Genomic DNA, 57,671 nt, shown 5'->3' with positions numbered 1-57,671 from the left:
GTCGCCGCCGTTCGCGGCGAATGACCGCTATGCCAGCGCGAGCATCCCGTCGATCAACCTGTGCAACACCTGGCGGGTTTCCCGGCGGGTGCGCTTGGGATCCTCGGCGGTGGCGATCAGCATGGCCGCCTCGTCGAGGGCGCCGATCAGCACGTGCGCCAGCGGGCGCACCGGCTGCTTCGGGAACTGGCCCGCCCTGATGGCCTCGGTGAGCAACTGCTCGGTCATCCCCAGGCTGTACCGCTGGGCGACATCGCGAAACCCCGCCCAGCCCAGCACACTTGGGGCGTCGAGCAGCATCAGCTGACGCACCTCCGGATCACCGGACACCTCCAGCCACGCGTCGACCGCGGCGCGAATCGCATCCGCCGGCGTCGTCGCCCCCGACTCGGCCACCAACGTGCCCATCCGCGCCATCACGTCCTGCTCCACAGTTTCGACCACCTCCAGGAAAAGCGCTGCCTTGTCGGCGAATTGGTGGTACATGGCGCCGCGCGTCACCCCGGCGGCGGTCGCGATCTCCGGCGTACCCACGTCCGCGTAGCCACGCAGGCCCCACAGCTTTCGGGCAGCCGCGATCAGCGCGTCGCGGGTCGCCGCGGAGCGCTCTTCCTGAGTCCGTCGCTTGCTTTCCATACAGCCTGTTGGTAACTTACGAACAGACAGCCTGTTTGTAAGTATATCCCGAGGTAGGAGTTTCCATGTCGACGATCGACATTAGTGCCGGAACCATCCATTACGAAGCAACCGGACCCGAAAACGGCAGGCCGGTGGTCTTCGTGCACGGGTACATGATGGGCGCCCAGCTGTGGCGCCGGGTCAGCGAGCGACTGGCCGGACGTGGCCTGCGGTGCATCGCACCGACGTGGCCACTGGGCGCGCATCCGGAACCGTTGCGCCGCGGCGCCGACCGAACGATCACGGGCGTTGCCGGCATGGTCGCCGAGGTGCTGACCGCGCTCGACCTCGAAGACGTGGTGCTGGTCGGCAACGACACCGGCGGAGTCGTCACCCAACTCGTGGCCGTGCATCACCCCGAGCGCCTCGGCGCGCTGGTGTTGACGAGTTGCGATGCGTTCGAACACTTTCCGCCGCCGATCCTCAAGCCGGTGATCCTGGCGGCCAAGTCGAAGACGACATTCAAGGCTGTTTCCCAGGCCATGCGGGTACCGGCGGCGCGCAAGCGCGCGTTCGACGGACTGGCGCATCGCAACATCGACGACCTCACCGAGGCGTGGGTGCGCCCGGGGCTGTCCGATCCCCGGATAGCCGAAGACTTGCGCCAGTTCACGCTGTCGATGCGCACCGAGGTCACCACGGGCGTGGCGGCCAGGCTGCCCGAGTTCGACAAGCCCACGCTCATCGCCTGGTCGGCCGACGACGTGTTCTTCGAGCAGGAGGACGGCGTCCGGCTGGCCGCCACCATTCCCAACGCCCGCTTGGAGGTCATCGAGGGGGCCAGGACCTTCTCGATGATCGACCAGCCGGACCGGCTCGCCGACCTGCTGTCGACGATCGCGGTGCGCGCGTAACCAACCCCGCCGCCCGGCGGTAGCGTCTTGGCCATGTCAGCTACGACGCAGCCGCTGCAAGGCCGGCGGGTCCTGGTCACTGGCGCAGCGACCGGCATCGGCGCGGCCGCCGTCGCGGCCCTCGGTGGGGCGGGGGCCGAGGTCGCCGCCACCTATCACCGCACGCCGCCGCCGGACGGCCTCGCGGCCGCCTGGCTGCAGTGCGACGTGCGCGACGCCGAAGCCGTCTCGGCGATGGTGCGCACAACCGCCGAACGCCTGGGTGGGCTCGACGTGTTGGTCAACGCCGCGGGATTGTGGCAGGCCGGGATCCCCGGCTACATCGGCCCCGACGAGATCGCGTTCCTGTTGGACACCAACGTCAAGGCGACCATCCTGACCAACCAGGCCGCCCACGCGGTGATGAAGGAGCAGGATCCCAAGGGCGGCCGGATCATCAACTTCGGCTCGTCGGAAGCTGTTATGGGTAGCCCGATTTCGGCCGTCTACGCCGCGACCAAGGGCGCGGTACAGGCGTGGACGCGGTCGGCCGCGAAGGCGTGGGCGGCCGACAACGTCACGGTGAACGCGTTGGCCCCGGCGGTGCAGACGGCGGGCGCCGACCGGCTGCGCGAATTCCTCGGCCCCGACGCCAGCGCGTTCATCGACCAGCAGATGCAGATGATGATTCCGTTGGGCGGCGCGCTGGGGGACCCCGCACGGGATCTGGGTCCGATGCTGGTCTTCCTGGCCGGCCCCGGTTCGGGTTTCATCACCGGGCAGTTACTTGCGGTCGATGGCGGCCTGATGATGGTGGGCGGCTGACGGCCGGACCCGCCCGCAACGCCTCTCGGGGTGCGGCTTGCGTTCTGCCAATCGGCTGGCAAATCCGCCCGATTCCCGGCCCCCGGTCAGCATGCCTGGTTACCATCGTTCGCTATGGGCGCCGAGGAGCCGGGCGCAAACGGCACGGCCCGCGAGCCGGGAGATTCGGTGGAGTTGGTCACCACGCTCCTGGGCTTGTTGCGCCGCCGCCTCGGCCTCGACACGGCGTGGATCGCGTCGTTTCGCAGCGGCCTGCAGGTATTCGAGGTATTCGACGGTGACGCCCGGCCCTTTGGCCTATCGCCCGGTGACACCGTTTCGCTGGCCGATTCGTACAGCGTCCGCGTCATCGACGGGCGGCTGCCCGCCGTCATCCCGGACACATCGGCCGACAAGACCGCTTCCCTTCTGCCGAAAACCCGCGAATGGGGCGTGGGCGCCTACGTCGGTGTTCCGTTGCTAGGCCCGGACGGTTCGGCGGCCGGCATCGTGGGTGCGGTCAGCCAGCAGCCGAAGCCGCATCTGGCTGACGTCGATCTCCGGGTCATCAGAAAGATGGCCGAGCTCATTGGCACTTTGATGGACATGCCGTTGGGGCCGGCGAAAATCCCGACGGATCAGCACGATGGCATTCGCCGGATGGTCGCCGAGCGGGACTTCGAGATCGTCTTCCAAGCGGTGCACAGCGTCTCGACCGGCGAGGCGCTCGGCGTCGAAGCGCTCGCGCGCTTCCCGTGCGAACCGTTTCGCCCCGATCTCGTCTTCGCCGAGGCGGCCCTGCTGGGCTTGGACATCGAGTTGGAGACCGCGGTCGTGGCTCGTGCGCTGTCGCTGGTGCCGCAGCTGCCCGACGATGTATTCGTCGCAGTGAACATCTCCCCGTCGGCGGTGCTGCGCACGGAATGGACCGAGCTGCTCGCCGCGGTCGACCCGTCTCGCCTCGTGTTGGAGATCACCGAGCATGACGCCGTCGGAAACTACGATGCCCTCGACGAGGTCCTGGAAGCGTGCCGGGCGCGCGGCATGCGGGTGGCGGTCGACGACGTGGGCGCCGGCTTCTCGTCGTTCTCGCACGTGCTGGAGCTGGCGCCGGAATTCATCAAGATCGACCACTCGATCACCCGCAACATCGACGCCGACGATGCCCGGCGGCATCTGGCCCAATCCATCGCGGAATTCGCCGCGCAGATCGGCGCGATTGTCATCGCCGAGGGGGTGGAGACCCAGGGCGAACTCGATGCCGTGGGGGCGGCCGGCATCCCGTGGGCGCAGGGTTTCTACCTGAGCCGACCCAAGTCCCACACCCACGGGTTTCCGGACGGCGCGGCGGTCGCCGAACCGATCGATCAGTCCCCGGCCATCTTCGACGTGCTGGGCGAGCGCCGGTTCGAGCTGGCGTTGACGCATTCGCCCATCGGCATGGCCGTCGTCGGCCTGGACGGCACGTTCCAGCGCACCAACCGAGCGCTGAGGAACATGTTCGGGTACGGTCGAAAGGCTTTGGCCGGCCTCACCTTTCAGGAGATCACGCATCCCGACGACCTGGATGCGGACCTGGCGTTGCTCGCCGAGTGCCTTGCGGGCCGCCGGCGGACTTACCGCATGGACAAGCGCTTCATCGCCGCCGACGGACGAATCTTATGGTGCGACCTCACCGTGGTGCTCGTGCAAGGGCCGCGTAACCAGCCGCGCTGCTTCGTATCTCAAATTCTCGACGTCACCGCCGAACGGATGCGAGAGGCCGAGCTTACTCGCCAGGCCACCACCGACACACTCACGTCGCTTGCCAACCGCTCCGCGGCATGGGGCCGGCTCGAGCAACTCGACGCGGCCGACGACGGCTATGGCCTGTTGTTCTGCGACATCGAGAAATTCAAGTCCATCAACGACCGGCACGGCCACCGGGCCGGCGACGAATTGCTGGTCGAGGTCGCCCGCCGGTTACTCGCTGCCGTCCAAGACGACGGGCTCGTTGCCCGCTGGGGCGGCGACGAATTCCTCATCATCACCGACACCGTTGACGATCGCGGGCTCGCGGCGCTCACCGACCGCATCACCGGTGAGATCCAGCGGACCCGCATCACCCTCGCGAGCGGGATCGAGATCCCCATCGTGTTGACCGTCGGGTGCGCGGCGCACCGATCCGGCGACGGCCGGTCCATCGACGCCGTTCTGGAGCGCGCAGACCAGGCCATGTATGGGCAGCGGCGCAGGCAAGCCGGCGCCTCATTCCTCACCGCCGGGTGAGCCGGGCGGCGGGCGGCCGAAGGGGCGGACACGCCGACCGCGACTGCGGGGTTCGGCGAGGAGGTGTCGCGCCCGATTCCTGAGCAGTAGCAGCGACCTGTGCAACTCGAACAGCATGAGCCAATGGTGGCCCGTTCGACGCCGACGCGTCCGCTGTACACGCACGCCTCGATGGGGAATCGTGGAAGAAATTGCGATGACGGGTTGCCCAACGCGAGGCGGTGACGGACCGGCTTCGGACCCGGCCAGACCACCGTTACGATAAGACGGACCGTCTCGTCTCGTAGGGCTAGGCAGAGCAAAGGTGACTCCGACCGATGACTGACGACACCATCCAGGCGCTGCTGCGCAAGCGCCTGTCCGATCCGCGGACCGCGGTGAAACACCGCAGTTTGCAGTGGAGTTGGAGTCAGTACCTGGCCGGCGCGTCGGCGCGGGCCTCGGCCCTGATAGCGGCCGCCGACCCGGACCGGCCCATGCACGTGGGCGCACTGCTGGGCAACAACCCCGAGATGCTCAGCCAGATGGCGGCGGCCGGCCTCGGCGGTTATGTCCTGTGCGGCGTGAACACCACGCGGCGCGGCGAGGCGCTCGCGGCCGACGTCCGACGCGCCCACTGCCAGTTCCTGGTGACCGACGCCGAACACCGCCACCTGCTCGACGGCCTCGACCTCGACGGGACACCCATCCTCGACACCTCGACGCCGGAATGGACCGAATTCGTCAAGGACGCCGGTGAACTCGTCCCGCACCGGCAGGTCACCGCGATGGACCCGTTCATGATGATCTTCACGTCGGGCACCAGCGGAAACCCCAAGGCGGTGCAGGTATCACACCTGATGGCTGCCTTCGCCGGGCTCAACCTGGCGCAGCGCTTCGCGCTGTCCGAGCGGGACACCTGTTACGTGTCGATGCCGCTGTTCCACTCCAACGCCGTCGTCGCGGGATGGGCGCCCGCGGTGGTCTCGGGCGCCGCGATCGTGCCGGCGAAGTTCTCGGCGAGCAGCTTTCTCGACGATGTCCGCCACTACGGTGCGACGTACATGAACTACGTGGGCAAGCCGCTGGCCTACATCCTCGCGACGCCGGAACGCGACGACGACGCCGACAATCCCCTGCGGGTCGCGTTCGGCAACGAGGCCAACGACAAGGACATCGAGGAGTTCGCGCGCCGCTTCGGCGTCCAGGTCGAGGACGGCTTCGGCTCCACGGAGAACGCCGTCATGGTGATCCGCGAACCCGGCACTCCGAAGGGCTCCATCGGCAAGGGTGCCGACGGGGTTGCGATCTACAACAGCGACACCGTCACCGAGTGCGCGGTCGCGCGCTTCGACGCCGACGGCGCATTGGTCAATGCCGACGAAGCCGTGGGCGAGTTGGTCAACACGGCCGGCTCGGGGTTCTTCACCGGTTACTACAACGATCCCGAAGCCAACGCCGAGCGCATGCGCCACGGCATGTACTGGTCCGGTGACCTCGCCTACCGGGACGCGGAAGGCTGGATATACCTGGCCGGTCGCACCGCGGACTGGATGCGGGTCGACGGCGAGAACCTCACCGCGGCCCCCATGGAACGAATCCTGTTGCGGCACAGCTCCATCAATCGCGTCGCGGTGTACGCCGTTCCGGACGAGCGAGTGGGCGACCAGGTGATGGCCGCGATTGTCCTCAACGAGGGACAGACCCTCGACCCCGCTGCGTTCGAAGCGTTTCTCGACGCCCAGGCCGACCTGTCCCCGAAGGGCCGCCCGCGCTACGTCCGCATCGCCACCGACCTGCCCAGCACCGCCACGCACAAGGTGCTCAAGCGCCAGCTGATCGCCGAAGGAACAACCGTCGGCGAAGACGAGCTGTTGTGGGAGCGCGAACCGCGCGGGACCGCCTACGCGGTCGTGGCGCCTAAGTCGGGCTCTCGGTCACCCGGCGGCGGATCTGGCCCTTCGACCGTCGCACCCGTTTGACCGGATCCCGCGCTGTCCCAGCGGCGATCGGTGAGCTGCTCGTCGTTGGCGGCCAGCACACCCAGCACCGGGTAGGCGGTTACCGGCAGGCCGTTGCTGGTTCGCCGTGGGCTCATGGCGATTCGGTGAAGTATGGCAGCGTCACGCCGGGACCGACGGGGTGGAACTGCACTCGGACGCGCATGCCGATGCGCAACTCCTCCGGCGGCACGCCGACGACGTTGGTCAGCATCTGGTAGCCCTCGTCCAGGATGACGATCGCCGGCGCGTAGGGCGGTTCGAATTCCGCCGTCACCGGTCGCCGAACCACGGTCCAGCTGTAGATCTCGCCGAACCCGCCGCCGCGCTCCCAACGCACCTGCGCCGAAAGGCATTCGCGGCAGTGCTCGGTCGGCGGAAAGTTCGCCAGGCCGCAGGCCTCGCAGCGTTGATATCGCAACTCCCCCGACCGGCAGCCCTGCCAGAAGGGGACGCTGAGCGGGCTGGTGGCGTGGGGCACGGGGCCGGTTTGTGGGCGCAGGGCATCGGCGGTCACAGCGGTTCGTCCCCCAGGATCAGCAGCGTGGTGAACAAGGCCCCTGCTCCCCCGTTGCTGCACAACGCGATATGCGCATCGGGTACCTGCAGTTCGCCGGCCTGGCCGCGCAGCTGCTGGACGGCCCGGACGGCCCGCTGCATCATCTGCGGATTGGAGCCCGCATGACTGAACGACATGGTTCCTCCGTCGGTGGTGATGGGGTGGCTGCCGTCGATGGCGATGTGCCCGTCGGCGACGAACGGTCCGCCCTCGCCGTCGCCGCAGAACCCGAACGCCTCGAGTTGGCGGATGATTTCGAACGAGAACGGGTCGTAGAGCTCCAGGACGTCGACGTCGCCGGGCCGCAGGCCGGCGTGAGCGAACGCGCGCTGGGCCGCGCGCCTGCCGACCACGCCATTGACGTACCCGCCGTTCCCGTCCCGCCGCCCGGCCAGGTCCCACGCCGGCGGGTGCTGGTAGGACGGGCCGTGGAAGTCGGCGCCGCTGCCCAGCACATAGATAGGTTTACTTGCGCCCTCGGCCTTTTCGACGTTCGCCACGACCAGCGCGCACCCGCCCTCGGAGGTGGTGGCGCAATCCAGGAGATGAAACGGGTCGGCGATCGGCCGGGAGGCGGTGATGTCGTCGGGCGTGAAGGGCCCGCGCCCGTAGTACACGGCTTCGGGGTTTCGCGATCCGTTGTTGCGGATGGTCGCGGCCACCATCGAAAGTTGTTCGCGCGTCGTGCCGTAAACGTGCATGTGGCGGCGCGCGATCAGCGCGAACTCGGCGGCGGTGAACATGCCCCACGGCGCCACGAATTCGTTCTCGGGCCGGGTCCACGGCGCCGTCGCCTCGTGGTCGCGGTACTCCCCGGCCTGCGCGGCGACGAGCACCACCACATCGGCCATGCCGTGCTCGATGGCGGCGGCCGCCTCGGTGATCATGCCCACCCCGAACGCGAGGCCCTGCCACGCCGGCCCCAGGCGCAGGTCGTAGATCAGGGCGGTGGACAGTGGGCCCGCGCTGATGCCGTCCACGTCCTCGAGGCAAAGGCCCGCATCGTCGAGCGCACCGCGGATGGCCGCCAGCGCCAGGCTGCGTGAGGTCTCGCCGTCCAGGCGTCGGCCCTGCCGGGTGTTGTGCACCCCGACGATCGCCGCCATGCGTCTCGTGCTTGCCAATTCGATCCTCGCTTTTAGTTTTCGTCCGCCACGACACCGAGATACGTGCCGACGACGTCGTATCGTCGCCCGTCGCGGGAGATGGTTCCGATCGTCGTGGTCCGAGCACCCCCGGCCCCCGCGACCCGGTCCGCCGCCGCTTCCACGATGTCGATCCGCACATCCACGGGCCGCGCTGTCTGCGGGTCGGTGATCTCGACGACCATTGCCACCGCTCGCTCGTGCTCGTCCCACTCGACGCTGGTGATCCGGTGCCGGGCGGTCAATTCGATCACCACCGAGTCTCGGCGGACCAAAAACCTTACCGGCGCGCACAATTCGCCGGGGCGGGGCGGCACGCACAGCGTCACCGCCATGTCACAGGCCTGCCGGCCGGGTGCTGATGGTCCCCGAGTCCCGCAGCGCGGACAGGTCGTTGTCGGTGCGCCCCAGCAGGCCGGTCAGAACCTCTGCGGTGTGCTGGCCATACAGCGGCGAGGGCCGGCGAATCCAGCGGCGCGGTTTGCCGAGGAACGTGAATGGCATTCCGGTGCAGAGGAACTCACCGGCTACGGGGTGATCTACGGTCTCCCAGAATCCGCGGGCCTGCAGGTGCGGGTCCCGAAGCAGCTCGGGGGCCGCCGTGACCCGCGCGGCGGCCACTCCTGCGGTGCGCAGCGCGCCGACGGCCTCGGCCACCGAGCGCCGGGCCGCCCAGTCAGAGATCAGCTTGTCGAGTTCATCCGGTTGCTCGTGCCAGTCGCTCGGGCGGAGATCCCGCCGGCCCAGCAACCCGGCCAGGCCCGCGCGCGCGGCGTCGTCCGTCGCGGCAAGCGCGACCCACTCGTCATCACCGTGGCAGCGATAGACCCCCTGCGGCCGGGCACCGGGCCCGCGATTCCCGTTGCGGCGCATCTCGATTCCGTCGCGCGAGTACTCCACCAGCATCTCGGCGGCCACGTTCAGCGCCGCTTCGACCATGGTAGATTCGACGTGCATTCCGGTGCCGTCGCGGTCGCGGATAACCAGCGCGGCCACGGCGGCGAAGGCCGCGTGCAGGCCGGCGATCGGGTCGCAGACCCCGCGAGGGATGACCGGGGGGCCGTCGGCGTGTCCGGTCATCCACGCCATGCCGGTCGCCTGTTCCATCGTCTGGGCGAAACCCACGCGGTCGCGCCACGGACCGTCGAGGCCGAAGGCGGGCATTCGCACCATGATCGCGCGGGGGTTGGCCGCGCGCACGGCATCCCAGCCCAGGCCGAAGTTCGTCATCACCCGCGGTGAGAAGTTCTCGACGACCAGATCACTGGCGGCGATGAGTTCGAGGGCGAGGGCGCGGCCCGCGTCGGTGCTCAGTTCGACGCTGACGCCGCGCTTGTTGTTGTTGCTGCACAAGAAGACCGGGCCCCACTCCCACCACTGATCCCAGCTGGATGGGCGGCCCGCGGAAAACCTCATGCCGTCGGGGCGGCGGACGCCCTCGACTTTGATCACGTCGGCACCCAGCGCGCCCAGCAGTTGCGTCGCAACCGGCCCCGCCCAGAAGGCGGTGAAATCGGTTATCCGGGTATCGGCCAGCGGCAGGGCGTCGGTGGCGGAACCCGCGGGCCGCGCGGGCCTTGACGGCCAGTGGATTCGGCCGTTGTCGGCGCCGAGTCGAGGCGGCCGCCCGGGCGGCCTGGTGATCATCGCGTCGCTGCGGTAGGGCACCCGCGGCGCAAGGATCCCGGCTTCGGATTCGACGAACACGCCGCGTTCCACGAAATGGTCGACCTGGGGCAGCATCTCGGGCGTCGCGATGGGGGCCACCGGGATTCGGAATGCGACCGCGAGGTCGACGATCTCCTGCGTGGTGCGGGACTGGGTCCACTGCGTGACCATGCCGAGGAACTCGTCGCGGCGGGCGACGCGCCCGTCGAACGAGGCCAGGTCGGCGTCGTCGAGCAGATCGGCGCGGTCGATCAGCACCAGGAAGTCCTGAAACTGCTGGGCGGTGATGGTGCAGAAGCCGACCAGGCCGTCGGCGGTGGGAACGATCGACGGCAGCTCCAGACTGCGCTGCCCCAGCCGCGAATCCGCGCCCAGCACGCTGGCCGACATGGCCGACAGGCCGCCCATCGCGATCACCATGGCCTCGTAGGTCGAGACGTCGACGATCTCCCCGCGTCCGCCCCGCGCGGCGTGCCGGGCGGTCGCGGCGGCGACCGCGGCCGCGAACGTGCCGGCCAGCCACTCACCCAGCTCACCGCCGGCCTGCACCGGTTCGTCCTCCGGCCAGCCGCGCCCGGCGGTCGAGCCGCACAACGCCTGCAGGATGAACTCGTTCGCCGCGACGCGGTCGTCGACGTACGGACCGGTTGTGCCGAATGGGGTCGCGGCAACCACCACGGCCGACGGGCCGGTGTGGGCCGTGATTTCGTCGAGTGTCCACCCGTCGGTCAGGTCGGTCAGCACGATGTCGGCACCGGCCAGCAGGGTCGCGACCTCCGCCGGGTCGCCGTTGGTGACCGACCTCTTCCCGGCGGCCAGATAGCCGAACAGGGCCCCGGGCGGCCCACCCGCGGACCGCCGACGCAGCGAATCCCCCTGCGGCGATTCGATTTTCACCACGTCGGCGCCGGCGTCGGCGAACATCTTGCCGCAGTAGGACACCGCGATGCCGTTGGACACCTCCACCACGCGCCAGTCGGCGAACGGTGCCTGGGGTGTCACGTTCAGTTGCCCAGCGTGGTGGCGCGCCCCGAAATGCCGGGAGCCTCGGCCGTGACCTGCGCCTGCAGGGCGAACTGCGTCATCCGGGTCCAGGCGTCGCGATCACGCTGGCTGGCGCGGCGGCCGACGTGCGTGACCACGTCGACGTCGGCGGCCTGGGCCCGCAACTGACCGGCGCGAGCGTGCTCCTTCGGGATGTGCCGGAACGGATCGAATGAGTAGGCGGCCATGGCGTTTTCGTGCGTGATCTTGTCGATCACGGAATCGTCGAGATGCCCCATGGTCTCGATGACGTCTTCCGGGGCGAACGGCCAGTTGCTGTCGGAATGGGGAAAGTCGGACTCCCAGCACAGCATGTCCTCGTTGAACCAGTCCATGTTGCGCACGCCGACCTTGTCGCTGATGAAGCAGGTGTAGAAGTGGCGCTTGAACACGTCGGCCGGCCCGCTGTAGCCGGGCGGGAACTTGGCCAGCGTCCAGCCCGAGTGGCGGTTGAAGACGTGCTCGGCGCGCCAGAGGAAGTACGGAATCCAGCCGACGTCGCCCTCGGTGAGGGAGAACTTCAGCTGCGGGAAGTCCGCCCAGAACTCGGCCCAGATCAACTCGGTGAACGTGAACATGCTCATCATCGACGACGCCGTCATCTGCACGCTGGGCGGGGCGTCCGTCGACACCTGGGGGGAACGCGACGCGGAGCCGACGTGCGTGCACAGCACCGTCTTGTGCTCGCAGACCGCCTCGAACAGCGGGTACCAGTACTTGGTGTGAATGCTGGGCATCTGCAACGCCTCTGGGTTCTCCGAGAACGTCACCGCGTGACAACCCTTGCCCGCGAGCCGCTTGACCTCCTTGGCCGCCTCGGCCACGTCGAACAGCGGCAGGATGCCACAGGGGATGAATCGGCCGGGGTAGGCGGCGCACCACTCGTCGATGTGCCAGTCGTTGTAGGCCTTGATCATCACCAGGTTGACCTCGCGGTCGGGACCCTGGTTGAGGACCTGGCCGGAGAAGCCGGTGAAGTTCGGGAAATTCAGGCCCGCCAATTGACCGCCCGCATTCATGTCCCGGACCCGCTCGTCCACGTTGAAGCAACCCGGCCGCATCTCGTCGTAGCGCGAGGCGTCGATGTTGTACATCTCCCGCGGCTTGCCCGCCACGGCGTTCAGGCCCATGTTGCGCCCGCGGACCTCGCCGTAGTACCACTGCTGCACGCCGTCGGGTTCGAGGACCACCCGCGGTGCGCGGTCCTTGTATTTCGCGGGGACGTGCGCGTCGAACATGTCGGCGGGCTCGGCGATGTGGTCGTCCACGCTGATCAGGATCAAGTCGTCCTTGTGCATGCCGCGCTCCTCACCGAGATAGCGATTAGACTAATAGTCCCTCATCAGTGGCGCCCTCAGTCGGCGGGCGCATACCGCAGCATCGTGACGTCGTGCTCCGGGTAGTCGAAGAAAACCGGCCTGACCCGCATCCCCACCCGCAGGTCGGCGGGGTCGACGTTGACCATCTCGGTGGAAAACCTGGGCCCCTCGTCCCATTCGACGATGGCCAGCAGCTGCGGGACGGCGTCGGCGAAGTGCGGACTGACCGGCCTGCGTGCCACGGTGTAGGAGTACAACGTTCCCATGCCGGAGATCTCCCGCCACTCGAGATCGTCGGCCAGCGTGCCCGGCGCGCGCACCCGCGGGTAAAACACGTAACTGCCCAGCGAGGGCGAGTACTGGATGACGATGCGATGCTGCGCCAGCGCATCCCAAAACGGCGCGCTGGTGGGGGTTTTGACGGGCATCGGGCGCTCGAGAGTGGCCATGTCGATCAGTCCCCCTCGAGGATCAGCGTGGTTTGCTCCGACAGGATGCCCCCGTTACCGGACACGAAGGCGCGGTGGCAGTCGGCGACCTGGGCCGCACCCGCGCGGCCCATGATCTGGCGCGTGGCGTCGCAGACATGGTGCATGCCGCCGGCCAGGCCGGCTTGCCCGAAGCCGAGTTGCCCCCCGGCCGTGTTGAGCGGGAAATCACCGCGGAAGGTCATGTCGTGGCTGGCGACGAACTCCATGCCTTCGCCCTTCTCGCAGAAGCCCGCGTCCTCCAGCGACAGCAGCACGGTGATGGTGTAGCAGTCGTAGATCGACACCATGTCCATCTGCTCGCGGCTCAGCTCCGTCATGGCAAACGCGGTGTCGGCGGCCTCGGCGATCGGCGTGTGCAGCAGGTCCTTGGCGTACGTCGGGGTCTTGAACGGCACGTGCTCGCCGAATCCCTTGATCCACACCGGTCGGTGACGCGCGCGGCGGGCCAGATCGGCGTTGGCGACGACGACCGCGGCGCCCCCGACGCAGGGCATGACGATCTCCAGCATGTGCAGCGGGTCGGCGATCACCGGGCTGGCCAGGACGTCGTCGACGGTGAGCGGCTTGTCCTTCCAGATCGCGCCCTCGGTGTGGTTGGCGTTGACCCGCTGATCGACGACGATCTTGGCCATCGCCCGCTCGTCGTACCCGTACACGGCCGCGTAGCGCTGGGCGACCTGCCCATAGGGCCCGTTCTGGCCGAGGTTGCCGTAGGGGATCTCGAATTCGGCCTGGGGAGAGCCGTATTGGTTGCTCGACGAACCGAAGAACATCGCGTCCACCATCGGGCGGGGCTTCTTCTTCGACGAGGGGGTGATGTAGCGCGCCGGCAGCGCGCACAACACGGCGTCACAGATGCCCAGCTCGATCGCCGCGGCCGCCCGCCACACCATGGCGGCGGCGCTGGCTCCGCCGAGGTCCACGTGTTCGGCGAATCGCGCCCCGACGCCGAGGTATTCGGCGATGGTCGACGGCACGAAGATCTCCGACTCCGCCAGGTGCGACGCCACGATGCCGTCGACGACGTCACCGGGCAACCCGGCATCGGCGAGGGCGGCCGCGGAGAGTTGCGCCCATTGCTCGATGGCGAACGGCGCGGGCGTGGCCTTGTTGAGCCGTTCGGGCGGCAGTTCGACGTATCCGACGATCGCGGCCTCTCCGCGTAATCCCATGGGCCGTCCTACTTTCGGGGTAGTCCGAGGATCATCTGCGCGATGATGTTCAGCTGAATCTCCCGGGTTCCTCCGCCGATCAGCTCGGCGGGCAGGTGCAGGTACCGCTCGACGATGTCCGGGTCGGAGTCGGCGACCATCGCCGCGCGCCCGGTCAACCCCAGGGTGGCCTCGAACGTCCTGCGCAGCAGCACGTTCATGGCGACCTTGGCGATGCTCGACGCCGGGCCGGATGCCTGGCCGTCGAGCAACCGGATGGTTTCGCGCACCCCCAGCGCCTTGATCGCGTTGGCGTAGGCGTCGAGTTCACCGAGCGCCCGCAGCGCGTCGTCGCGGTCCGGTCCCGGTTCCGCCGCGAGCCGGCGCAGGGCGGCCGCCCGGTCGAACTTGACGTAACCGCTGATGGCCGAACGCTCTTCGGCCATGGTGGCGATCGCCAGGTTCCAGCCGTCGTTCGGGGCGCCCAGCAACATCTCGTCGGGGACGAAGACGTCGTTGAGGAACACCTCGTTGAAGTGCGCCTGCCCGGTGGCCGTTTTGATCGGCTGGACTTCGATGCCGGGCGAGGCCATATCCAGGATGAAGTAACCGATGCCACGGTGCTTGCCGGCTTCCGGGTCGGTGCGCGCCAGCAGGGCGCCAAGATCGGCGTACTGGGCCAGCGACGTCCAGATCTTGTGGCCGTTGATCCGCCAGCCGCCGTCGACCTTGGTTGCCCGGGTGGCCAGCGACGCGAGGTCGGAGCCGGCGCCCGGCTCACTGAACAGCTGGCACCAATGAATCTCGCCGCGTTGGGTCGGCGGAATCAGCTTTTCCTGCAGGTCTTTTGGTGCGGCGGCCAGCACCGAAGGCAGGATCCACTCGGCGATGTTCAGCGACGGCCGGACCAGCGCGGGTCGCTTGGCGAACTCTTCGTCGATGATGAGCTGCTTGAGGGGACCCGCATCGACGCCCCACGGCGCCGGCCAGTGCGGCGCGATCAGCCCGGCATCGGCCAGCAACGTGCGCTGGGGCCCGGAGGCCTGGTCCGGGTAGTCGCCGTGCGGTGCCGGTATGTCGTTGGCCAACTGCATTGCGGCGTCAAGGGTCTCGGCAACCCAGGAACGGAAGTGCGCTTCCGCATCCCCGAGGTCGACCGACATGTCGCGCTGCTGCGTGCAGGTCAGCTGACCGAGGCGCCGGGCCCAGCGATTCGCCGGCCCGATCGACGCCGCGAGGCTGATCGCGCGACGCCAGTAGAGATGCAGATCGTGCTCCCAGGTGAAGCCGATGGCCCCGAACATGGTCAGCGCGTCGAGCACCAGATCTGGCACGGGTGCGATCGCCATCACCGCCGCCCCGGCGGCGGCCATGCGGTGCTGGTCGATCGGTTCGTCGGCAGCGCGGACTGCGTCCCAGGCCGCCGCCGTGGCCAGTTCGCTGCTGACCAGCAACATCGCGGCGTTGTGCTGCAACGCCTGGAAGGTGCCGATCACCTTGCCGAACTGTTCTCGGCTCCGCAGGTGCGCGGTGGCCGCTTCCACGCACCACTGCACGATGCCGCTCAACGCGCTGGCCAGCAGCCCCAACGTCACGCACCGAGCGCGGTCGGGATCGATGCCGGTGAGCACCTCGGAGCGCGCCGCGCGGTAGTCGTCGAGCCGCAACACCCCGGCGTCGGCGACGAGGTCCGTCCCGTTCACGGGTTCCGCTGTCACCGCCGGCTTTTCAGCGTCGACGACCACCCAGACCACGCCTTCGTCGTCCCCACGGGCGGCGACCAGGACCGTCTGCGCCGCGCACACGCCGGCGGTGACCTCCGACGCGCCGGTGACCGACCATCCCCCGCCCTCGGCGCGCACGCGGAAGTCGCCGTCGTCGGGCAGCACGACGGCCGCGATCGCGCCCGCGGCCAGGCCCCGCACCAGTGCCTCGGCGGCCGGTGTCGTATCGGCCAGCAAGGCGACGGCCCCCGCGGCGACCGTCGGCAGGAGCGGCCCGGGCAGTAGTGCCTTGCCCGCCGCCTCCAGGACGCAGGCGGCGTCGATCAGCCGGCCGCCCTGCCCGCCCAGGTTCTCGGGTACGTGCACGGCGTGAAAACCGTTGCCGACGAGGGCATCCCACCATTCCGGGCGCCGGCCCGCCGCAAGATCATCGAAACTGTCTCGCGTGGCGGCGATGGGGGCATGCCGGCCGGCGAACTGTCCGACCGCATCGCTGAGCTCCTGTTGCTCCGGGCTCAATCCCAGGGTCACGACGACGGGCGAGTGGTGACTGAAGTTGGCCGCACCGACTGCTACCCTTCCGGCTAGAATGCCCTTACAAGACGGACCGTCTCGTCTTGTGGCAGACTACCGGGGCCAGTCAGGATATGTAAAGCGGGCCACCGCAGCAGCGAGGATCACCCAATGCCAAGCGATCTCACCCAGGCGACCCCGCCGAGGCGTCGCAGCGAGAAGTCGCGCACGGCGATCGTCACCGCCACCCGCGAGCTCCTTCTCGAACGCGGATTCGACGGCCTGAGCATCGAGGCCGTCGCCGCCCGGGCCGGTGTGGGCAAGCAGACCATCTACCGCTGGTGGCCCAGCCGCCCGGCGCTGGTTGCCGACGTGATGCTCGAGGATGCCGACAGGCTGCTCGCATCGGTCAATCACACCGACGACCTGGCCGCCGACTTGGTCGGCTGGGTGCGAAAGCTCGCCAGAACTCTGACGACGGCCCGCGGCGCGGCGATGCTGCGCATCCTGACCGTCGCGGGCATGGAACACGAGGACACCGCCGTCAAACTGCGCGCCGGGTTCAGCGAGCCCCTGTACGAGAGCGTCCGGGCCCGGATCCTCGCCGACGGCATCGACGGCAACACGGCCGAGTCGGCCGCGGACGCGATCGTCGGGGGTGTCGTCTATCCGATCCTGTCTGACCCGCAAGGGTATTCACGACGCCGAGCCGAGCTCACGACCCGGTTCATCGTCGACGCCCTGGGCCGCCGAGGCTGACCAGGACCGCAATGGGCGCAGCAACGCGTTCTTCTTGTAATAGTGGTCCGCCATGCGCCGCATGATGTTGTCCAGCACGGTGACGGCCTCGTCGAGGAAGGGGCCCTTGTTTAGCATCACGCACTCGGCCCGTTCGCTCATCGCCGCGTCGCTGATCTCGGCGCGCGAGGGCAGGCCGGTCTTGGCGAGTTGTTCGAGAACCTGCGTCGCCCAGATCACCGGCAGGTGTGCGGCCTCGCACAGCCACAGGATCTCCTCCTGCAACTCGGCCATCCGCTCGTAACCGCACTCCACCGCCAGATCCCCCCGAGCGATCATCACCCCGACCCGGGGCCGGCGCATCGCGGTGAGCAACAGCTGCGGCAGGTCTTCGAACGCGCGCCGGGTTTCGATCTTGAGCACGACGCCCAACCGGTGCCCGTCGAGCCGATCGAGTTCGTCGAGCAACCGCTCGACATCGGCCGGATTGCGAACGAACGACATGTCCACCAGATCCGCCAGTTCCACCACGGCGGCGAGGTCGGCGACATCGCGGGCCGTGAGCGCCGATATCGGCAGATCGGTGTCGGGCATGTTGATGCCCTTCCCCGCCTTGAGGCGGGCCTCCCCCTGCTCCGGACGGTCGATGCGCACGGTGAGCGCCTCGCGGGCGACCGACACCACCCGGCCGCCGATCTTGCCGTCGTCGAAGTGGACGGCGTCACCCGGCCGGGCATGGACGAACGCCTCCGCCAACGTGCATCCGATCCGGGGGTGGCCATCGGTCGGCGCCGGTGAACAGTCGCGGGTCAATTCCAGCAGGTCTCCGGCGCGCACCGACAGGCTGCGCTCCTTCTCCGGAAGCGGGCCCACTTCCGTTGCGTCATCGGTGTTTTCGGCGCGCAGCACCGTCCCGCTCACCAGGTAGGTCGTCCGCCTGGTGGTGACCACGAATCCACCCGGGGCAGCCTCCAGAACGAGTCGCCGCCGGGATCCACGGGCGTCCCGCAGCGCCAGCACGTCGCCCGCCCCGCGGTTGGCCAGCCACGGCGCCGGCACCGTAACCACCGCCATCCCGGGTTCGGGTGGGTGCGACGGCGCCTCGGTCGACGTCAGCCACGCCCGTGCCGGCGCGACGACCCGGCCGAGATCATCCCGGCGCGGACGCAGCTTCAGCACGCGAGGACCCGGCTCCAGCGGCCCGGTCCGCAGCTTGGGCCCCGCCAAATCCATCGCCACCAAGCAGGTCGTGCCGGCGCTGGAGGCCGCGTCCCGGACATGGCGGGCCATGGCCCGCCAGGCCCGCACGTCGTCGTGGGCGCAGTTGATGCGCGCGATGTTCATCCCCCGCCGCACCAACTCGCGCACCAACTCCGCGTCGGTCGCGGCCTGCGACGGCAGCGTGACCATGATGCGCGTCATGCGATGCGCCGGCCGCGGCCCAAGCAACTCCACCGTGCGTTGCCGCAACATCGTCTGCCCCTGCTCGATCGGCACCGCCGACGGTGGCGGCGGCTGCCAGTTCCCGTCCGCGATGGCGGCGACGGCGGCACGGACCGCGGCGAGTGTGGCCTGGACGTGCGCTTCGCTGCGACCCAACGACGACAGGCCGAAGTCCGCCAGGCTCGCCTGCAATTCGCGTAGGTCGAACTGGCGAATCGCCCAGTAATGCACGAGGTTTCGTGCGCTCGCCCGGTGTTCCGATGCAATGGCCGGAAGCCACGCCGCCCAGGAACGCTCCGCGTCCCGCAGGCTGGTCAGCAGGCCGTCGATCTGCTCGAGCAACGCCGCCAGTCGCCGCTTGACATCGGTGTCGGCAGATTCCCGGGTGCTGGGGATCGATTGGCCGACCACACGCTGACCAGACACTGGAGCTCCCCATTCTGTGGCTTGACGGCCACACAGTGTTAACGTCGGCGTAACGCTAAATGCTCGAATCACCAAGGCACACAGGAAGTTACCGGCGCGACGGGCATCACGACAGGGACATTGGTCCCCAATACTGCTACTGCCGCGGCTGTCCGATCGTCACGGCGGCCAGGCCCTTGCTCACGCGATCCGGCAGGGATCCCCCGTGGCTCAGCCAATCGTCGAGGGCGATGCGCACGGTCGCCATGGCCAGCGCACCGATCAGGCGCGGCCTGGGGTCCTGCGGCGCCAGTCGCGGCAACCGCGGCGCGATGAGCTCGGCGATCGCCAGCTCGTAGCGCACATAGATGTGCAGTGTCCACGCGTCCAATGTCTCGGAAGACCTTGTCAGGGTGGCTAATTCGCGAATCTGGTCCTCGATGTCGGCGAACCCGCCGGCCAGCTCCCCGAACGCGCCGACGACCGCGTCGGTGGCGCTCAGGTCTTTGGGCTGGGCGGCCAGGGCGGCGGTGATGCGGTTGAGCCAGTGGACGGTCATGCCCTCGGCGACGGCGTCTTCCTTGGAATTGAAATAGCGGAAGAAGGTCGCCCGCCCGATGTCGGCCGCATCGGCGATGCGCTCCACCGTCGTGCCGGCCAGCCCGCGCTCGGCGACCAGCGCAGCGGCGGCGGCGGCGATGCGCTGGCGCATCGCCGTGCGCTTCCGCTCGGCCAACGACGTCGTGACAGCCATTCCCCACCCTTTTCCGCGAATCGACCCCTAAAGCGTAAGACATAGTCTTAGCATGAGACGATGTCTCAAGACCCCGATTCGTCCGCTCAGGTGGCCCCCGACGCGCGGGCCGCGTGGCAGTTCTTCCAGCAGATGGTCGCGGACGTCACCAAGATCGTGGCCGAGGACGCCGAGTCCGAGCGGGAACTGCTCGAGGGGCTGCGCCTGATCGCGCGCGTCTCCTCCCTCTGCGCGCAGATGTCGGTGGAGGCCGACCCGGAGCGGCCCTCATTCTTCGATATGTGTTCGGAGAACCGCATGATCGGCGGTCCGAATCCGGACGGCAACTACTACCTGGCGATGATCCGGGGCGACCGCGGCTACCGGATCACCGGCTCGCGGGGCAGCAGCGCCTACCTCGGGCTGCAGATCCTGGCCGGAACCGGACTCACGCCGCGCCGCATGGCCGGCTACGTCAGCGACGTCGATTTGGCGCTGCGCGCGGGCGAATTCGCGCTCGTGCTGTCGGCGGACGAACCCGCCGACCTCGCCGGCGCGCAGTGGGTGAAGATTCCCGACGACGCCTCGTCGGTGGTGGTCCGCGAGTACATCGGTGATCGCGCGCGCGAACAGCTCGCCACGCTGCGCATCGAGGCGCTCGACGCCGGGCCCCTGACGCCGCTGACCGACGGCGAGCTGGCCGACCAGTTCACCGCGATGGCCTGGTCACTGATGAAGCTGGCGACGCTGCACCGCACCATCAAGCCCGAACTGCTCGACACGCCGAACACACTGCTCACGGCGGAGGCCGCCAACCTCGGCGCCGCCGACACCACCCCCGACAACCTGTACATGATCGGGACCTACCGGCTCGAAGGTGACGAGGCCCTGCTGCTCGACATCGCGCCCCCCGACACCCGCTACTGGAACGTCACGCTGGAGAACATCTGGCACGAATGCCTGGAACCCCGCGCCCGGCACAGCTCGGTGACCAACCGTGGCGTGACCCCCGATGCCGACGGCCGCGTTCGAATCGCGGTCTCCGGCAAGGATTTCGGCGTCGGCCACTGGCTGGACACCGGCGGACGGCACCGTGGCTTCGTCACCCTGCGCTGGCTCGACAACCCCAGCCCGCCGGACGTGGTGGTCTCGGTGCGCCGATGTGAGGAGCCGGCATGACGCTGCAGGACCGATTCGCCCCCGAACGGCTGATCGCCGCCGCCTGCGAGGAGGTGGGCAGCGACGACTTCGGCGCCGAGGGCTGGCGGCCGGGACTGCACCGCCTCACCGACGGGCTGATCAACGACGCGCGGCTGTCGGACATCGGCGTGGAGGTCGCCCACCTCGACATCATGCGCGCGCTGAAGAATCGTTTGGGCGTGATCGCCTGGCGCAAGCAACATCCCGAGATCGCCACCAAACCGATTGCGGCGCCGATATTCATCGTCGGCCAGCCCCGCACCGGAACCACCATCCTCTATGACCTGCTCGCCCAGGACCCCGAGCTGCGCGCCCCGCTCACGTGGGAGGTCGACGAGCCCTGCCCGGTGCCGCAACCGGATACCTACCACGACGACCCGCGCATCGCGCAGGCCCAGGCCAGCATCGACCTGTCCGAACAGATCATGCCGGGGTTCCTCGCATTTCATCCGATGGGCGCCCTCGTCGGGCAGGAGTGCGTCCGCATCACCGCCGGCGAATTCGTCAGCATGATCTTCACCGTGCAGTACCGCCTGCCCAGCTACTACCGCTGGCTGCTCTACGAGGCGGACCACGCGGGTGCCTACCGTTACCATCGAATCTTCCTGCAGCACTTGCAATCCGGCGTGCCGGGCCAGTGGCTGCTGAAATCTCCGGCGCACCTGTGGCAGCTCGACACGCTGCTGGCCGAGTACCCGGACGCGTTGATCGTGCAGACCCATCGCGACCCGCTCAACGTCATCTCGTCGATCGCCGCCCTGACCCACCACCTGCGCCGGATGTGCAGCGACGAGTCCAGCATCGCCGAATGCGCGGGCCAGTCCTACGAGGAGATCGTCGTCGGCCTGGAGCGCGAGATGGCCCTGCGCGACAGCGGGGCGGTGCCGGCGGACCGCGTGATCGACGTGCAATACAGCGACTTCATCAACGATCCGTGGACCACGATCAAGGACATCTACCAACGGCTGGACCGCGACCTGCGCCCCGATGCCGAGCAGAAGATGCGCGCGTTCCTCGCGGCCCATCCCGGCGACGGCGGCCGCGGCCGCTACACCTGGTCCGACACCGGGCTGCGGGAGGGCGAGGTGCGGGAGCGGGTGCGCGCCTACCAGGACCGCTACGCGGTCCCCACCGAGACGCTGCGCTGACCGCGTCGCCGTCGAACACCGTTGCGACGCTTGGGGTCTGCGACCGAGTAGGATCGCCGCAACGCGACAGGAGCGGCCATGGACGAAGACTGCCTGAAGCTCACCACCTATCTGGCCGAGCGGCGTCGAACCGACGACGGCTTCGTCTCCGACGTGCTGCTCGACCTCTACGCGCGGCATCGCATCGCCTGCGGCGTGGTGCTGCGCGGCATCGGCGGCTTCGGCTCCGGGCGGCACCTGCGAACCGACGAATCACTGACCTTGTCCGAGGATCCACCCGTCGCGATCGTGGCCGTGGACACCCGGGCGAAGATCGAGGCCTTGCTGGACCCGGTGCTCGCCATCAAGCAGCGCGGCCTGGTCACGTTGGAGCGGGCCCGGCTATTCCGCGGGGACGGGGCCGTCCCGGGGCCGCCGGAGCTCCCCGACGAATTGCGCGAAGCCGTCAAGTTGACCGTCTACGTCGGCCGCAAGGAACGCGTCAACGGCACCCCGGCGTATGTCGCCATCTGCGACCTGTTGCATCGCCGCCGGATAGCCGGTGCGTCGGTCCTGCTGGCGGTGGACGGCGTCACGGACGGGCGGCGGCACCGGGCCCGCTTCTTCGGCCGCAACGCCAACGTGCCGATGATGATCGTCGCCGTCGGCTCGGGCGAGCGCATCGGCGGCGTGCTGCCGGAACTGGCGGGGCTGCTCCGGCGCCCCATGTTCACGCTCGAGCGGGTGCGCGTGTGCAAACGCGACGGCGAACTTCTCGAGCGGCCACACGCCCTGCCCGGGGTCGACGAACGCGGTTTGCCGCTGTTTCAGAAGCTGACCGTCTACACGTCGGAGTCGGCACTTCACGGCGGGGTGCCGATTCACCGCGCGATCGTGCAGCGGCTCCGTCAGCGGGACGCGCCCGACGGGGCGACGGTGGTGCGGGGCATTTGGGGATACCACGGGGACCATCAACCGCACGGTGACAAGTGGTTCTCGCTACGCCGCCGCGTCCCCGTGGTCACGATCGTCGTCGACACCCCGGCCAACGTCGCCGAATCCTTCGCCGTGATAGACGAATTGACCCGCGACGACGGGCTGGTGACCAGCGAGATGGTGCCGGCGGTGGTGTCGGACGATGACGCCGACGAGGGACCGCCGCGGATGGCCGACCACCGCTACTAGCGGCGATCGCGAACGCGGCTCGCCCCCACGGGTCGGGTCAGCCGGCGACCGAGGCGTCGTAGATCGACTGGATCGCCTTGTCCAGCGTGGCGTTGAACTGCTCGTCGGACTGGTCGACCGTGAGTCCCTCGGTGAGCGCGCGGCTGAAGCTGGCGATCAGGCCCGTGTTCTTCGCCAGCAGCTCGTTGGCTTCCTCGCGGGAGTAGCCGCCGGACAGGGCCACCACGCGCATCACCTTCGGGTGCTCGATCAGCGGGCGGTAGAAGTTGACCTCACTGGGCAGGCTCAGCTTGAGCATCACGCGCTGACCCTCGGGCACGTTCTCGAGCTGCTTGGTGATCTCGTCGCGCAGGATGGCCTCGGCGTCGGCCTTGTCCGAGATCGAGATGGTGACCTCGGGCTCGATGATGGGCACCAGGCCGTGCGAGAGCACCTGATGGGCCAGCTCGAATTGCTGGGCGACCACGGCGGCGATGCCCTCGGCGTTGGCGCCGCCGATCACCGACCGTTCCTTGGTGCCGAAGACGCCCTTGCTCACGGCGCGCTCCAGCAACTCGTCCAGTCCCGGGATCGGCTTCATCAGTTGCACGTCGTCGGACGCGTCGGCCAGGCCCTTGTCGATCTTGAGGATGGGCACCACGCCCTTGGTCTCCCACAGGTAGGTGGTCGACGGCTTGCCCTCGATCTCACGGTCCATGGTCTGCTCGAAGAGGATGGCGGCCAGCACCCGGTCCCCAGTGAACGCCGGCGACGTGATGATCCGCGATCGCATCTGGTGAATGAGGTCGAACATCTCCTCTTCGGAGGAGTACGCGTCGTCCTCGATGCCGTAGAGGCGTAGCGCCTTCGGCGTCGAGCCGCCGCTTTGGTCGAGCGCCGCGATGAATCCCTTCCCCGACGTCATCCGGTCCGCCTGCTTCTCGTTCGGCATGGACGTCCTCCACTCCCTTGTGGTCCCGTGCGGTCACGGCGCCTACGGTGCTGCGCACCCCTGCGATGATCGTGCCGATCATATTCGGCCGGTCAGAGCCCCGGGGAGGCCGGTCGTCACACCTCGGCTTGGTGCGGCCGCGGGGGGTCGGGCCTGGCGCGGCACAGCGCCATGCGATCAAGGAGCCCGTCGCGCAGAACCAGCGTGTGAAAGAGCACGGCGCACATGTGCGCGGTGAACGTGAGGAACAGCAGGAATGCGAAGGCGCCGTGGCACTCGCGCAGCACCGCGAAGACGTCGATGCGGTGCGGCGCGATGCCGGGCAGCCGCAGCGGACCCGCCAGCGTGACCGGGAACCGCGCGGCCGACAGCATGGCCCAGCCGGTGAGGGGTTGCACCAGCAGCAGGGCGTAGAGCAGGTATTCGGACCACGTCGCGATGCGCCGCTCGGCGCGGCCCATCGTGGCCAGAAACGGCGGCGGCCGGTGGGTGAGCCGGTTCGCCAGCCGCACCACGGCGATTACCAGGATCAGCACGCCGAGCGGCCGGTGAATGGCCAGCAGCAGCGGGTAGTAGCTGAGCGCCGCGACCATGGTGACGCCGATGAGCAGTTGCGCGATCACCATCGGCGCCATCAGCCAGTGCAGCAGCCGGGACGGCAGCGCGAACCGGGCCGCGGCCGGGCTTTCCTTCACCGCAGCACCCGAGAGACGTCGACTTCGCTGGGCGTTTTCGGCTCCTCGGCGCGGCGGGTGAACGAACGGGCGTAGACCGCCGACCTCGCGGCGAGCAACGGGTCGTCGGAGGCGGCGATACCGTCGGGCAGGACCAGCGGGTCGAAGTTGATATCGCGGGCGTTGCCGGGCGCCTCCGTCTGCACGGCCGTGATGGTGATGGTGCCGGCGTCGACGGTGCGGCGCGACGCCGGCCAGGGTTTCGTGGCGTCGTGGGTCGGGTCGCCCGGCTCGCCGATGGTGAGCAGCAGCCGCCAGCTCAGCGGCCGCTGCGCGAGCGCGCGGATGAGGTCGTCGAACAGGTAGTCCTTGCCCGGGGACGGCGCCGGCACGCCCGCCGCTTGCTGCGGGACGGCGGCCCAGCGCACCGGGACGGTCGCTCCGGCGCCGTTGGTGAACAGGAAGGCGTTCAGCCCGTGAAAGGGGCTGTCGGCGAACCCCGCGCTGGGCGTGGCCTGCTTGATCAGCTTCATGGCCGCGACGGTCTCGGGATGGCGGCCGAGGAATGCGGCCATCTTCTCCGGGTCGGGCTTGCCGGTCTCGGGCACGGGCCGGGAGGCGAGCAGCCGGTCGTAGAACCCCTTGGGCGTGCTGTCCGGGAAGACGGGGATGTTGATCATCGCCGTGCGCCATTGCTGGCCGCCGGGGCCCTGGAAGAGCAGGCCGAGGCCCCGCACCGTGGCGGCCGCGTCCGCCTGATCCGGCAGACCGCCCGATAGGGAGAACCGGCCGATCACCGGCACGGTTCCCGCTCCGAAGACCGCCGCCCGGCAGACCGCCGCCCCCGCCCCGCTGCTGGCGAACGTCCCGACCGCGCTGAGCCCCTTCGCGTGATTCCGGCGAAAACCGTCGTGACGTCCGTAGACGTGTTCGAACCGGTCGGTGAACCGGGGTGGTGTCAGCGCGCCCGGCCGCAGCCAGCCACCGGCATAGGCGAACCCACCCACATCCGCCGCGGCGACGCCGGCCACGGCACCCATGCCGAGCAAGGCGCGCCGCCGCGTCAACGCGTCGGCGAGGGGCCGGGCGGGCTCGCCGGGCGGATCGCCCTGTTCGCCACCGCCGTCACCGGGCTCCACGACCACCACCCTTCGGGGTTTGTGCAGGCCAGGGGGCCTGGGCTGGACCGGAATCCGGTGGGGGTAATTCACGCATGGGCCGACGCCCGGCGCAACTTCTGCGGTGAGGCTCGCACACACTCACAGGACGTCACCGGGCGCCGATTCGTTCACTCGTTTTGGGTGTGGTTCCCCGCGTGTCATACCATCGAATAAACAACTTGCGGCTGCATCTGTAGCTTGCGCGCAGATGGTCGGGGTGTGTCTCCTCCGACGGGCAAGCGATTTCCGCGGGGTTGAACAAGCAGCCCCCGGCTTGGCAGCGGCTATTTTGAGAGCTAGCAGTCTTCCTACGGGGGACCGATTGTGAGTGATAGACCATGGGCGAACTAACTGGCGATCCGATAGATCCGACCGCTTTCTCGGTGGGAAAACAACAGGTAGATCAGGCTGTCGTGCTCACCGTCTCGGGTGAGGTGGACATGCTCAGCTCCCCGCACCTGGCCGAAGCGATCCAGACCGCGCTGGGCGCCAAGCCCGCCGCGCTCATCGTTGACCTCACCAAAGTGGACTTCTTGGCGTCGGCCGGGATGACGGTCCTGGTCACGGCGCAGGCCGAGACCGAGCCGCCGACCCAATTCGCGGTGGTCGCCAACGGCTCGGCGACGAGCAGGCCGATCAAACTGATGGGAATCGACAGCGTGCTTGCGCTCTACAGCTCGCTCGACGACGCGCTGAGCGGCATCGCTGGTGGGTGAACCTCGAGATGGGGGCACAGCTGGGAACGATGGGGCGCTCTGATCACCAGCCGCACGATGTGTCAATCAGCGACGACCGATCCCGTTTCGTACGGAGCAGGGTCGCCGCCGACCCCCGCAGCGCCGCTCGCGCTCGAGCCGAGTTCGGCGTCTGGCTCGAAACGCACTTCACCCTCGATACCGACCGCTTCAGCGACGTTCTGCTGGCGGTAAACGAAGCCATCGCCAACGCCGCGGAGTTCGCCTACTGCGACGCGTCTAAGCCCGGAACCCTGGACGTCACAGCGGCCTACGACCGCCGGTCCGACACCCTGGCCGTCACGGTCGACGATCGCGGCCGCTGGCGCCAGCAGCTCCCGCCGCACTACCAGCAGCAACTCCGCGGACGCGGCATCCCGCTGATGGAGGCGCTCGCCGACGATGTGACCATCGACCGCACGCCGCACGGGACCCGCGTCGCGTTGACGTGGACCGATCTCACCCGCCGGCCCGGCGCGTAAGCCCGGCTGATCCGCTTTGAGGATCCGCTTGATTCGCAATGCAATTCGTGGTTTTCCACAACGGGTCCCGTAACATCTGCGCCATGCAGCCGAGCCGCTGGTGGGGCGACGACCGCGCGATCCTCGATGACGACGAGGCCCGCCGGCGCATCCTGGACGCGGCGGGCCGGTGCATCGTGCATCGCGGCAACACGCAGTTCCGGATGGGCGAGGTGGCCGACGCGGCGGGCGTGTCCCGGTCCACGGTGTACCGGTACTTCCCGGGCCGCGACGACGTCCTGCTGGGGCTGATCCTGGCGCGGGTCGACCACGCCCTGGGCGAGCTGGTGCGCTCGCTGGCCGATCCGGACGATCCGGTGCGCGCGGTTCCCGAGATGGTGCTGGCCCGCGCCGAGTCGGTGAACGGCGACCCACTGAACGAGGCGCTGTTCGCCGCCGAGAGCACCGCCGTGGCGACGGCCCTGGAGAAGGGTTCCGAGCCCATCGTGGAGACGCTGTTGCGGCACTACCAACCGTTGCTGCAGCGGTGGCAGTCGGCGGGTCGCCTACACGCCGACCTCGATCCGCGGTCGGTGGTGCAGTGGCTGCACGCCACCACGCTGTTCCTGCTGGCGCCATCGTGGCGGTTCCGCCCCGCCGCCGACAAACGCGCGTTCGTCGAGCAGTTCGTGGTGCGTGCCCTGGTGCCGGAAGTCAGACAATAACGCCGGATTGTCTGATGTCCGGACGTTCAGGTACTTTTGCCTGACCCCGTGCCGCGACGTCCCCCCGGCTCGCGGTGCGGGTGCCATGTCCCCCACCGAGAAGCGAACGCATGAACAACCCCGTGTCCCAAGCCCTTTCGGCCTTCGGGCTGGCCGCGCACCTGGGCCGCGGGGTGGGTCGGCTGGCCGCCGACGCGGCGGTCGGCGGCCTCGTCGGGTTGCCACGCCGGGTGCAGGACGTCGACGCGGCGGTGCTCTCCAGAGTCATGCGCACCACCGTCAAATCCGTCCGGGTGCTCGGCAGCGGCGCCGGGACATCGTCGCGGGCGCGGTTGGTGCTGACCGGGAAGAACGTCCCCGACTCGGTGTTCATCAAGCTCGCGGCCACGACCGCGGCCACCCGGCTGATGGGCGAACTGGGCCGGCTCGGCCAGACGGAAGTGCGGTTCTACAACCAGCTCGCGCCCCAGGTGGTCGGCGCCCCGCATGCCTATGGCGCGGCGTTCGATCCCTGGACCGGCCGCTACCTGGTGGTGCTGGAAGACCTGCCGGTCGAGTCGTGCGAATTCCCGGACACCCTGCACCCGCTGTCGCCCGACCAGGCCAGCTTGATCGTCGAGTTGCTGGCCGACTTGCACGCGACATTTTGGAACCGACTCCCCCGGGACGGCCGCGGCCCGCTGGGCTGGCTCTACACGCCCTCCGGTGACGTCACCTCGTTGCTGACCGGTTCGCTGATGCACGCCTCGATCAAGCGCCTCGCCGGGCGCACCGACATCCCCGTCGACAATGGCCGTTTCATCGCCGACAACTACCGCGCCGTGGCGGCGCTCATCGACTCTCCCCCGCACACCGTCATGCACGGCGACGCCCACCCCGGGAACATGTACTTCCACGGGGGCAAGGCCGGACTGCTGGACTGGCAGGCCGTGCGGCGCGGGCACCCGTCCCGGGAGCTGGCCTACACGCTGATCACCAGCCTCACCCCCGAAGATCGCCGAACGACCCAGCGCGAGCTGCTCGACGACTACCGCCGCGGGCTCGCGGCGGCGGGCGGACCCGAACTGAACCGCGACGACTTGTGGCGACGGTTCCGGCAGGGCGCGCTGTACGCCTACGTGGCGCCCCTGATCACCGCCGGGATGGGCGGCATGCAGCTCGAGGGCATCGCGATGGAGGGGCTGCGGCGCGGCGTCGCGGCGCTCGACGATCTGGAAACGGTCGCGGCGCTGAAGGGTTCCCTCTGACGGAACGAGTTTGGGCCGAACCTATTGCGATGACGCCCGCACGAGTTACGCTACTTCCCGTAGCGTAATGCTGCGGGTCTTGTGCGTCTTCCGCCCATCGCGGCAAGGAGAGTCTGATGTTCGATCTGAAGATCACCGGCGGCACCGTCGTCGACGGCACCGGCGCGGAGCGCTATCGCGCCGACGTCGGCATCAAGGACGGCAAGATCGTCGACGTCGTCCGGCGCGGCCCCGGCGACCCCGCGATGGCGGGCGAGGCGGCCGAAACCATCGATGCGACAGGGCGTGTGGTCGCCCCCGGCTTCGTTGACATCCACACCCATTACGACGGCCAGGTCAGCTGGGACAGCCTGCTCGAGCCGTCGAGCGGTCATGGCGTCACCACGATCGTGACCGGCAACTGCGGCGTGGGCTTCGCCCCGGTGCGGCCCGGCACCGAGCAGTGGCTGATCGAGTTGATGGAGGGCGTCGAGGACATCCCCGGCACCGCGCTCACCGAGGGCATCACCTGGGGCTGGGAGACCTACCCCGAGTACCTCGATGCGATCGGCAAGCACAAGTTCGCGATCGACGTGGGCAGCCAGGTCGCCCACGGCGCCATCCGCGCCTACGCGATGGGCGAGCGCGGCGCCCGCAACGAGCCGGCCACCCCTGCGGACATCGAGGCGATGGGCCGGCTGGTCCGAGAGGCGATCGAGGCCGGCGCGCTCGGCTTCTCGACGTCGCGCACGATGGGGCACCGCGCCATGGACGGCGAACCGGTGCCGGGCACCTACGCGGCCGAGGACGAGCTGTTCGGCCTGGGGCGGGCCATGGCCGCGGGCGGCCAGGCGGTGTTCGAGCTGGCCCCGCAGGGATCCGCGGGCGAGGACATCGTCGCGCCCAAGAAGGAGCTGGACTGGATGCGGCGGTTGAGCGCCGAGATCGACCGGCCGGTGTCGTTCGCGCTCATTCAGGTGGACGCCGACCCGAAGCTGTGGCGCGAGATGCTGGACCTCTCGGCGGACGCGCACGCCGACGGCGCCCGGTTGTACCCACAGGTCGCGGCGCGCCCGTTCGGCATGATGATCGGATTCCAGGGCCACCACGGCTTCAGCCACCGCCCCACCTACCGCCGGCTGGCGGCCGAGTGCAGCCGGGAGGAACTCGCGCAGCGGCTGGCCGATCCCGCGGTGAAGGCCGCCATCCTGGCCGACGAGGACCTGCCCGCCGACCCGACGCTGTTGTTCGACGGCATGTTCGCCCTGGTGCAGCACTCGCTCGGGCGGCTCTACGCGCTGGGCGACCCACCCGACTACGAGCCCACCGCCGACCGCACCGTCGCGGCGATCGCCAAGGCCCGCGGCGAGGACCCGCTGTCGACGCTGTACGACCTCATGCTCGAACGGGACGCGACGGCGATGCTGATGCTGCCGCTGTTCAACTATGCCGACGGCAACTGCGACGCGATTCGGGAGATGCTGCTGCACCCCGCCGGCGTGCTCGGGCTGTCCGACGGCGGCGCCCACTGCGGAATGATTTGCGACGCTTCGTATCCCACGTTCCTGCTGACGCACTGGGCGCGCGACCGGCGCCGGGGCGACAAGCTGTCGCTGGAGTACGTGATCCGCAAGCAGTCCCGCGACACCGCGCACCTGTTCGGCCTCACCGACCGCGGCACCATCGAGCCGGGCAAGAAGGCCGACATCAATGTGATCGACATGGACGCCCTGACGCTGCATCCCGCGGCGATGGCCTTCGACCTGCCCGCCGGCGGCAACCGAATCCTGCAGGGCGCCAGCGGTTATGCGGCCACCATCGTCAGCGGAACCGTGACCCGGCGCGACGACGTCGACACCGGGGCCCGCCCCGGCCGGTTGGTGCGCGGAGCGCGCTAGGCCTCCGGCATGACCGCGCCACCCGGCAACCCGGCCCGCACCCGTTCGAACGTCCAAGAGGACGCGATCGGCACTCCGCCGGAAAGCCCGACGCTGGTGCCGGCGCAGCGGTACTACTCGCCCGCCTTCGCCGCGCTCGAGGTCGAGCGAATGTGGCCGAAGGTTTGGCAACTCGCCTGCATGGTCGACCATGTCGCCGAGCCGGGCGATTACTTCGAGTACCGGTGCGGACCGTACGGGGTGCTGATCGTTCGCGGCGACGACGGAGTGCTGCGCGCCTTCCAGAACGCCTGCCGCCACCGCGGCAACTCGGTGTGCGTGGGCTCGGGCTCGGGGCTGCGCGAGCTCAAGTGTGGCTATCACGGGTGGACCTGGGACCTGGGAGGAACGCTCAAGCGGGTGCCCAACCGCAAGGGCTTCGGCTCGCTCAAGATGTCCGACTTCCCGCTGGTGCCGGTGCGGGTGGACACCTGGGAGGGACTCGTCTTCGTCAATCTGGACCTCGACGCGATGCCGCTGCTCGACTACCTGGAGGCGGTACCCGACGACATCGCCTGGTGCCGGCTCGGCGACTTCCGCTGCTACGCCACGCTGACCGTCGAAGTCGAGGCCAACTGGAAGACGATCGCCGACGGCTACAGCGAGACCTACCACATCCAGACGCTGCACCCGGAATTGCTGCGCTGCGTCGACGACATCCATGCGCCACAACGGATCTGGGGCCACACCGGCAAATCGGACCAACCGTACGGCGTGCCGAGCCCCCGCTTCGAGGGCGCGCTGAGCGACGAAGAGGTCTGGGACGCTTACGTTTACACGCAGGGCGCGCTGATGGGCGCCGCCGAAGGCACCCCCTTCCCCGCCGACGCACGCGAGCCCGGGCATACGGTCCAGGACCTGATCGCCGCACACACCCGCGCGTTCGCCGCCAGTCGCGGGGTGGACCTCGATTGGGCGGACACCGACCGGATCACCCGGCTGCACCAGTACAACGTCTTCCCCAACATGACGCTGCTGACCAACGCCGACCACCTCACGATCATGTGCTCGCGGCCCGGCCACGATCCCGACCATGGCGAGCTGGTGATGTTCCTGATGACGCGGATGCCGCCGGGCGCGGCGCTCTCCAAGCCGACCGACGTCCGGGTGACCGCCGGTGAGGCCGAGCCCGGCGTGGTGCTCACCCAGGACATCCGGGTGCTCGCGGGTCTGCAGCGCGGCATGCATCAACCGGGTTTCACCCACTTGGTGCTGTCCAACGAGGAGCGGCGCGTGATCAACACCCACCGCAACTTGGAGCGTTATCTGGACCTACCCCAGTCCGAGCGGATGACCGGCGGCGTGACGAATCAGTCGGACCCCACTTGATTGGTGTAGACACGCCGTAATCGGCCCGATGCGATTTAGAATCCCTTTCGTGATGACCCCGTCAAACCCGTGGGGGGACGACCGAGGGCAACTCGCGCATCAGCTACAGATGCGATATCAACCACTCGCGCGAAGACGCGCGCGCCGAATGTGCCACAACTTCGCGCGCGTCGGCGTGCGCACCGCGCCCGACCGCGTGCGAGAGATGCTGGCGGGGGCGCCCCTGGCCGCTCATGAAGTGGTGGACGTCCATTTCGCGCTGATCGCGCTGCAGTTCGACCGCGAAACGCGCGCCGCCCGATACAAGCGGCTGAAGCGACAGGGCGCCCGGTCGATGCTGTTCGCCGGGCTGGTCCTGGTGGTGTTGAACTTCCTCATGTGCATGGCGTACGTCATGCTCAACCTGGCGGAGCAGGCGGCTCCGCTGTAGCCCAGGGGCCGGCTCAGCGCGGGACGACGATGCCATTGTCGTAGGCGTACACGATCGCCGCCGCGCGGTCGCGCAGGTCCAGTTTTCCGAAGATCCGGCCGATGTGGCTCTTGACGGTGACTCCCGAAATGCAAAGCTCGTCCGCGATCTCGGCGTTGGAGAGGCCCCGGCCGATCAATGTCAGCACGTCGAGTTCGCGGGTGGTCAGCTCCGCGATCGCGGCGCCGCGGGGCCCGGGGGCGGCTTTGCGGTAGGTGGTCAACACCCGCTCGGTGACCGCGGGATCCAGGTAGCTGTCGCCCCTGGCGACGGCCCGCACCGCGCGGATCAGTTCCTCGGCGGACGAGTCCTTGAGCACGAACCCGGCCGCCCCGGCCCGCAGCGCCTCGGACAACAGCTCGTCCTCGTTGAATGTGGTCAGCGCCAACACCGGCGGGGTGCCGCCGAGCCCGCGCGTCGCCTCGATGCCGTCGACGCGGCGCATGCGCAGATCCATCACGATGACGTCGGGTCGGTGCGCGGCCACCGCCGCGGGCACCTCGTCGCCGTCGGCGCATTCCGCGACGATTACGAAACCGTCCTTGCGCCGCAGGATTCGGCGCAGCCCCGAGCGCACCAGATCCTGATCGTCGACGAGCAGGACGGTGATCTCGTGGTTCGCGGCCGCGTCCGGGATCACGCCTTGCACCACCACGGTCGCCAGCCCGCGTCACCCTCGTGCAGGGGTATGTCGGCGCGCACCGACCATCCGGTGTCGGTCGGGCCGGCCTCGATGGCCCCGCCCAGCAGCTCGACGCGCTGGCGCATGCCGCGCAACCCACGTCCCTCGGCGGATCGTGGCGCGGCTATGGCCACCGGCTGCCGGTTGTCCACCGTGAGCCTCGCGGAGGCCACCGAGATGCTCAGCGCCACAGTCGATTTCGAGTCGGGCGCGTGCTTGGCGATGTTGGCCAGCGATTCCTGGGTGATGCGGTAGAGCGCGAGCCCGACCGCCGCCGAGACGCGTTCGATGGCGCCGTCGATGTGCAGCGTGACGTCCAGGCCGGCGCGCTGAAAATCCGCGACCAGGACGCCGACGTCGTCGACACCGGGCTCCGGTGCGGTCTGGGCGGCCCTGGTCGGTGAGTTGTCCAGCAGCCCCACCGTGCGCCGGATGTCGGCCATCGCCTGCCGGCCCAGGCGTTCGGCCTGTTCGAGCGCCTCGATCGCGTCGTTGACGTCGCGGTCCTCCTGCAGTCCGCGACGCGCGCCCGTCACGTGCAGCAAGGTGATGCTGAGCGAGTGGGCGATGACGTCGTGCACCTCGCGCGCGATGCGCCGCCGCTCGTCGGCGGCCGCGTGTTCGGCCAGCATCTTCTGCGCCTCGATCTGTTCGGCCAGCAACAACCGTTGGGTCCGCATGACGTAACCGAGCAGCCACCCCGCCCCGAGGAACGCCAGGTACAGCCCCACCGCATCGAGGCGATGCAACCCGGCGGCGGCCAGCAGCAGCGCGACCGCCGATGCGCCGGCCAAGAGCCCGCCCGCGATGGAGCTAAGTGTCGCAATGGACAACACCATCAGCACCAGCAGCGCCGGGGCGAAGTCGGCGTGAATGGGTGTCGACGTCCCGAACAGCATCATGGCGGTGGCCGTCGACCACGTCGCCCACATCAGCGCCGGGCTGAGCTTGGTGTTGAGGAAGAAGAACACCAAGGTCGGCGCGATGGACAACCCGAACGCGGCCAGCCCGACTGGCAGATCGGCGGAGGGGCGCTGCAGGATCGCGATCACCGCACCGCCGACATGGCTGACATCGACGGCCAGATACGACGCCCAGGTGAGACCGACGGGAATCAGCTCGCCCCGGCGGCGGAACTGTTCGCGAACGGATTCCGCTGCGGCACGCAACATCGTCCAATCCTAAAAGAGCGCGCCACCTGCCCACATCATGCTGTGGGCGGCTAGCGCCTCCGCCCGTGGTAGGAGGCAAAGACTGCACTTCGGCACGACGCGCGGCCGGCGGCCGCCTTCCTAGCGTTTCAGTCATGACATGGACACTGCTGCACGACCGGATGGCCTTCATGGCCCAGATGATCAAAGCCGCCGAGACCGATCCCGAGGCGGCGCTTACGTTGGCCGCCAACTCATCCGAGGTGTCTCGCCTGTTCGGCGACCAGGAGGGGCTGCTGCTGTCCCTGGGACAGCGCTGGATCACCATGCTGGTGGCCAAACTCGATCAGGCGGCGCACGAGGGCGTCCCGGCCGAACAGGTGCGGGCTGCGCTCGAGGCCGCCGAGCCGGGCCTGCATGCCCTGGTGCGGATCGGCTCGCGGCGCTCGCTGCGGGTCCGCTCGCTGTCCCGGGGCGAGCACGTCGCCGTGGGACTCTTCGGCGGTCCGACCGGCGATCGGCAGACCGTTGCATGAGGAAAGCGGAATACTCGCGCGGCTGACCGGTCGCTACGCGATCCTGGTCGTTGGCCTTTGGGTGTTGGCGGCCGCGGCGGCCAACCTGGCGGCGCCGCAACTGGAGCGGGTGGTCGATTCGCACGCGCGATCCTTCATGCCCACCGACGCGCCGAGCGCCGTCGCCGCCACCCGGGCCGCCCAGGTGTTCAACCAGACACCCAGCAACAACTTCGTTTACGTTGTGCTGGAACGTGATCGGGCGCTCACGCCGAGTGATCGCCAGTTCTACGACGCGATGACGGCGGCGCTGGGGTCCGACCGGCGGCACGTGTACGCGGTGACCGATCTGTGGTCGCAGCCCGCCACCGCGGCCGGGGCCCAAAGCTCGGACGGGCGGGCCGGCAGCGTCATGGTGCGGCTCGCCGGCATGCTCGGCACCGCCCAGGCGCGCGACTCGGTGAACGCCGTCCGCGCCACCGTCGCGAAACTCGGCCCGCCGGCCGGCCTGCACGTCCATGTCACCGGGCCCGGCGCCACCATCGTCGACGAATTCTCCGCGATCGATCGGCAGATGCTCGGGATCACCGCCGCCACCATCGGTCTCATCCTGCTGTTGCTGCTGGTCGTGTACCGGTCGCCCGTCGCGGCGGCCATCCCGCTGATCTCGGTCGGCCTAGCCCTGGCCCTGGCGCGCGCCGTCGTCGCCGCGCTCGGGCAATCCAATGTTGTTGAGGTGTCGCTGTTTTCGGTGGCGCTGATGGCGGCCATGACCCTGGGCGCCGGCACCGACTACGCGATCTTCCTGGTGGGCCGCTACCACGAGGGGCGGCGGCGCGGCGTAGCGCCGGCGGAGGCGCTGCGGCAGGCCTACCGTTCCATCGCCCCGGTCGTGATCGGTTCGGCGCTGACCGTCTCGGTGGCACTGGCGTGCCTGGTGTTCGCCAAGGTGGGCTCGTTCCGCAGCGCCGGCTTGCCCTGCGCCATCGGCATTCTGGCGACCATGGTCACGGCGCTGACGCTGACGCCCGCCCTGATGAGCCTGGCGACCCGCCGCGGGTATCTCGAACCGCGGCCGTCGACAACGGCGCGGCGCTGGCGGCGCGTCGGCACGGCCGTGGCCCGCTGGCCCGGCCCCATCCTGGTCACCGCGGCAGGGCTGACCCTGCTGGTCGCGCTGCCGCTGGCCGGCATGCGGGTCGGTTTCAACGAGCCCGCCGCCACGCCATCGGCCACCGATTCCAACCGCGGCTACGCCAGCGCCGACCGGCATTTCGCGGCCAACGCGCTGTTGCCCGACGTCGTCGTGATCCAGGCCGACCACGACCTGCGCAACCCGGCCGGCCTGATCGCCATCGAGCGAATCACGCGCCACATCATGGCCGTACCGGGTGTGCGGGCGGTCCAGTCCGCCAGCCGGCCCGACGGCAAGGTGCCCGAACAGGCGACGCTGAGCTATCAGGCCGGCGTGCTCGGCCGCCAGTTCGGTGACACCGTGGACTCGCTGACCCGACGCCTGCAGCGAGTCTCCGAGCTCGACGCCGCGCTGGCGCAGACCCAACTCGCGGTCGACGGCCTCGGGAACGGTTTGCGCGGCGGCAGCGCGGGATTGGCGGACATGTCCGGCGCCGCGGACGACATGCGCGCCGGGATGGACGGGTTGCAGCGCAACGTCACCACGGTGTCGGGCTACCTCGACCCGTTGCGGGACTTCGTCGGGCGCACCCCCGATTGCGCCGCCAATCCGATCTGTTCGACGGTGGACCGGGTGCTCCAGCCCGTCGATAGCCTTGTGCAGACGTCGGCGCGCCTCAACGACGGCGCCGCGAAGCTGACCGCCGGATCGAGCACCGCCGCCGCGGCGATGGCCGGCCTGCCGCAAAGCGTGACGACGATGAAAGATGCCTTGGGGCAGGCCCGTTCGGCCACGCACGAGCTGCTGAGCCTGACCGAAACGCTAGGCCCCCAGATGCACCAGATGACCGACTACCTGAACGAGATCGCGACGCAATTTCAGGGCAGCGCGGCCGCCGACTTCTACATGCCGCAGCGGGCCCTGACCGATCCGCGGTATACCGCGACGTTGCGCCACCTGATGTCAGAGAACGGCCGGGCCGCGTACCTGCTGGTCTACGGCGAGGGCTCGGAGTGGGGTGGCGACGGGGCCAGGCGGGCCGACCAAGTCCGCGCCGCCATCAAGGAGGCCACCAAGGAGGGCACCCTGACCCCGACGGAGGTGGACGTCGCCGGGGTCGGCCCGGTGACCGCCGATCTGCAGCGCTTCGTCGCCGCGGACACCAAGCTGCTAGTCGGTGCCGCGTTGGTGCTCATCTTCTTGATCGTCACGACGATGTTGCGCAGCCCGGTCGCGGGGCTGGTCGTCGTCGGAACCGTTGTCACCTCGTACGCATCGGCCGTCGGCGCCAGCGTGCTGATCTGGCAACACCTCCTCCACCAGGATCTGCACTGGGCCGTCGCCCCGATCGCATTCATCGCGCTGATCGCCGTCGGCGCGGACTACAACCTGCTGCTGGCGCTGCGCATCAAACAGGAGGCCGCGGCGGGCCTGAAGACGGGAATCATTCGCGCGTTCGGCGGAACGGGCGGGGTGGTGACCGTTGCCGGCATCGTCTTCGGGCTCACCATGCTGGCGTTGCTGAGCAGCAGTGTGCTCAGCATCGCCCAGATCGGCACCACCATCGCGGTCGGCCTGTTGCTGGACACCCTGGTCGTGCGGGCGTTCGTCGTGCCGTCCATCGTGGCGCTGCTGGGCCGCTGGTTCTGGTGGCCGCGAACGCTACCCCGTCGGGCCGCCGTCGCCGCGGAAACACCCGCACCGCAGGCGGTTCCGACGGCTACTGCTGTGGGAGCGGGGCGGTAGACGGCATGCCCACGAGAACGCCCTCGACGTCGCCGTCGACGCTCACCAGCAGGCCTCGTCCCGGCGGCAACGCCTGGGCGCGGACCACACGGTTGATCCGGTTCTGCGGGTCGTTGTCCATATAGAGCTGCGCCACCTTCGCCGAGTTCTGGAACCGCATCCACGGATCCATCTGCAGCGTCGCCCAGTTCGCGCTGTTGCGGGTGGTGAACACGTGCAGCCCTATCTGCCGGGCGCGCTCCATCAGCTTCCACAACGCCGCGCCCACCGGGGGTTTGGGCGGGTAGCTTTGGTCCGGGCGCAGGTCTTGGACATCGTCGATCAGCACGAAGTGCCGGGCGCCTTCCCACGGCTTGAGCGCGCGGAGCTCCTCCTGGCTCAACCCCTTCGGAGGCAGCCGGGGCAGCAGGACCTGTTGCGCGAGTGCGGTTATCACCTCGTCGATCTCGTCCTGGTCGTAGGCGTAGGCGCGCACGTAGCCCGGTCCGCTCAGGTCCCGCAGGCCGTGCGGGGCCGTCTTCGGGTCGATGAGGGTCAGCTGCGCTTCCTCCGGGCCGAACCGGTTCATGATCGCCTCACCGATGGACACCAGCGACATGGTCTTGCCGCAGCCCTGCCGGCCCAGGATCATCAAGCCCGGGCTTTCCTGCAGCCGGAGCGGAACGGGCCCCAGCTCGTGGCGCTCGCCGATGGCGAAGGCGATCGACAGGTCGTCTTTGCGCGGATGCGCGGCCTCGTAGTCGAGGATCGCGCGCAGCTCCACGCGCCGCGGAAGCCGTTGCAGTGTGGCGTGTTTCGTCACGCCCGCCACGTCGGCGATTTGCGCGCCGACGTCGACGATGCTCACCAGCGCGCCGGTGGCGGGGTCGGACAGCGCCGGGACGCCGACCCGCAGCTCGTGCAGGCTGTCCGTCAGGCCGAACCCCGGGCGGTTCAGGGTCCGCCGCGCGGCGTCCCGCGACTCGAGCGACGAGTGCCCCATCTGGCTTTCGCTCGGGTCCGCCAGCCGCAATTGGATTCGGGCCGTGGCGTTTTGCAGCAGGCTCTGCCGCTGCCCGTGAATCCAGCCACCGGCGCTGCACATCACGTGGACACCGTACTCGGGGCCGCGGCTGCTCAACGAGATGATGCGATCGCCCAGGACGGTGTCCTTCGAATAGACGTCGTCATAGTCGTCGACCACGACGAACACGTCGCCGAAGGGGTCGTTGGGGTCGGTGCCGCCCAGCCCGTCGCTGCCCGGCGCGAACCGGCGCTCGCGGAAGCCGTCGAGGTCGATCTTGAGTCGGCGGAACGAGTCCTCGCGCGCGTCGATCAGCGCGTCCATGCTGCTCAGGATCCGCTCGATGCCCTCGGCGTCCTTGGGCGACACGATGTCGGTGACGTGCGGCAGGGACGCCACCTGGGCGAGCGTCGCGCCGCCGATGCAGAAGAACGTGACGCGCGACGGGGTGTACATCGTTGCCGCCGAACACATCAGCGTCATCAGCGTGGTGGTCTTGCCGCGCTGCTTGGCCCCCACCACGATGACATTGCTGCGCAGCGCGTCGACCGCGTGCACGATCTGCTTGGACTCTTCGGGAATGTCCATCACGCCCACCGGGAACATCAGGCCCGGGTTCTGGCCGTAGTCGACGTGCCACGGCTTGCCCCGGTAGGCCGCCACCAGGGTGTCGACGGGCTCGGGGTCCTCCAGCGGCTCCAGCCAGGGGCGGCGCGGCGACCGGTGCGGAACGTCATGCAGCGATTCCCGCAGCACGTCGACGATCTTCTTTCGCTTGAAACCGTCGTCGTGGTAGAGGAATTCGTCGGGCTCGGAGTCCACGGCGGCGGCCGCTTCCAGCGCCGCCGCGTCCGATGCGTCGAGCGGCTGGAACTGCCAGTTGTACAGCCGCGGCTTGGTCAACGTCATGTCGACGGTGGTCGCCACCTCCTTGGCCTTCGGCACGACGAACGGGGCCGAGAGGTAGAAGCAGCGGAACGGCTCCAGGTCGCGTGGCCCGACCTTGAGCAGCGCGAAACCGTTCTCCTTCGACGGCAGGTGGTAGGCCGCGTCCGAGCCGATCACCTCGCGGCTGTCGTCACCGGATTCCGCCCTCAGCGCGATCCGGAACGCGATGTTGGACTTGACCTTCTGCAGCGACGACAGGTCCAGCCGCTGGCCGCCCAGCATGAAGAACACGTTGGCGCCGCGGCCCTCCTGACCGATGTGGATGATCAAATTGATCCACTTCTCGTGATTGGCAAAGAGTTCCAGGTACTCGTCGACGATCACGAGCAGCACCGGCACCGGCGGCAGGTCCCGGCCGGCGAGCCGGATCTCTTCGTAGTCGTTGGCGTCGCGGGCACCGACCGACGTGAACAGCTCATAGCGTTGCTTGATCTCGCCGTCGATGACACGGCGCATGCGCTCGGCCAGGTGCCGCTCGTCCTTGCCCAGGTTCGACAGGGCGGCCACAACGTGCGGGATGCCCAGGATGTCCTGGGCCGCCGACTCGAACTTCATGTCGACGAAGATGACGTTGAACGTCTCCGGTGAATGCGTCAGCGCGATGCCGTAGACCAACGACAGGAAGAACTCCGACTTGCCCGATCCGCTGGTGCCGATCACCACGGAGTGAAACCCGAAGCCGCCGAAGTCCTTTGCGCGGATGATGATGTTCTGCAGCTCCCCGGTCGGTTTCGCGCCGACCGGGATCTCGCACCAGCGCTCGTCGCCGCGGCCGCGCCGCTCGGCCCACAGCCGGTCGACGTCCAATTCGCGCGGATCGACGATGCCCAGCGCGCGCAACAACTCGGCGGCGCCGCCGGTCGAATCGGCGATTTCGCTGCGGCTGGTCGGTGACCACCGCGCCATGGCCCGCGCGTACCGGTAGGCGCGGTGGATCGACAGCTGGTCGGCATGAGCGAAGAACTTGCCGCGCACCCGCAGCAGCGGGGCCGGGCGCCCGTCTTCGCCGTCGGCGTCGAAGCCGTTGCGGCCGAATCGGACTTCACCGTTGCCCGCCGCGGGGTGCCGCTCCCCCATCTCGAAGACCTGGTCCTGCGCGAAGCCCACTCCAGTGCCGACGCGCGATGCGATGCGCAGCAACGTGATTCCCGCCTTGCCGACCTGCCCCACGACGCTCTCCCAGGCGTCGGGGCTGCCGGTGTTGTCGTCGACGATCACCAGGTGCGGCCCCAGATCCACGGTGTCGGTTCCGGTCTCGAGCGCCGACCCCATCGCGGTCGGGCTGGCCGCCGCCAGCGGTGTCCAGGCGCCGCGCTTTCCCTTCATGTGCAGCTCGGCACCGAGGGTCTCCTCCAGCTCCTCCGGCGTCGCGAATACCAGGCGCCTAAAGCCGCACGCATCAAACAGTTCGTCGTGCAGGTTGTGTGGCAGCCACACCATCCACGACCACACCTCGGGATTGCGGGTGACCACCATCAATTTCAGGTCGCGCGGGTTGTGGAACACCGCCAGGGACGACAACACCGAGCGCATCAGCGAGCGCAGCCGGTCCAGGTCCTCGCCGACGAAGCTGAACCCCGGCGCCGACCGCAGGTTGACCACCTTCGCGATGTCGCGAATCTTGCGCTGTTCCAGGATGAAATCGCGCAGGGCCTGGCCGGTGACGGGTTCGAGCTCCTCGTCGGAGGCGATGTCGGGCCAGGTCACCGACAACACGGAGTCGGGCGCGTGTTGCACGCCGGTGCCCAGGCGCACCTCCAGGAAGTCCACGTCACCGCGGCCGCGCTCCCACATCCGCGGGCCGCCGATGATCGCCCCCAGCCCGCGCGGGTCCGAGTGCACCGCGTTCTGCCATTCGCGCTGCGCGCATACCGCAGACTGGATTTCGTCGCGGTTCGAGTCGAGGTCGCGAAGGTAGCGCCGACGGCCCTTCTCCATCTCGCCCCAAGTGATCTTGCGCGCCCGCCCGAAGCGCCCGGAGAACGCCAGCATGCTGAACGCGCCGATGCCCATCAGCGGGAAGAAGCCGGTCGACAGGCTGCGCACCCCGGACACGTAGAGCATGACGATGGTGCCGATGAGCGCGACGATCAGCGCCGGCACCCCGATCATCACCCAGATGTTGCGCGGCTCGCGCTCCGGCAGGGCGATCGGCGCATTCGGTGCTACCCGAACGGGTTTCGGCGGTTCGATCTTGACCCGATTGATGGGGAACGCTTTCTTGGACATCCCTAGCCTCCCGCCTTCGCCGATGTGGTCACCACAGCCGCCTTGCCGAGCGCCGGCACCGTGTCACGAGCCACGAGTGCTGCCTCCCGCGACAAGGCCGGGCCGGCAGCGAAAGTCCGCAACAACGGCCACGGCGCCTGCACCGCCGAGGCCGGATCCAGCCCCAGCGCGCGCATCGTGTCGTCGTTGGCGGCGATGCCGAACCGAACGCCGTTGTCGGACACCCAGAACAACGATTCACGAGAGTCGGACGTGATCACCCCGCTCGTCGAGGTGACGAAGTTCGCCGCCCCGGGCAGCACCAGCACCTGGTTGGCCACGACCGACCCGGGGTCGCGGTCGTCGCGCACCAGGTGCACGATCCGGTCGTCGAGGTACGAATACACCGGTAGCCCGCGGCCGTTGTAGATGACGACGCGGGCCTGCGGATCCGTCGAGCCCTTTTCCCAGCTGACGCAGGTGGTCGGATTCGCCGCCTTATCAATGAAATTCAGGCGCTTCGTCGGGTAGTAGTCGACCGCGAGCGAGTTGACCTGGGGGATGTTCACCAACACGTCGGGCGCCACCACCCGGGGTGCCGTCGACCCGTACGAATTGGCGCTGCGGAGCAGATCCGCGACGAAGCTGGTGATCTTTTGCACGCCGTCGGGCAGCAGCACATAGAACTGCTTGCCGCCGCCGGCGGTCTGCGCCTGAAGCACCGCACCCACCTGTGAGCCCGAAACCCAGGTCGACGGCGCGCCCGCCTGGGGAACGTCGGGGACGCGCAGCGGCTCGGTCGCGGGCAGGCCATCGTACAGCGCGCGCGAAATCTCCACCGGCGACGTCACTCCCGGGTCGAGCCCCAGGCTCAGGGTGATCGCCCGGCTGGCCGGATCGACCTGCGAGCGTTTGCCGCCCCAGATCACGTAGGTATTGCCCTCGAACGTCACGAGCAGGCCGGCGTCCTCGGCCAGCGGTTCGGCGCGCCCGCCGCCGTTGAGTGTGCCCGCAATCGAGGTGACGACCGGTTTCTCGCCACTGCGCGGGCGGCCGGCGGTATCGCAAACCGCCCACGCCGAAATCCCGCCCCGGTTCACCGGCATTGCCGCGGGCGCACCCGGTATGCCGATCAGCGGCCCGGTCGGATACTTGGCGATCTCGCTGCGCTTCACCCACGTCGGCTGGTTCGCCGTCCCGGTGGCCAGCCGGGCGGACGTCAGGTTCAGGGCCGGATAGAGCCGGCCGTCGATGCGCGCGTAGATCGCGCCGGAATCGCGATCACCGATGATCGATGATTCACCAACTGCGCCAGTCGGTTTCAGAACGTTCAGCAGCAACATCCATCCGGCGCCGATGGCCACCAACAAGATCGACAACACCAACGCGGCGGTCTGCTTGCGGTCGTCGTGCTTCATGCGCACCGAGAACCGTGTGGTCGCCGCCCGCAACCGTCGGTTGTAGAACAGGTGACCGGAATTCTGGTCGCGGTTCGACAAGCTCAGCGGCATGCTCAATACCCCTTAGTTGATCGGCGAGGATCGGCCTGCTGAATCCGATCGGCCAGATTCGACGCGTCGGCGGCAACGCCGTAGCGGCCCATCGCGTAGTTGATAAACGCGCACGCCTGGGCCAGAAGGTCGTGGATGTCGCGAGACGTTCCCGGCTGGTGATAGGCCGCGAACGTTGGGCCGATGAACTGCCAGGCGCCCTTGCTCGGCGTGCCCCGTGCCGCGTTCGAGTCCCAGTCGTTGACCGCGTTGGCGTTGTAGTTGGACTCGCGGCGGGCCACCAGATCCATGCCGCGCTCCCAACGGGCGCGCGCGGCCGGGTCGTGAATGCCCTTAATATCCAAGGCTTTGCGGATCGCCGCTAGGACGGCCGGACGGCCGGTGCCCTGCATGTGTTCTCGCCTTCGTCGGTAGCGCAGCCGCCGCAGTTTTATCGCGTGCAACCGAGCACGGCGGCGGGATATCAGGATGTGCCGGTGCTGGGCGCGTAACCGCGCCGCCATTCGGGCCATCGCCTCGCGATGCGCCATCGGGGTGTCGACCGACGCGTCGGCGATTGCGTCGTCGAGTACTGCCCGGGTGGCCGCCCGCGCTTGCGCGTGATCGGCGCGGGCCGCGGTCATGATTCGTGCGAGTTCACGGTCGGTCTCGGTGGAGCTGCGGAGGTCGTCGAGCGCGTTGATGGACCTTCGCGCCGCGGCGCCAGGAAGGCGGTCGGTTTTGAGCTCGCGGGGTTCGTACACGCGGTCGACCGGAGCCGCGATGGTCTCGCGCGCAAACAATCCGTGGCCGCGGGACAGCGCCGCGACCGCCCGCATCGTCAGCGGATCAGTCAACGCTTGTCCCCTATGCGTCCATCCGTCCTGGACACTCGAGCTGCTCCCACACCCCTTGGTCGCGAAAATCCGTACTCAATAGCATGCACGAATAGGCAGTTCCGCTGTCAATAACGAGCTCGTTTGACCCTACTGCCGAGCGGTTGGCCCGACCACTCACCCATCAAGGGCGTGGGAATGGCTTGCGGTGCCGCCTATTCCTTCGGCTCGTCCTCGCTCGGCATGATCACGATGCGGCGATTCGGCCGGTTGGTGACGACGGTCGGCTTGTCCTCTCCGGGCTTAGGCCCGGGGGCGGCCGGCGGCATCGTTAGGCGGCCCTTGACGGGCTGACCGTTGGGCACGCCGGGGGCGGAGATCCGCTTCTCCGGTGGCTTCTCTTTGTTGCCGCCTTCGCCGTGCCCGCCCATCGCGCCGGGGGGCATCATGCCCATCCCGCCCATACCGCCGGGGCCAGTGGTGGTCGGCGCGCCGCTAACCGGCGGCGGCATTGCCGCCTTGGACGCCCCGGCCGGCGTCGTCGGCGGGGAAGAGCTGGGCACCGGAGGCGGGCCCAAGGAACTGGCTGGGGTGGTGCCCCCGCCGCCACCTCCGAGGCCGGCGCCGCCGCCGCCCGAGCCCGCGCCGCCGCCGAGGCCCGCGTCGGGTTTGACGCTGTCGACCAGATGCGGGTCACTGGCGAGGCCGGCGCCGTGGGCGCCTTGAACCGCGCTCATCAGCGGTTGGATGGCGCTCTGGCCGGCCTGCATCGCCTGCTGGGGCAGCTGCGTCAGCGGGCCCATGATGCCGCCGACCGCGCCGCCCAGCGCGCCGGTGATGCTTTGCAGCATCTGCTGCATCATCTGCGGGGCTTGCTGGCCGACGTTCTGCATCTGCTGCTGTGAATCCGCTTCATTGGCGGGGAATTTCGCTGCGGCGTCGGCTGCGTGGGCGCGGCGGTCAGCATCCGCCGCTGCGGCGTCGGCGGCGTCTTTCGGGACCCCGCCGTTGCCGGCGGCTCCGAGCGCTCCCCGGAGTATGTCGGTCTGGCTGGTTCCGCCCGCGGAGAGGGGGAAGGGCATCGGCGCCGGCGCCTCGGGGGCACCGGCCAGTCCGCCCAGCACGGCCGGGGTGTTTTTGATGGTGCCGCCGCCCCCAGTCATTGCCTCACCTCCACCCCGTTTGCCAAGTCTGCAGCCGCTTCGTGTGCACTCACGCACCACGCGATTCGTTAGCACCATTTTGGCATAACGCGCCGCAATGGGTATTCACCTCGACTTTCGAGGTGCTCTAGGCGGCACTGTGATGGCTGATCACGTCGAACCAGGCCAGGTGATAGTTCGCGAGGTATTCATGCCCGTCGATCAATGCCTCGATTGCCGCGAGGAGCATCCAGTCTCCGACAGCGGACGCATCGTGGTCGGGGTATGCCGCCAGCACGGAATTCTGGATATCGCCAATGCAACTGCGCAGAAGCCCGGTTTCGTTCTCAAGCACCCCGGTCTTTCGTACCGCTGGCGTCGCGATCGCCTGCGCAATTCGGGGCAGGCCGTCGCGTCTTCGTACGGCTTCGACGAGCGCTGGTCCTAGCTCGTCCACAGGCGGTGCCGCCGAGCGGGCTGGCCGATCGCCGCTCAGCGCGGGTGCTTCCGGGTCCGATTCGGCCACGTAGGTGTTGTGCTCGTGCGCGGCGGCAACCACGACCGCGCCCAGAAGATCGACCACGTTCGCGTCCCGCCGGCGTGCGGCCGGTTCGAGCAGCGTCACGTGTGCGGGCAAGCGGACGTGCGGCGGAATCCATCCGCCAGCGAGATCGGTGACGAGCAGGGTGGTGGTGCCGTCGTCTCGCAGACCCGCCGCCCATGAAAGCCGCGGCTCCTGGCGGGCCACGGCATCCACGAGCCGCTGTAGACGCTGCTGCTCCGCCGCCCTGTTGGAAATGGCGCCGGCGGTCGCGCCGGTCGCCGACGACATCGCTGAAGCGCCGATCATGCTCGACGAGTTGGCGCCGCCCTGAGTGCTGGCGGCTCCCTGCGCCGCGCGCTCCACGGGCGAAACAACGGGGCCGCCGGCCGACGGGGACGAACCCGGCGACGGCGCGACCGGTGCTCCCGACACCGGTCCGGCCGGAGCTGATGGCGTGACAGGCGGTGCTGCCACCGTGGGGCGCAGATCTGAGCCGTATGCGGGTAATGGGCCAGCGGGGACACTCGGGCCACCGGACAGCGAGGCCGGCGTTCCAGACCACGATCCACCCGCCACTACTGGCGCGACCGGAGCGGCTCCTGTTGCCGGGGCAGCCGGGGCGGGCGGCGGGGCCGCATCAGTCGGAGTGGCCTGTGGAATGAAGACGCCGGCGCTGGGTGCGGTCGGCGCGACCGGTGGTGTGCCCGCCGGTGGCCCGGCTTGCGGCGGTGTGCCGGATTCCATCGCGTTGACTGCGCCTGACGAAATGCCTTGTGCACCAGCACCTGCCGGCTGCCCCGTTGCCATGCCGGAAGCGAAAGATTGCGCCAAGTTCGGTGAGCCGGTTTGTCCCAGGCTGGCGGGTGACATCGTCATCGGACTGCTGGGTGTCCCCGGCATTCCGGGCGACATCGATCCGCCACTGCCGGGCATGTGGACGCCAGGTCCGACTGGCGATCCGGCCGGCAGCGATCCGCCATTGCCGCTCCAGTTGGATGCACCGGCAGCCGGAGCCGACGTTTGACCGCCACTTCCGTAAAGATTTGGGCTGCTTCCTCCGCCGGTTCGATTTGCAACGCCTGGTCCCGGTGGGGGTGGCTCTGTTCCAACGCCGTGTCCCCCGCCGCCATCGGCGGCCCGGTTAGAACCGCCTGCACTTGGCAGCGTATGAGTGAGGTCTTGATCGGTGATCGGGCGCGGTGGTGGATGATTCTCTAAGCCAAAGCCATTCTCACGGGCCCATGTTCGCGCGTCGGAACCGACGCCGTCAGCATCGAGGATCTTCTGCGTTGCCGCCGTGAGTTTGTCGCCTGCGTTCATGCTCGCGTTCGCCGCATCGCCGTTACATCGCAACTGCACTGCCTGTACCTCCGCTACTTTTTCAGGCAGAGGCTTTTTAGACGCGAGTATCGCGTTTATCTCTTTGTTGCCCTCATTGGCAATTTCCGTCAACCGGCTTCGCAGATAGTCGACTGCATCTGCAGACGAGTCAAAAGCTCCGGCCTTGATTTGATATTTCTCGGCAAGGTCCATGTGGAACTTCTCGCCTTGTTGATATCTGGATATGAGGTCGTCCGCCGTGTGGCCCTGATTATGTGCAGCCACCAATGTCCATTGGGTGCGCAAGTCCTGCGAAAAGAGCTGTTGCTCGAGACATGCCTGGCTCCAGTGCTGAGCGCCGGCGCGGAGGTCGATCGGCGGTCCTGTCCACCAAGGACCAATTAACGCCGCTGTCCATATCCCGGGCGGAAGGTCAACTCCCACCACCGCACACCTTTTTCATGACGGCATCCTTGGCGTTCACGTCATCAACTGCTGCGCGGAATTCAGTCTCGGTCGCCGCGCCCTCGCTGCTTTTCGCGGTGTCGGACAAGTACGCCGTCGCGAGTGCCTGCGCAGCGTTCCGATGTTCGGCATCGAGCGCCGGGTTCGCCGCAGCATTTCCCAGCATAACGGCAGCATTAGTAAGGGCGATACGCGCGAACGCCTTATCGCTTCCATTGGTGTCGACTTGGACTGCCCGCGCGGCCAAACCGTAGGTATCGCAGAGTTGTCGTTGCGCCGCTGCGACCTCAGTTGCGGTGTACGTGGGCGTGCTGGAGATCGCAGGAGAGCGTGCCACCGTGGGGCGTGTCAATCCCACAGCAAGCGCAGCTACTGCTATCGCGGACGTCAATCCCAGCGCTATCAGCTGCCATCGGCTTGACCGCGAGACTGGCGGGCCAGAATAGGTCTGAGTCCAAGTCGCCGCCGACGGCTGAGGCATCGGCCGCTGTCCGGATCCCCAAGGAGGCTGGTTCGCCACCATATATCTCCCTCCGAGAGTCTTTCTCAGATCAGCCGAGGCTGATGCCAAATCAACCGTATAGCCGCCAACCTCCATAGTGGTGGAGACGAGGAACTGCAGCAATTCACTGAGGGCCGTTGAACCATCGCATGGTCAAAGTTCTTCCGCGCGACTTCAGCGCTGTCACCCGCATGTCTGCAGAGGCACGGTCGAACCGCGCTGCGAGTCAAACCATCTGAACGCACGCACCGAACGCTTCTCACCCGCCGCCGCAAACCTTCTTCATAGCAGCATCCTTGGCATTGACGTCACTGATCGTTGACTGCCATACAGGATCATCCCGCCGCTGCACCGATGCAGCTGTGGCTTGAGAGTTGCTGTAGGCCTCGGCCAGCGTGAGGGCGGCAGCTCGGTCCCCACGAGAGATTGACGGGGTGGTGTTTACCACGTGCTCTAGCATCAGCGCTCCATTCACAACCGCAACACCTGACAAAGCCGGGTTATCGCCGTTCGTTTCTATCTGCACGGCGCGTGCGGCGACGTTGTAAACGTCACAAAGCTTCTTGTGCGCGGCTGCCACCTCGTTTGCGCTATACGTAGGTGCAGCAGCTGTCGTAGTCGTTGGACCTGCGACCGAACCGGGCGTTGATCGCATGAATGCGACGATTAGGGCGGCGATTCCCAGCATGATTGCGACCGCGGCCAACGCGGTCGCTAGCCATGTGCTCGACCGGCGTGGGGGCTGAGGGGGAACTAGCGGTTGCCACTGAGCCGGCGGGGTACCCATAGCCGGTTCCCCGCGGAAGTTCGGAGGCAGGTCCCCCATCTCGCCCTCCTTTCAATGCCCCGGTCATTGCGGAGCGACCTTCTGGATTTCTGCGCGTCCATTGCACCTCAACGAACCAATGGCGCCCTCACCAGCGATGAATGTAGTAGCCGTTGGCGTGATGCCGATCAGACCTTGTTTATCGGCCCCGAAACCCGGCCGGCCTGCGCAGCCCTTGCCCCGGGCCTAGCACCGCCAGGCCGGAGCCTCCGATCCGGTCGCACCGCGTGCATACCCATGCTGGCGAATCCTCGGGACGGCATCACCTCCAACCGATAGGCGACGGCAGCCCTATCGATTGAGGGAGGCAACGGGCAGAGTCAACCACCTCCGCACAGACTTCTCATCGCCGTATCTTTTGCGTTGGCGTCGTCCAACACCGTGCGCCACTCTGCATCGGTAGCGACGCCCTTACTTCCCAACGCCGACACGTTGCCGTAGGCCGTCGCCAATGCGCGTGCGGAGTCGCGGTAATTCGCGTCAAGAGCTGGATTCGCGGCAGCGTTATAGAGCATCACCGCCCCGTTCGTAGCGGAAATACGGGCCAGCGCTTCGTCGGTACCAGCAGTATCCGACCGAACGGTGCGCGCTTGGGCCTTATATACGTCGCACAATTGTTGCTGCGCAGCAGCACTTTCAGCAGGCGTGTATTTGGGTTCTGGAGAGCTGGCCGGCGCTGTAGCAGAGGGCGAGCGCGTGAATGCGACAACCAGGGCACCGATGGCCAACAGAACAGCAATTGCTGATAGAGCGATCGCGGGCCAAGTTTGAGGACGTTTTAGGGGCTGGGGCGGGTACGCCGGCTGCTGCCACGGACCCACAGGCGGGCCGACATGTGGCTCCCCAGCGTTGTACGGAGGCAGATCCCCCACGCAGTCCTCCCTCGTATCACCTCGTGTAGAAGTCCTTCTCTTGAAATTATCCCCGTACATCCCGCATCGCCGCCGAATTGTGGCCGCAACGCGACGCTGGCGTCACTGGCACAGCGAGCTGTCACCCAATGACTTCTAACGGAATCGAAGATTCGACATAGCCGACCAGCTTGAAGGGCGCGTTTACCCAATCAAGGCCTCACACCCGCGACGCTGAAGCTCCCGAACCCGGTCGCACAGCCTGCATTTCGCCGGCGTTGTGCTGATCCATACTCGTGAACCCTCGGGCCGCGTAGTGCGCCTTCGAACCGACATCGGTCAGCGTCTGCTTGTGGCCCTGCAAGTTCTCAACGTGTCGCGTGTGCGCGGCGCTGAGCGCCTCGTGAAAGGAATCGGCGGCGGCGAAGTCGCCGAACATGCCGGATGCCAGCGGCCCCCGCGCAAGCTGATCGGCGCCCTCTTGTGCGTGCCCGCCAGCGCGATGCGAGTCGTTGCCTCCGGTGTGCAGAAGCTCCGTGTCGACGAACATTGCCACCCCTTCCTCGTCGACCGCGGCGACAACTCCATCACCTCAAGACGCCGCTACTGATCAGGCTAAATACGCCGCCCGCAGCGGTCAATTCACCGATCTCCCCGAAGAGAAGCGCTTCACAACGCGCTCGCGCCGTCGGCCAGCCCGTCCCCGTCCGAATCGGTCAGCCGCACGTTCCACTTGCCGTCGCCGTCGGTGTCGACGTACCCGGTGACGCCGTCCTCGTCGGCGCACACCACCCGGTCGGCCAGCCCGTCGTTGTCGGTATCAAACAGCCGGTCATCGGCGCTGCCGTGGCCGTCGAAGTCGACCAGCGGGCCGCCGGTGTGCTCGACACCGTCGAGCCCGAGCCACCGCAGTTGCCGTCCCTGTTCGGTGGCGATCCCCCACGTGCCCGAACCATCGTCGGTGAAGTACGCCTCGGGAGTGCCGTCGTTGTCCACGTCGAGCACCAAATGATCGGCGATGCCGTCGCCATCGAGATCCGCGAACGCGTCGTCGTGCAGTCCATCACCGTCGAAGTCCAGGCCGAAAGCGTCGAGTCGGCCGTCACCGTCGAGGTCCAGATCGAGTTGGCGGTGCCAGATCGCCGCCGCGCCGTCATCGCCCGCCATGCAGTAGTCCATGGCAAGTCGGACGCGCGACCGGCGCTACGCGTTCCCCCGCGAACTCCACCAGTTCAGCAGTTCCGCGGTCGCCTCGTCGGCGGACAGCGGTCCGCGCTCCAGCCGCAGCTCCTTCAAAAAACGCCACGCCTCGCCGACTTGCGGGCCCGCCGGGATGTGGAGTAGCTCCATGATCTGGTTGCCGTCCAAATCGGGACGCACCCGCGCCAGATCCTCCTTGGCGGCCAGCTCGACGATCCGCTCCTCCAGCCGGTCGTAGCTGGCTTGCAGCCGCGCGGCCCGGCGCTTGTTGCGCGTCGTGCAGTCGGCGCGCACCAGCTTGTGCAGCCGCGGCAGCAGCGGCCCGGCGTCGGTGACGTAGCGCCGCACCGCCGAATCGGTCCACTTCCCCTCGCCGTACCCGTGGAACCGCAAGTGCAGATACACCAGCTGCGAGACGTCCTCGATCATCTGCTTCGAATACTTCAACGCCCGCAATCGTTTTCGCGCCATCTTGGCGCCCACCACCTCGTGGTGATGGAAGCTCACGCCGCCGTCGGCTTCATGCCGCCGGGTGGCGGGCTTGCCGATGTCATGCAGCAGCGCGGCCCAGCGCAGCACCAGATCCGGGCCGTCATCCTCCAGCGCGATGGCCTGCCGCAGCACCGTCAGCGAATGCTGGTAGACGTCCTTGTGCTGGTGGTGTTCGTCGATGGCCATCCGCATGCCGCCGACCTCAGGCAGCACCACGTCACCCATGCCGGTCTGCACCAGCAGATCGATGCCAGCCCCCGGGTCGTCGCCGAGCAGCAGCTTGTCGAGCTCGGCGGCCACCCGCTCGGCGCTGATCCGCGCCAGTTCGGGCGCCATCTCCTCGATCGCCTCGCGCACCCGCGGGGCGACGGCAAAGCCGAGCTGCGCAACGAAACGCGCCGCACGCAGCATCCGCAGCGGGTCATCACCGAACGACACCGACGGTGCCGCCGGGGTGTCGAGCACCCGTTCACGCAGCGCCGCCAAACCACCCAAGGGGTCGAGGAATTCGCCGGGCCCGGCGGGCGTGACGCGCACGGCCATCGCGTTGGCGGTGAAATCGCGGCGCACTAGATCGTCCTCGAGGCGGTCGCCGTACCGCACCTCGGGGTTACGCGAAACCCGGTCGTAGGTGTCGGCGCGGAACGTGGTGATTTCCAGGCGATGGCCGTCCTTGCCGACGCCGACCGTGCCGAATTCGATGCCGGTGTCCCACAGGTTGTCGGCCCAGCGGCCCAGGATTTGTTGCACCTGCTCCGGGCGGGCGTCGGTGGTGAAGTCCAAGTCGGGACTTAACCTGCCCAGCAGCGCATCTCGCACCGAGCCGCCGACGAGGTACAGCTCGTGTCCCGAGCCCTCGAACGCCGAGCCCAGCTCGCGCAGCATGGGCGCGTGTTGGTTCAGGGCCACCTGGGCGGCGGCGAGCAGCTCGACATCGGCTTCGGGCACGTTCGATCAGCCTAGTAGGTGGGCGCGACCATCACCGCGGTGCGCCATCGCGCGGCCCGCTAGCGGCGAGTATGTCCTGGGAGACGATGTCGTGCCAGCTACTATCGCTTGGGTGTCGGACGGCGAACAACGCAAGCCACGTCGACGCCGGGGGCGGCGGCGCGGTCGTGGGGCGGCAAGTTCGACCGAGAACCAGACGAACGGCCAAGCGCCCGCGGACTCGACGGCGACGAAATCGCGCCGATCCCGTTCGCCTCGCCGCGCGCCGGATCGGCTGCGCACCGTGCACGAAACCTCCGCCGGGGGCTTGGTCATCGACGGCCTCGACGGTCCGCGTGACGCCCAGGTCGCCGCGTTGATCGGCCGCGTCGACCGGCGAGGGCGGATGTTGTGGTCGCTGCCCAAGGGCCACATCGAACTCGGTGAGACCGCGGAACAGACCGCTATAAGAGAGGTCGCCGAAGAGACCGGCATCCGCGGCAGCGTGCTGGCCGCGCTGGGACGCATCGACTACTGGTTCGTCACCGACGGCCGCCGCGTCCACAAGACGGTCCACCATTATTTGATGCGCTTCTCCGGCGGCGAGTTGTCCGACGAGGACCTCGAAGTGGCCGAGGTGGCTTGGGTACCCATCCACGAGCTGCCGTCGAAGCTGGCCTACGCCGACGAACGTCGTCTGGCCCGCGTGGCCGACGAGCTGATCGACAAGCTGCAGAGCGACGGCCCCGCCGCGCTGCCGCCGCTGCCGCCGACCTCTCCCCGGCGCCGCCCGCAAACGCATTCGCGGACCCGGCACGCCGACAAGCCGGCCACCAGCCGGAAGAACGGCCACGGGCCCGGGCCGTGACGGCATCCCGACTCTGCCTGTTGCGCCTCGCGGCGGTGATCGGCATCGTGGCCGGCTTTGCGATGCTCACCGGTCCCGTCATGCCGCGCGCGGGTGCGGGCGAGCCCGGCACCACACCTTTCGTCCGGGTCCGCATCGACCAAGTCACCCCGGACGTGGTCACCACGTCCAGTCCACCCGTCGTCACCGTCAGCGGCATGGTGACCAACATCGGTGACCGCCCCGTCCGCGACGTGATGGTCCGGCTCGAACACGCGGGGGCGGTCACCGCGTCGGCGAGCCTGCGGACCACCCTGGACGGCGACACCGACCAATACCAGCCCGCCGCCGACTTCCTCACGGTCGCTCCCGAGTTACAGCGGGGCCAGCAGGTCGGCTTCACCCTGTCGGCGCCGCTGCGCTCGTTGACCAAGCAGTCGCTGGGCATCGACCAGCCCGGCATCTACCCGGTCTTGGTCAACGTCAACGCCACGCCCGACTACGGCGCCCCCGCGCGGCTCGACAACGCGCGCTTCCTGCTGCCCGTCGTCGGGGTGCCCCCCGACCAGGGCGGTGATCTGGGCTCGGCCGTCGCGCCCGACACGTCCAAACCCGTGTGGATCACGATGCTGTGGCCGCTGGCCGACCGGCCCCGGCTCGCGCCCGGTGTGCCCGGCGGCACCATCCCGGTGCGCCTGGTCGACGACGACCTGGCCACCTCGCTGGCCAGCGGCGGCCGGCTGGACGTCCTGCTGTCGGCGGCCGAAGTCGCCACCAGCCACGACGTCGACCCCGACGGCGCCGTCGGCCGGGCACTCTGTTTGGCCGTGGACCCCGACCTGCTGGTCACCATCAACGCGATGACCGCCGGCTACGTGGTGTCCGATTCGCCCGACGGCCCCGCTCAACTCCCCGGCACGCCGACCCATCCGGGCGCCGGGCAAGCCGCCGCGGTCGAGTGGCTCAACCGGCTGCGGGCCCTGGCGCACCGCACCTGCGTGGCGCCGCTGCCCTACGCGCAAGCCGACCTGGGAGCCCTGCAGCGCGTCAACGATCGGGGGCTCAGCGCCGCCGCCACCACCGGCGTCAACAGCATCGTCGACCGCATCCTGGACGTGGCATCCGTGCGGGGGGCCACGTTGCTGCCCGACGGGCCGTTGACCAACGGCGCGGTCAACCTGCTCGGCGCCAACGAGAGCACCGTCGCTGTCGCCGCAGCCAACTTGTCCGCGACGGACGCGTCCGCCGAGGCCAACGTCGACACCGCGCCCCGGCGCGTTTCCCCGCAAGTGGTGGTCGCCCCCTTCGACCCGGCGGTCGGCGCCGCACTGGCCGGCGCGGGAAGCTCACCGGCGATCCCCACCTACCTGGACCCCTCGCTGAGCGTCCGGCTGTCCCATGACTCGGTGACCGCGCGCCGCCAAGACGCCCTGGGCTCGATGTTCTGGCACGCCCTGCGCCACGACGACGCGCCGCGCACCCAGATCCTGGTCCCGCCGGCGACCTGGAACCTGCAGGCCGACGACGCGCACGTCATCCTGACCGCGCTGACCACCAGCATCCGCTCCGGCCTGGCGGTCCCGCGCCCGTTGCCGGCGGTGGTCGCCGAGGCCGCGGCCCGCACCGAGCCGTCCGAACCGGTGGGCGCCGACACCTCCGCGCGCGGCCGCTTCGACGACGACGTCACCGCCGCGGTCGCCGGGCAGGTCGGCCGGCTGTGGGGGCTGACGTCGGCGCTGAGCACCGACGAACGCACCGGGCTGACCGGCATCCAGTACACCGCCCCGCTGCGCGAAGACATGCTGCGCGCGCTGAGCCAATCCGAGCCCCCCGACACCCGCAACGGGATGGCCCAGCAGCGCCTGGCCGTCGTCGGCAAGACGATCAACGATCTGTTCGGCGCCGTCACGATCGTCAACCCGGGCGGCTCCTACACCCTGGCCACCGAGCACAGCCCGCTCCCCCTGGCGCTGCACAACGGCCTGGCCGTCCCGATCCGGGTGCGGTTGCAGGTCGACGCCCCACCGGGAATGACCGTCACCGACGTCGGCCAGATCGAGTTGCCGCCCGGATACCTGCCGCTGCGGGTGCCGATCGAGGTGAACTTCACCCAGCGGGTCGCCATCGACGTGACGTTGCGGACCCCGGACGGCATGCGGCTGGGCGACCCGGTGCGCCTGTCGGTGCATTCCAATGCCTACGGCAAGGTCCTGTTCGCGATCACCATGACGGCCGCGGCGGTGCTGGTGTTGCTGGCCGGGCGGCGACTGTGGCACCGCTTTCGCGGCCAGCCCGACCGCGCCGATTTGGACCGGCCCGATCCGCCGGGGGCCAGGTCCGCGGGCGCGCACGACGCGGCCGACGACCGGGTCGAACACGAGCACCGAGTATGAATCCCGCCCACGGGCAGGCCGCGCGGCAACACCACCGCCTGCCGCAGCCGCCGCGGCGACCCCGAACCCCCGGCTCGCCGCCCACCGGCCCCCTGCCACCCGTCCCTGCGGGCGTCGATCGCCGGCGCCCCGAACTGTCCGATGCCGCGCTGGTGTCGCGGTCGTGGGCGATGGCGTTCGCCACGCTGGTCAGCCGGCTCACCGGCTTCGCACGGGTAGTTCTGCTGGCGGCGATCCTGGGCGCCGCGCTGTCCAGCGCGTTCTCGGTGGCCAACCAGCTGCCGAACCTGGTGGCCGCCCTTGTCCTCGAGGCGACCTTCACCGCGATATTCGTGCCGGTGCTCGCCCGCGCCGAGCAGAGCGACCCCGACGGCGGCGCGGCGTTCGTGCGGCGCCTGGTCACGCTGACGACGGCGCTGCTGGTGTTGGCGACCGCGCTGTCGGTGCTCGCCGCGCCGCTGCTGGTGCGGCTCATGCTCGGCCGCGTCCCGCAGGTCAACGAGCCGCTGACCACCGCGTTCGCCTACCTGCTGCTCCCCCAGGTCCTGGCGTACGGGCTGACGTCGGTCTTCATGGCAATCCTCAACACCCGCAACGTATTCGGGCCCACGGCGTGGGCGCCGGTGGTCAACAACGTCGTCGCCCTCGTGACACTGGCGGTGTACGCGGCGGTGCCCGGCGAGCTGTCGGTCGACCCCGTTCGGATGGGCAACACCAAGCTGCTGGTCCTCGGCATCGGCACCACGCTCGGCGTCTTCGCGCAGACCGCGGTGCTGCTGGTGGCGCTGCGGCGCCAACGCGTCGACCTGCGCCCGCTGTGGGGAATCGACGAGCGGCTCAAGCGCTTCGGCACGATGGCCGCCGCGATGGTGCTCTACGTGTTGATCAGCCAGCTGGGCCTGGTGGTCGGCAACCAGATCGCCAGCACGGCGGCGGCGTCGGGCCCCGCGATCTACAACTACACCTGGCTGGTGTTGATGCTGCCGTTCGGCATGATCGGCGTCACGGTGTTGACCGTGGTGATGCCGCGGCTGAGCCGCAACGCCGCCGCCGACGACACCAAGGCGGTGCTCGCCGACCTGTCGCTGGCCACGCGCCTGACGCTGATCACACTGATCCCGATCGTCGCGTTCATGACCGTCGGCGGCCCCGCGATCGGCAGCGCGCTGTTCGCCTACGGTCACTTCGGCGGGGTCGACGCCGGCTACCTGGGCGCCGCGATCGCGCTCTCGGCGTTCACGTTGATCCCGTACGGGTTGGTGCTGCTTCAGCTCCGCGTCTTCTACGCACGCGAGCAGCCCTGGACGCCGATCGTGATCATCCTCGTCATCACCGCGGTCAAGATCGTGGGCTCGGTGCTGGCCCCGCACCTGACCCATGACCCGAAGTTGGTGGCCGGTTATCTCGGGCTCGCGAACGGCATCGGGTTTCTGGCGGGCGCGATCATCGGTTACCTGTTGTTGCGGCATACCCTGCTGCCGACCGGGGGCCAGCTGATTGGCAAAGGCGAGCTGCGCACGATCCTGGTCACGATCACCGCCTCCCTGCTGGCCGGATTGGTGGCCCATGTGGCCGACCGGTTGACCGGACTCGACCGGCTGACCGCGCACGGCGGTGGCGCGGGCTCGCTGCTGCGCCTGCTGATCCTGGGGCTGATCATGCTGCCGATCATGGCCGCGGTCATGCTCCGCGCTGATGTCCCCGAGGCGCGGGCCGCGCTGGACGTCGTCAGGCGGCGTCTCGGCGGCCGCGTGCCGGCCACCCGCAAACCGGTAACACCGCAGGGATCGTCGGT

49 protein-coding genes and 1 pseudogene (2 of these 50 running past the window's edge) are annotated in these 57,671 nt (G+C 68.7%); 22 read left to right on the top strand and 28 right to left on the bottom strand.

What is annotated here, in order from left to right; all coding sequences use genetic code 11:
* Positions 1 to 24, top strand: the end of a protein-coding gene (locus A5680_RS05225; protein ID WP_369827611.1) for a TetR/AcrR family transcriptional regulator. 543 nt of this gene lie to the left of the window's left edge; 24 of the gene's 567 nt are visible here — the last part of the coding sequence; its start codon lies off the left edge, out of view; its stop codon occupies positions 22 to 24.
* Positions 25 to 27: 3 nt separating this feature from the next.
* Here the strand turns inward: A5680_RS05225 and A5680_RS05220 are convergent, their stop codons facing one another.
* Positions 28 to 636 (bottom strand): TetR/AcrR family transcriptional regulator, encoded by a 609-nt coding sequence (locus A5680_RS05220; protein WP_055403567.1) that lies wholly within the window; start codon positions 634 to 636, stop codon positions 28 to 30.
* Between the two features lie 65 nt (positions 637 to 701).
* Between A5680_RS05220 and A5680_RS05215 the strand changes: the two genes are divergently transcribed.
* The 4 genes from A5680_RS05215 to fadD1 all read left to right on the top strand — a co-directional run bounded on the left by A5680_RS05215 (position 702) and on the right by fadD1 (position 6,544).
* The gene (locus tag A5680_RS05215) at positions 702 to 1,532 is read left to right on the top strand and encodes an alpha/beta fold hydrolase (RefSeq protein WP_067816899.1); all 831 of its coding nucleotides are present in this window, start codon (positions 702 to 704) and stop codon (positions 1,530 to 1,532) included.
* A gap of 33 nt (positions 1,533 to 1,565) precedes the next feature.
* The gene (locus A5680_RS05210; protein WP_067816895.1) at positions 1,566 to 2,336 is read left to right on the top strand and encodes an SDR family NAD(P)-dependent oxidoreductase; all 771 of its coding nucleotides are present in this window, start codon (positions 1,566 to 1,568) and stop codon (positions 2,334 to 2,336) included.
* Positions 2,337 to 2,450: 114 nt separating this feature from the next.
* A complete protein-coding gene (locus A5680_RS05205) occupies positions 2,451 to 4,583 on the top strand; it encodes an EAL domain-containing protein (RefSeq protein WP_067816892.1) in 2,133 nt (710 codons plus the stop codon).
* Positions 4,584 to 4,900: 317 nt separating this feature from the next.
* A complete protein-coding gene (fadD1, locus tag A5680_RS05200) occupies positions 4,901 to 6,544 on the top strand; it encodes a fatty-acid--CoA ligase FadD1 (RefSeq protein ID WP_067816889.1) in 1,644 nt (547 codons plus the stop codon).
* Positions 6,545 to 6,573: 29 nt separating this feature from the next.
* Here the strand turns inward: fadD1 and A5680_RS25600 are convergent.
* The 9 genes and pseudogenes from A5680_RS25600 to A5680_RS05160 all read right to left on the bottom strand — a co-directional run.
* Positions 6,574 to 6,660 (bottom strand): annotated as a pseudogene (locus tag A5680_RS25600) (MarR family transcriptional regulator); the annotation flags it as partial.
* Positions 6,657 to 7,079, bottom strand: a complete 423-nt coding sequence (locus A5680_RS05195; protein ID WP_067816886.1) for a Zn-ribbon domain-containing OB-fold protein — start codon at positions 7,077 to 7,079, stop codon at positions 6,657 to 6,659. The pseudogene A5680_RS25600 and the gene A5680_RS05195, both read right to left, overlap by 4 nt.
* On the bottom strand, positions 7,076 to 8,227 hold the full coding sequence (locus A5680_RS05190; protein WP_067816883.1) for a thiolase family protein: 1,152 nt from the start codon (positions 8,225 to 8,227) through the stop codon (positions 7,076 to 7,078). Before A5680_RS05190 ends, A5680_RS05195 begins: the two co-directional genes overlap by 4 nt.
* A 32-nt stretch (positions 8,228 to 8,259) precedes the next feature.
* Entirely contained in the window at positions 8,260 to 8,601 is a 342-nt protein-coding gene (locus tag A5680_RS05185; RefSeq protein ID WP_067816880.1) for a hypothetical protein, read from the bottom strand.
* A 1-nt stretch (position 8,602) separates the two neighbouring features.
* The gene (locus A5680_RS05180; protein WP_067816877.1) at positions 8,603 to 10,936 is read right to left on the bottom strand and encodes a CoA transferase; all 2,334 of its coding nucleotides are present in this window, start codon (positions 10,934 to 10,936) and stop codon (positions 8,603 to 8,605) included.
* Positions 10,937 to 10,938: 2 nt separating this feature from the next.
* The gene (locus A5680_RS05175) at positions 10,939 to 12,276 is read right to left on the bottom strand and encodes an amidohydrolase family protein (RefSeq protein WP_067816874.1); all 1,338 of its coding nucleotides are present in this window, start codon (positions 12,274 to 12,276) and stop codon (positions 10,939 to 10,941) included.
* 56 nt (positions 12,277 to 12,332) lie between these two features.
* Positions 12,333 to 12,746: a Zn-ribbon domain-containing OB-fold protein gene (locus tag A5680_RS05170; protein ID WP_067816872.1), complete on the bottom strand. Its 414-nt coding sequence runs from the start codon at positions 12,744 to 12,746 to the stop codon at positions 12,333 to 12,335.
* A gap of 5 nt (positions 12,747 to 12,751) precedes the next feature.
* Positions 12,752 to 13,960, bottom strand: a complete 1,209-nt coding sequence (locus tag A5680_RS05165) for a thiolase family protein (RefSeq protein ID WP_067816869.1) — start codon at positions 13,958 to 13,960, stop codon at positions 12,752 to 12,754.
* Positions 13,961 to 13,968: 8 nt separating this feature from the next.
* Positions 13,969 to 16,194, bottom strand: coding sequence for an acyl-CoA dehydrogenase (locus A5680_RS05160; protein WP_067816866.1), 2,226 nt, complete (start codon positions 16,192 to 16,194; stop codon positions 13,969 to 13,971).
* A 153-nt stretch (positions 16,195 to 16,347) separates the two neighbouring features.
* Here A5680_RS05160 and A5680_RS05155 point away from each other — a divergent pair, with 153 nt between their 5' ends.
* Positions 16,348 to 16,935 carry a TetR/AcrR family transcriptional regulator gene (locus tag A5680_RS05155; protein WP_067816863.1) on the top strand — a complete coding sequence of 196 codons (588 nt, stop codon included), beginning with the start codon at positions 16,348 to 16,350 and terminating at the stop codon, positions 16,933 to 16,935.
* On the opposite strand, the gene A5680_RS05150 is transcribed toward A5680_RS05155, so the two are convergent.
* Both A5680_RS05150 and A5680_RS05145 read right to left on the bottom strand, forming a co-directional pair.
* On the bottom strand, positions 16,873 to 18,783 hold the full coding sequence (locus A5680_RS05150; protein WP_369827610.1) for a pyruvate kinase: 1,911 nt from the start codon (positions 18,781 to 18,783) through the stop codon (positions 16,873 to 16,875). The two genes, A5680_RS05155 and A5680_RS05150, sit on opposite strands and share 63 nt — an antisense overlap.
* Before the next feature lie 136 nt (positions 18,784 to 18,919).
* Positions 18,920 to 19,516 (bottom strand): TetR family transcriptional regulator, encoded by a 597-nt coding sequence (locus A5680_RS05145; RefSeq protein WP_055403553.1) that lies wholly within the window; start codon positions 19,514 to 19,516, stop codon positions 18,920 to 18,922.
* A gap of 60 nt (positions 19,517 to 19,576) precedes the next feature.
* Between A5680_RS05145 and A5680_RS05140 the strand changes: the two genes are divergently transcribed.
* The 3 genes from A5680_RS05140 to A5680_RS05130 all read left to right on the top strand — a co-directional run bounded on the left by A5680_RS05140 (position 19,577) and on the right by A5680_RS05130 (position 23,007).
* Positions 19,577 to 20,674, top strand: a complete 1,098-nt coding sequence (locus tag A5680_RS05140) for a DUF1214 domain-containing protein (RefSeq protein WP_067816861.1) — start codon at positions 19,577 to 19,579, stop codon at positions 20,672 to 20,674.
* A complete protein-coding gene (locus A5680_RS05135; RefSeq protein ID WP_067816848.1) occupies positions 20,671 to 21,843 on the top strand; it encodes a sulfotransferase in 1,173 nt (390 codons plus the stop codon). Before A5680_RS05140 ends, A5680_RS05135 begins: the two co-directional genes overlap by 4 nt.
* Before the next feature lie 78 nt (positions 21,844 to 21,921).
* Complete coding sequence (locus A5680_RS05130) at positions 21,922 to 23,007, top strand: DUF190 domain-containing protein (RefSeq protein ID WP_055401462.1); 1,086 nt, start codon at positions 21,922 to 21,924, stop codon at positions 23,005 to 23,007.
* Positions 23,008 to 23,044: 37 nt separating this feature from the next.
* On the opposite strand, the gene A5680_RS05125 is transcribed toward A5680_RS05130, so the two are convergent.
* From A5680_RS05125 to A5680_RS05115, 3 genes are all read right to left on the bottom strand, one after another.
* Positions 23,045 to 23,938 (bottom strand): fructose bisphosphate aldolase, encoded by an 894-nt coding sequence (locus A5680_RS05125; RefSeq protein WP_067816845.1) that lies wholly within the window; start codon positions 23,936 to 23,938, stop codon positions 23,045 to 23,047.
* Positions 23,939 to 24,054: 116 nt separating this feature from the next.
* Positions 24,055 to 24,633: a cytochrome b gene (locus A5680_RS05120; RefSeq protein ID WP_082970258.1), complete on the bottom strand. Its 579-nt coding sequence runs from the start codon at positions 24,631 to 24,633 to the stop codon at positions 24,055 to 24,057.
* Positions 24,630 to 25,751: a catalase family peroxidase gene (locus tag A5680_RS05115; RefSeq protein ID WP_304442365.1), complete on the bottom strand. Its 1,122-nt coding sequence runs from the start codon at positions 25,749 to 25,751 to the stop codon at positions 24,630 to 24,632. Before A5680_RS05115 ends, A5680_RS05120 begins: the two co-directional genes overlap by 4 nt.
* A 359-nt stretch (positions 25,752 to 26,110) precedes the next feature.
* Between A5680_RS05115 and A5680_RS05110 the strand changes: the two genes are divergently transcribed.
* The 7 genes from A5680_RS05110 (at position 26,111) to A5680_RS05080 (ending at position 32,614) form a co-directional block, all read left to right on the top strand.
* On the top strand, positions 26,111 to 26,488 hold the full coding sequence (locus A5680_RS05110) for an STAS domain-containing protein (RefSeq protein ID WP_055401458.1): 378 nt from the start codon (positions 26,111 to 26,113) through the stop codon (positions 26,486 to 26,488).
* Positions 26,489 to 26,547: 59 nt separating this feature from the next.
* The gene (locus tag A5680_RS05105) at positions 26,548 to 26,988 is read left to right on the top strand and encodes an ATP-binding protein (RefSeq protein WP_055401485.1); all 441 of its coding nucleotides are present in this window, start codon (positions 26,548 to 26,550) and stop codon (positions 26,986 to 26,988) included.
* Between the two features lie 83 nt (positions 26,989 to 27,071).
* A complete protein-coding gene (locus A5680_RS05100) occupies positions 27,072 to 27,692 on the top strand; it encodes a TetR/AcrR family transcriptional regulator (protein ID WP_055401482.1) in 621 nt (206 codons plus the stop codon).
* A 110-nt stretch (positions 27,693 to 27,802) separates the two neighbouring features.
* Positions 27,803 to 28,939: a phosphotransferase gene (locus A5680_RS05095; RefSeq protein WP_055401456.1), complete on the top strand. Its 1,137-nt coding sequence runs from the start codon at positions 27,803 to 27,805 to the stop codon at positions 28,937 to 28,939.
* Positions 28,940 to 29,055: 116 nt separating this feature from the next.
* Positions 29,056 to 30,816, top strand: coding sequence for an amidohydrolase family protein (locus A5680_RS05090; RefSeq protein WP_067816832.1), 1,761 nt, complete (start codon positions 29,056 to 29,058; stop codon positions 30,814 to 30,816).
* A gap of 9 nt (positions 30,817 to 30,825) precedes the next feature.
* Positions 30,826 to 32,184 (top strand): SRPBCC family protein, encoded by a 1,359-nt coding sequence (locus A5680_RS05085; protein ID WP_067816828.1) that lies wholly within the window; start codon positions 30,826 to 30,828, stop codon positions 32,182 to 32,184.
* 148 nt (positions 32,185 to 32,332) lie between these two features.
* Positions 32,333 to 32,614, top strand: coding sequence for a hypothetical protein (locus tag A5680_RS05080; protein ID WP_156349478.1), 282 nt, complete (start codon positions 32,333 to 32,335; stop codon positions 32,612 to 32,614).
* A 13-nt stretch (positions 32,615 to 32,627) separates the two neighbouring features.
* Here the strand turns inward: A5680_RS05080 and A5680_RS05075 are convergent, their stop codons facing one another.
* Together A5680_RS05075 and A5680_RS05070 are read right to left on the bottom strand one after the other, a co-directional pair.
* A complete protein-coding gene (locus A5680_RS05075) occupies positions 32,628 to 33,308 on the bottom strand; it encodes a response regulator transcription factor (protein WP_231977564.1) in 681 nt (226 codons plus the stop codon).
* Positions 33,290 to 34,507 carry a sensor histidine kinase gene (locus A5680_RS05070; protein WP_067816825.1) on the bottom strand — a complete coding sequence of 406 codons (1,218 nt, stop codon included), beginning with the start codon at positions 34,505 to 34,507 and terminating at the stop codon, positions 33,290 to 33,292. Before A5680_RS05070 ends, A5680_RS05075 begins: the two co-directional genes overlap by 19 nt.
* 134 nt (positions 34,508 to 34,641) lie before the next feature.
* Here A5680_RS05070 and A5680_RS05065 point away from each other — a divergent pair, with 134 nt between their 5' ends.
* Both A5680_RS05065 and A5680_RS05060 read left to right on the top strand, forming a co-directional pair.
* Positions 34,642 to 35,022 carry a hypothetical protein gene (locus A5680_RS05065; RefSeq protein WP_055401448.1) on the top strand — a complete coding sequence of 127 codons (381 nt, stop codon included), beginning with the start codon at positions 34,642 to 34,644 and terminating at the stop codon, positions 35,020 to 35,022.
* Positions 35,015 to 37,882: an RND family transporter gene (locus A5680_RS05060; protein WP_067816820.1), complete on the top strand. Its 2,868-nt coding sequence runs from the start codon at positions 35,015 to 35,017 to the stop codon at positions 37,880 to 37,882. Before A5680_RS05065 ends, A5680_RS05060 begins: the two co-directional genes overlap by 8 nt.
* Here A5680_RS05060 and eccCa read toward each other — a convergent pair.
* The 5 genes from eccCa to A5680_RS26520 form a co-directional block, all read right to left on the bottom strand.
* Positions 37,857 to 42,062 carry a type VII secretion protein EccCa gene (gene eccCa / locus A5680_RS05055; RefSeq protein WP_067816817.1) on the bottom strand — a complete coding sequence of 1,402 codons (4,206 nt, stop codon included), beginning with the start codon at positions 42,060 to 42,062 and terminating at the stop codon, positions 37,857 to 37,859. The two genes, A5680_RS05060 and eccCa, sit on opposite strands and share 26 nt — an antisense overlap.
* Before the next feature lie 2 nt (positions 42,063 to 42,064).
* On the bottom strand, positions 42,065 to 43,552 hold the full coding sequence (gene eccB / locus A5680_RS05050; RefSeq protein ID WP_067816813.1) for a type VII secretion protein EccB: 1,488 nt from the start codon (positions 43,550 to 43,552) through the stop codon (positions 42,065 to 42,067).
* 2 nt (positions 43,553 to 43,554) lie between these two features.
* Entirely contained in the window at positions 43,555 to 44,370 is an 816-nt protein-coding gene (locus tag A5680_RS05045) for a transglycosylase (RefSeq protein WP_067816811.1), read from the bottom strand.
* A gap of 212 nt (positions 44,371 to 44,582) precedes the next feature.
* On the bottom strand, positions 44,583 to 45,530 hold the full coding sequence (locus tag A5680_RS05040; RefSeq protein WP_369808488.1) for a hypothetical protein: 948 nt from the start codon (positions 45,528 to 45,530) through the stop codon (positions 44,583 to 44,585).
* A 127-nt stretch (positions 45,531 to 45,657) separates the two neighbouring features.
* Positions 45,658 to 46,416, bottom strand: a complete 759-nt coding sequence (locus A5680_RS26520) for a DUF5631 domain-containing protein (protein WP_369827609.1) — start codon at positions 46,414 to 46,416, stop codon at positions 45,658 to 45,660.
* Between the two features lie 295 nt (positions 46,417 to 46,711).
* On the opposite strand from A5680_RS26520, the gene A5680_RS26515 reads away from it, so the two are divergent.
* The gene (locus A5680_RS26515; protein ID WP_369827608.1) at positions 46,712 to 47,077 is read left to right on the top strand and encodes a hypothetical protein; all 366 of its coding nucleotides are present in this window, start codon (positions 46,712 to 46,714) and stop codon (positions 47,075 to 47,077) included.
* Positions 47,078 to 47,806: 729 nt separating this feature from the next.
* Here the strand turns inward: A5680_RS26515 and A5680_RS26175 are convergent.
* The 6 genes from A5680_RS26175 to A5680_RS05020 all read right to left on the bottom strand — a co-directional run bounded on the left by A5680_RS26175 (position 47,807) and on the right by A5680_RS05020 (position 52,657).
* Positions 47,807 to 48,004 (bottom strand): hypothetical protein, encoded by a 198-nt coding sequence (locus A5680_RS26175; protein WP_231977563.1) that lies wholly within the window; start codon positions 48,002 to 48,004, stop codon positions 47,807 to 47,809.
* 595 nt (positions 48,005 to 48,599) lie between these two features.
* Complete coding sequence (locus tag A5680_RS26510) at positions 48,600 to 48,920, bottom strand: hypothetical protein (protein WP_369827607.1); 321 nt, start codon at positions 48,918 to 48,920, stop codon at positions 48,600 to 48,602.
* Positions 48,921 to 49,486: 566 nt separating this feature from the next.
* Positions 49,487 to 49,894: a hypothetical protein gene (locus A5680_RS25025; RefSeq protein ID WP_369827606.1), complete on the bottom strand. Its 408-nt coding sequence runs from the start codon at positions 49,892 to 49,894 to the stop codon at positions 49,487 to 49,489.
* A gap of 343 nt (positions 49,895 to 50,237) precedes the next feature.
* Entirely contained in the window at positions 50,238 to 50,567 is a 330-nt protein-coding gene (locus A5680_RS05030; protein WP_067816798.1) for a DUF2563 family protein, read from the bottom strand.
* Between the two features lie 119 nt (positions 50,568 to 50,686).
* Positions 50,687 to 51,196, bottom strand: coding sequence for a pullulanase (locus A5680_RS05025; protein ID WP_067816795.1), 510 nt, complete (start codon positions 51,194 to 51,196; stop codon positions 50,687 to 50,689).
* Positions 51,197 to 51,220: 24 nt separating this feature from the next.
* Positions 51,221 to 52,657, bottom strand: coding sequence for a CCA tRNA nucleotidyltransferase (locus A5680_RS05020; RefSeq protein WP_067816793.1), 1,437 nt, complete (start codon positions 52,655 to 52,657; stop codon positions 51,221 to 51,223).
* Between the two features lie 112 nt (positions 52,658 to 52,769).
* On the opposite strand from A5680_RS05020, the gene A5680_RS05015 reads away from it, so the two are divergent.
* The 3 genes in view from A5680_RS05015 to murJ are tightly spaced (each overlapping or abutting the next) and all read left to right on the top strand, a layout consistent with a single transcriptional unit that may run on beyond the window.
* Entirely contained in the window at positions 52,770 to 53,504 is a 735-nt protein-coding gene (locus tag A5680_RS05015; RefSeq protein ID WP_055401431.1) for an NUDIX hydrolase, read from the top strand.
* Complete coding sequence (locus tag A5680_RS05010; RefSeq protein WP_067816790.1) at positions 53,501 to 55,876, top strand: hypothetical protein; 2,376 nt, start codon at positions 53,501 to 53,503, stop codon at positions 55,874 to 55,876. Before A5680_RS05015 ends, A5680_RS05010 begins: the two co-directional genes overlap by 4 nt.
* Positions 55,873 to 57,671, top strand: the beginning of a protein-coding gene (gene murJ / locus A5680_RS05005; RefSeq protein WP_067816786.1) for a murein biosynthesis integral membrane protein MurJ. Its footprint extends 1,810 nt past the window's final position; only the first 1,799 of its 3,609 coding nucleotides appear in the window; it begins with the start codon at positions 55,873 to 55,875; its stop codon lies beyond the right edge, outside the window. The genes A5680_RS05010 and murJ overlap by 4 nt, the downstream gene beginning before the upstream one ends.

This window comes from Mycobacterium sp. E2989, from assembly GCF_001667595.1.
Classification (GTDB): domain Bacteria; phylum Actinomycetota; class Actinomycetes; order Mycobacteriales; family Mycobacteriaceae; genus Mycobacterium.
Note: the sequence above shows the minus strand (reverse complement) of the source record. Positions and strands in the feature narration are given on the sequence as shown.

Coding starts and splice junctions, on each gene's coding strand:
- A5680_RS05040 (WP_369808488.1), bottom strand. CDS start 45,530: ATGACTGGGGGCGGCGGCACCATCAAAAACACCCCGGCCGTGCTGGGC.
- A5680_RS05215 (WP_067816899.1), top strand. CDS start 702: ATGTCGACGATCGACATTAGTGCCGGAACCATCCATTACGAAGCAACC.
- A5680_RS05175 (WP_067816874.1), bottom strand. CDS start 12,276: ATGCACAAGGACGACTTGATCCTGATCAGCGTGGACGACCACATCGCC.
- A5680_RS05135 (WP_067816848.1), top strand. CDS start 20,671: ATGACGCTGCAGGACCGATTCGCCCCCGAACGGCTGATCGCCGCCGCC.
- A5680_RS05095 (WP_055401456.1), top strand. CDS start 27,803: ATGAACAACCCCGTGTCCCAAGCCCTTTCGGCCTTCGGGCTGGCCGCG.
- fadD1 (WP_067816889.1), top strand. CDS start 4,901: ATGACTGACGACACCATCCAGGCGCTGCTGCGCAAGCGCCTGTCCGAT.
- A5680_RS05045 (WP_067816811.1), bottom strand. CDS start 44,370: ATGCGGGCGGTCGCGGCGCTGTCCCGCGGCCACGGATTGTTTGCGCGC.
- A5680_RS05205 (WP_067816892.1), top strand. CDS start 2,451: ATGGGCGCCGAGGAGCCGGGCGCAAACGGCACGGCCCGCGAGCCGGGA.
- A5680_RS26175 (WP_231977563.1), bottom strand. CDS start 48,004: ATGCTGGGAAATGCTGCGGCGAACCCGGCGCTCGATGCCGAACATCGG.
- A5680_RS05070 (WP_067816825.1), bottom strand. CDS start 34,507: ATGTTGCGTGCCGCAGCGGAATCCGTTCGCGAACAGTTCCGCCGCCGG.
- A5680_RS05085 (WP_067816828.1), top strand. CDS start 30,826: ATGACCGCGCCACCCGGCAACCCGGCCCGCACCCGTTCGAACGTCCAA.
- A5680_RS05090 (WP_067816832.1), top strand. CDS start 29,056: ATGTTCGATCTGAAGATCACCGGCGGCACCGTCGTCGACGGCACCGGC.
- A5680_RS05030 (WP_067816798.1), bottom strand. CDS start 50,567: ATGTTCGTCGACACGGAGCTTCTGCACACCGGAGGCAACGACTCGCAT.
- A5680_RS05145 (WP_055403553.1), bottom strand. CDS start 19,516: ATGGCTGTCACGACGTCGTTGGCCGAGCGGAAGCGCACGGCGATGCGC.
- A5680_RS05065 (WP_055401448.1), top strand. CDS start 34,642: ATGACATGGACACTGCTGCACGACCGGATGGCCTTCATGGCCCAGATG.
- A5680_RS05185 (WP_067816880.1), bottom strand. CDS start 8,601: ATGGCGGTGACGCTGTGCGTGCCGCCCCGCCCCGGCGAATTGTGCGCG.
- A5680_RS05165 (WP_067816869.1), bottom strand. CDS start 13,960: ATGGGATTACGCGGAGAGGCCGCGATCGTCGGATACGTCGAACTGCCG.
- A5680_RS05220 (WP_055403567.1), bottom strand. CDS start 636: ATGGAAAGCAAGCGACGGACTCAGGAAGAGCGCTCCGCGGCGACCCGC.
- A5680_RS05170 (WP_067816872.1), bottom strand. CDS start 12,746: ATGGCCACTCTCGAGCGCCCGATGCCCGTCAAAACCCCCACCAGCGCG.
- A5680_RS05100 (WP_055401482.1), top strand. CDS start 27,072: ATGCAGCCGAGCCGCTGGTGGGGCGACGACCGCGCGATCCTCGATGAC.
- A5680_RS05190 (WP_067816883.1), bottom strand. CDS start 8,227: ATGGCGGCGATCGTCGGGGTGCACAACACCCGGCAGGGCCGACGCCTG.
- eccB (WP_067816813.1), bottom strand. CDS start 43,552: ATGCCGCTGAGCTTGTCGAACCGCGACCAGAATTCCGGTCACCTGTTC.
- eccCa (WP_067816817.1), bottom strand. CDS start 42,062: ATGTCCAAGAAAGCGTTCCCCATCAATCGGGTCAAGATCGAACCGCCG.
- A5680_RS05210 (WP_067816895.1), top strand. CDS start 1,566: ATGTCAGCTACGACGCAGCCGCTGCAAGGCCGGCGGGTCCTGGTCACT.
- A5680_RS05155 (WP_067816863.1), top strand. CDS start 16,348: ATGCCAAGCGATCTCACCCAGGCGACCCCGCCGAGGCGTCGCAGCGAG.
- A5680_RS05125 (WP_067816845.1), bottom strand. CDS start 23,938: ATGCCGAACGAGAAGCAGGCGGACCGGATGACGTCGGGGAAGGGATTC.
- A5680_RS05080 (WP_156349478.1), top strand. CDS start 32,333: ATGTGCCACAACTTCGCGCGCGTCGGCGTGCGCACCGCGCCCGACCGC.
- A5680_RS05025 (WP_067816795.1), bottom strand. CDS start 51,196: ATGGACTACTGCATGGCGGGCGATGACGGCGCGGCGGCGATCTGGCAC.
- A5680_RS26515 (WP_369827608.1), top strand. CDS start 46,712: ATGAAGACGCCGGCGCTGGGTGCGGTCGGCGCGACCGGTGGTGTGCCC.
- A5680_RS05140 (WP_067816861.1), top strand. CDS start 19,577: ATGTCTCAAGACCCCGATTCGTCCGCTCAGGTGGCCCCCGACGCGCGG.
- A5680_RS05130 (WP_055401462.1), top strand. CDS start 21,922: ATGGACGAAGACTGCCTGAAGCTCACCACCTATCTGGCCGAGCGGCGT.
- A5680_RS05110 (WP_055401458.1), top strand. CDS start 26,111: ATGGGCGAACTAACTGGCGATCCGATAGATCCGACCGCTTTCTCGGTG.